47 protein-coding genes and 4 pseudogenes (1 of these 51 running past the window's edge) are annotated in these 56795 nt (G+C 72.8%); 27 read left to right on the top strand and 24 right to left on the bottom strand.

The features are described 5' to 3' along the window. The 3 genes from AC07A4_RS27675 to AC07A4_RS27665 form a co-directional block, all read left to right on the top strand. A protein-coding gene (locus tag AC07A4_RS27675) for an anti-sigma factor (protein ID WP_478603372.1) crosses the window boundary here: on the top strand, window positions 1–224 show its end. The gene continues 532 nt to the left of window position 1, outside the view; only the last 224 of its 756 coding nucleotides appear in the window; its start codon lies beyond the left edge, outside the window; the stop codon is at window positions 222–224. Window positions 225–285: 61 nt separating this feature from the next. After that, window positions 286–1872: a molybdopterin-dependent oxidoreductase gene (locus AC07A4_RS27670; RefSeq protein WP_478603369.1), complete on the top strand. Its 1587-nt coding sequence runs from the start codon at window positions 286–288 to the stop codon at window positions 1870–1872. Window positions 1873–1964: 92 nt separating this feature from the next. Continuing rightward, window positions 1965–2648, top strand: coding sequence for a fasciclin domain-containing protein (locus AC07A4_RS27665; protein WP_478603367.1), 684 nt, complete (start codon window positions 1965–1967; stop codon window positions 2646–2648). Window positions 2649–2725: 77 nt separating this feature from the next. On the opposite strand, the gene AC07A4_RS27660 is transcribed toward AC07A4_RS27665, so the two are convergent. From AC07A4_RS27660 to AC07A4_RS27650, 3 genes are all read right to left on the bottom strand, one after another. After that, the gene (locus AC07A4_RS27660) at window positions 2726–3262 is read right to left on the bottom strand and encodes a hypothetical protein (protein ID WP_478603365.1); all 537 of its coding nucleotides are present in this window, start codon (window positions 3260–3262) and stop codon (window positions 2726–2728) included. A gap of 140 nt (window positions 3263–3402) precedes the next feature. Continuing rightward, a complete protein-coding gene (locus AC07A4_RS27655; protein WP_478603363.1) occupies window positions 3403–4749 on the bottom strand; it encodes a TolB family protein in 1347 nt (448 codons plus the stop codon). A gap of 286 nt (window positions 4750–5035) precedes the next feature. Continuing rightward, a complete protein-coding gene (locus AC07A4_RS27650; protein WP_478603360.1) occupies window positions 5036–5677 on the bottom strand; it encodes a TetR/AcrR family transcriptional regulator in 642 nt (213 codons plus the stop codon). A 207-nt stretch (window positions 5678–5884) separates the two neighbouring features. Between AC07A4_RS27650 and AC07A4_RS27645 the strand changes: the two genes are divergently transcribed. Next, window positions 5885–7336: an amidase gene (locus AC07A4_RS27645; RefSeq protein WP_478603358.1), complete on the top strand. Its 1452-nt coding sequence runs from the start codon at window positions 5885–5887 to the stop codon at window positions 7334–7336. Window positions 7337–7417: 81 nt separating this feature from the next. On the opposite strand, the gene AC07A4_RS27640 is transcribed toward AC07A4_RS27645, so the two are convergent. After that, window positions 7418–7828: a hypothetical protein gene (locus AC07A4_RS27640; RefSeq protein ID WP_478603356.1), complete on the bottom strand. Its 411-nt coding sequence runs from the start codon at window positions 7826–7828 to the stop codon at window positions 7418–7420. 169 nt (window positions 7829–7997) lie between these two features. Here AC07A4_RS27640 and AC07A4_RS27635 point away from each other — a divergent pair, with 169 nt between their 5' ends. Further along, on the top strand, window positions 7998–8150 hold the full coding sequence (locus AC07A4_RS27635; RefSeq protein ID WP_478603353.1) for a hypothetical protein: 153 nt from the start codon (window positions 7998–8000) through the stop codon (window positions 8148–8150). Between the two features lie 111 nt (window positions 8151–8261). Here AC07A4_RS27635 and AC07A4_RS27630 read toward each other — a convergent pair whose 3' ends face one another. After that, complete coding sequence (locus AC07A4_RS27630) at window positions 8262–9260, bottom strand: serine/threonine dehydratase (RefSeq protein ID WP_478603678.1); 999 nt, start codon at window positions 9258–9260, stop codon at window positions 8262–8264. Window positions 9261–9694: 434 nt separating this feature from the next. Here AC07A4_RS27630 and AC07A4_RS27625 point away from each other — a divergent pair, with 434 nt between their 5' ends. Next, a complete protein-coding gene (locus AC07A4_RS27625) occupies window positions 9695–10456 on the top strand; it encodes a MerR family transcriptional regulator (protein WP_478603352.1) in 762 nt (253 codons plus the stop codon). Between the two features lie 98 nt (window positions 10457–10554). Here AC07A4_RS27625 and AC07A4_RS27620 read toward each other — a convergent pair whose 3' ends face one another. The 5 genes from AC07A4_RS27620 to AC07A4_RS27600 form a co-directional block, all read right to left on the bottom strand. Further along, on the bottom strand, window positions 10555–11205 hold the full coding sequence (locus AC07A4_RS27620; RefSeq protein ID WP_478603349.1) for an SRPBCC family protein: 651 nt from the start codon (window positions 11203–11205) through the stop codon (window positions 10555–10557). Then, entirely contained in the window at window positions 11198–11608 is a 411-nt protein-coding gene (locus AC07A4_RS27615) for an ArsR/SmtB family transcription factor (protein ID WP_478603346.1), read from the bottom strand. Before AC07A4_RS27615 ends, AC07A4_RS27620 begins: the two co-directional genes overlap by 8 nt. A 105-nt stretch (window positions 11609–11713) precedes the next feature. After that, window positions 11714–12580, bottom strand: a complete 867-nt coding sequence (locus tag AC07A4_RS27610; RefSeq protein WP_478603343.1) for a GNAT family N-acetyltransferase — start codon at window positions 12578–12580, stop codon at window positions 11714–11716. A gap of 85 nt (window positions 12581–12665) precedes the next feature. Next, window positions 12666–13220 carry an EF-hand domain-containing protein gene (locus AC07A4_RS27605; protein ID WP_478603341.1) on the bottom strand — a complete coding sequence of 185 codons (555 nt, stop codon included), beginning with the start codon at window positions 13218–13220 and terminating at the stop codon, window positions 12666–12668. Between the two features lie 200 nt (window positions 13221–13420). Continuing rightward, window positions 13421–13924, bottom strand: a complete 504-nt coding sequence (locus AC07A4_RS27600) for a MarR family winged helix-turn-helix transcriptional regulator (protein WP_478603339.1) — start codon at window positions 13922–13924, stop codon at window positions 13421–13423. Between AC07A4_RS27600 and AC07A4_RS27595 the strand changes: the two are divergent. From AC07A4_RS27595 to AC07A4_RS27585, 3 genes and pseudogenes are all read left to right on the top strand, one after another. After that, window positions 13860–14320: pseudogene (locus tag AC07A4_RS27595) on the top strand (Rid family hydrolase). The gene AC07A4_RS27600 and the pseudogene AC07A4_RS27595 sit on opposite strands and share 65 nt — an antisense overlap. A gap of 203 nt (window positions 14321–14523) precedes the next feature. Further along, complete coding sequence (locus AC07A4_RS27590; RefSeq protein ID WP_478603336.1) at window positions 14524–14985, top strand: DUF2690 domain-containing protein; 462 nt, start codon at window positions 14524–14526, stop codon at window positions 14983–14985. A gap of 33 nt (window positions 14986–15018) precedes the next feature. Beyond that, window positions 15019–15816, top strand: a complete 798-nt coding sequence (locus AC07A4_RS27585; RefSeq protein ID WP_478603334.1) for a hypothetical protein — start codon at window positions 15019–15021, stop codon at window positions 15814–15816. A gap of 14 nt (window positions 15817–15830) precedes the next feature. Here AC07A4_RS27585 and AC07A4_RS27580 read toward each other — a convergent pair whose 3' ends face one another. Then, window positions 15831–15983: a hypothetical protein gene (locus AC07A4_RS27580; protein ID WP_478603332.1), complete on the bottom strand. Its 153-nt coding sequence runs from the start codon at window positions 15981–15983 to the stop codon at window positions 15831–15833. Between the two features lie 360 nt (window positions 15984–16343). Between AC07A4_RS27580 and AC07A4_RS27575 the strand changes: the two genes are divergently transcribed. After that, the gene (locus AC07A4_RS27575; RefSeq protein WP_478603329.1) at window positions 16344–16907 is read left to right on the top strand and encodes a hypothetical protein; all 564 of its coding nucleotides are present in this window, start codon (window positions 16344–16346) and stop codon (window positions 16905–16907) included. A gap of 82 nt (window positions 16908–16989) precedes the next feature. On the opposite strand, the gene AC07A4_RS27570 is transcribed toward AC07A4_RS27575, so the two are convergent. Together AC07A4_RS27570 and AC07A4_RS27565 are read right to left on the bottom strand one after the other, a co-directional pair. After that, window positions 16990–22680 (bottom strand): outer membrane protein assembly factor BamB family protein, encoded by a 5691-nt coding sequence (locus AC07A4_RS27570; RefSeq protein ID WP_478603326.1) that lies wholly within the window; start codon window positions 22678–22680, stop codon window positions 16990–16992. A 156-nt stretch (window positions 22681–22836) separates the two neighbouring features. Beyond that, window positions 22837–23199 carry a helix-turn-helix transcriptional regulator gene (locus AC07A4_RS27565; RefSeq protein WP_478603324.1) on the bottom strand — a complete coding sequence of 121 codons (363 nt, stop codon included), beginning with the start codon at window positions 23197–23199 and terminating at the stop codon, window positions 22837–22839. Between the two features lie 134 nt (window positions 23200–23333). On the opposite strand from AC07A4_RS27565, the gene AC07A4_RS27560 reads away from it, so the two are divergent. Next, complete coding sequence (locus tag AC07A4_RS27560) at window positions 23334–24020, top strand: ANTAR domain-containing protein (protein WP_478603322.1); 687 nt, start codon at window positions 23334–23336, stop codon at window positions 24018–24020. On the opposite strand, the gene AC07A4_RS27555 is transcribed toward AC07A4_RS27560, so the two are convergent. Together AC07A4_RS27555 and thrS are read right to left on the bottom strand one after the other, a co-directional pair. Beyond that, the gene (locus tag AC07A4_RS27555; protein ID WP_478603320.1) at window positions 24017–25324 is read right to left on the bottom strand and encodes a cytochrome P450; all 1308 of its coding nucleotides are present in this window, start codon (window positions 25322–25324) and stop codon (window positions 24017–24019) included. The genes AC07A4_RS27560 and AC07A4_RS27555 overlap by 4 nt on opposite strands. Before the next feature lie 103 nt (window positions 25325–25427). Continuing rightward, window positions 25428–26660 (bottom strand): annotated as a pseudogene (gene thrS / locus AC07A4_RS27550) (threonine--tRNA ligase); the annotation flags it as partial. 324 nt (window positions 26661–26984) lie between these two features. Between thrS and AC07A4_RS27545 the strand changes: the two are divergent. The 6 genes and pseudogenes from AC07A4_RS27545 (at window position 26985) to AC07A4_RS27520 (ending at window position 30262) form a co-directional block, all read left to right on the top strand. Then, a complete protein-coding gene (locus AC07A4_RS27545; protein WP_478603318.1) occupies window positions 26985–27257 on the top strand; it encodes a hypothetical protein in 273 nt (90 codons plus the stop codon). Window positions 27258–27260: 3 nt separating this feature from the next. Continuing rightward, entirely contained in the window at window positions 27261–27869 is a 609-nt protein-coding gene (locus AC07A4_RS27540) for an RNA polymerase sigma factor (protein WP_478603317.1), read from the top strand. Next, window positions 27866–28204 (top strand): annotated as a pseudogene (locus tag AC07A4_RS27535) (heat shock protein transcriptional repressor HspR); the annotation flags it as partial. The gene AC07A4_RS27540 and the pseudogene AC07A4_RS27535, both read left to right, overlap by 4 nt. Continuing rightward, complete coding sequence (locus tag AC07A4_RS27530; RefSeq protein ID WP_478603676.1) at window positions 28196–28807, top strand: helix-turn-helix transcriptional regulator; 612 nt, start codon at window positions 28196–28198, stop codon at window positions 28805–28807. The pseudogene AC07A4_RS27535 and the gene AC07A4_RS27530, both read left to right, overlap by 9 nt. A 43-nt stretch (window positions 28808–28850) precedes the next feature. Next, window positions 28851–29393 carry a putative immunity protein gene (locus tag AC07A4_RS27525; RefSeq protein ID WP_478603315.1) on the top strand — a complete coding sequence of 181 codons (543 nt, stop codon included), beginning with the start codon at window positions 28851–28853 and terminating at the stop codon, window positions 29391–29393. Window positions 29394–29476: 83 nt separating this feature from the next. Then, window positions 29477–30262, top strand: coding sequence for an alpha/beta fold hydrolase (locus tag AC07A4_RS27520; RefSeq protein ID WP_478603313.1), 786 nt, complete (start codon window positions 29477–29479; stop codon window positions 30260–30262). 105 nt (window positions 30263–30367) lie between these two features. On the opposite strand, the gene AC07A4_RS27515 is transcribed toward AC07A4_RS27520, so the two are convergent. Beyond that, window positions 30368–31951, bottom strand: a complete 1584-nt coding sequence (locus AC07A4_RS27515; protein WP_478603310.1) for an alpha/beta hydrolase — start codon at window positions 31949–31951, stop codon at window positions 30368–30370. Between the two features lie 281 nt (window positions 31952–32232). On the opposite strand from AC07A4_RS27515, the gene AC07A4_RS27510 reads away from it, so the two are divergent. Beyond that, complete coding sequence (locus AC07A4_RS27510) at window positions 32233–32736, top strand: RICIN domain-containing protein (RefSeq protein WP_478603307.1); 504 nt, start codon at window positions 32233–32235, stop codon at window positions 32734–32736. An 88-nt stretch (window positions 32737–32824) separates the two neighbouring features. Here AC07A4_RS27510 and AC07A4_RS27505 read toward each other — a convergent pair whose 3' ends face one another. Together AC07A4_RS27505 and AC07A4_RS27500 are read right to left on the bottom strand one after the other, a co-directional pair. After that, the gene (locus tag AC07A4_RS27505) at window positions 32825–36136 is read right to left on the bottom strand and encodes a S8 family peptidase (protein WP_478603306.1); all 3312 of its coding nucleotides are present in this window, start codon (window positions 36134–36136) and stop codon (window positions 32825–32827) included. Window positions 36137–36357: 221 nt separating this feature from the next. After that, window positions 36358–37311: a S1 family peptidase gene (locus AC07A4_RS27500; protein WP_478603303.1), complete on the bottom strand. Its 954-nt coding sequence runs from the start codon at window positions 37309–37311 to the stop codon at window positions 36358–36360. A gap of 439 nt (window positions 37312–37750) precedes the next feature. Between AC07A4_RS27500 and AC07A4_RS27495 the strand changes: the two genes are divergently transcribed. Continuing rightward, entirely contained in the window at window positions 37751–38734 is a 984-nt protein-coding gene (locus tag AC07A4_RS27495; RefSeq protein ID WP_478603300.1) for an SMP-30/gluconolactonase/LRE family protein, read from the top strand. Here the strand turns inward: AC07A4_RS27495 and AC07A4_RS27490 are convergent. Further along, a complete protein-coding gene (locus tag AC07A4_RS27490) occupies window positions 38731–39444 on the bottom strand; it encodes an RNA polymerase sigma factor (RefSeq protein ID WP_478603297.1) in 714 nt (237 codons plus the stop codon). The two genes, AC07A4_RS27495 and AC07A4_RS27490, sit on opposite strands and share 4 nt — an antisense overlap. 466 nt (window positions 39445–39910) lie before the next feature. On the opposite strand from AC07A4_RS27490, the gene AC07A4_RS27485 reads away from it, so the two are divergent. Further along, window positions 39911–42799 carry an ATP-binding protein gene (locus tag AC07A4_RS27485; protein WP_478603295.1) on the top strand — a complete coding sequence of 963 codons (2889 nt, stop codon included), beginning with the start codon at window positions 39911–39913 and terminating at the stop codon, window positions 42797–42799. Between the two features lie 61 nt (window positions 42800–42860). Here AC07A4_RS27485 and AC07A4_RS27480 read toward each other — a convergent pair. After that, window positions 42861–43706, bottom strand: a pseudogene (locus tag AC07A4_RS27480) (chitinase); the annotation flags it as partial. Window positions 43707–44185: 479 nt separating this feature from the next. Between AC07A4_RS27480 and AC07A4_RS27475 the strand changes: the two are divergent. After that, complete coding sequence (locus AC07A4_RS27475; RefSeq protein WP_478603293.1) at window positions 44186–44812, top strand: hypothetical protein; 627 nt, start codon at window positions 44186–44188, stop codon at window positions 44810–44812. 171 nt (window positions 44813–44983) lie between these two features. On the opposite strand, the gene AC07A4_RS27470 is transcribed toward AC07A4_RS27475, so the two are convergent. Further along, window positions 44984–45355, bottom strand: coding sequence for a winged helix-turn-helix transcriptional regulator (locus AC07A4_RS27470; protein ID WP_478603290.1), 372 nt, complete (start codon window positions 45353–45355; stop codon window positions 44984–44986). A gap of 92 nt (window positions 45356–45447) precedes the next feature. Here AC07A4_RS27470 and AC07A4_RS27465 point away from each other — a divergent pair, with 92 nt between their 5' ends. Both AC07A4_RS27465 and AC07A4_RS27460 read left to right on the top strand, forming a co-directional pair. Continuing rightward, window positions 45448–46287 carry an SDR family oxidoreductase gene (locus AC07A4_RS27465; RefSeq protein ID WP_478603287.1) on the top strand — a complete coding sequence of 280 codons (840 nt, stop codon included), beginning with the start codon at window positions 45448–45450 and terminating at the stop codon, window positions 46285–46287. A 133-nt stretch (window positions 46288–46420) separates the two neighbouring features. Then, complete coding sequence (locus tag AC07A4_RS27460; RefSeq protein ID WP_478603285.1) at window positions 46421–46987, top strand: DUF4291 domain-containing protein; 567 nt, start codon at window positions 46421–46423, stop codon at window positions 46985–46987. Window positions 46988–47086: 99 nt separating this feature from the next. On the opposite strand, the gene AC07A4_RS27455 is transcribed toward AC07A4_RS27460, so the two are convergent. Beyond that, window positions 47087–50047: a M14 family metallopeptidase gene (locus AC07A4_RS27455; RefSeq protein WP_478603283.1), complete on the bottom strand. Its 2961-nt coding sequence runs from the start codon at window positions 50045–50047 to the stop codon at window positions 47087–47089. A 323-nt stretch (window positions 50048–50370) separates the two neighbouring features. On the opposite strand from AC07A4_RS27455, the gene rox reads away from it, so the two are divergent. Further along, complete coding sequence (rox, locus tag AC07A4_RS27450) at window positions 50371–51816, top strand: rifampin monooxygenase (protein WP_478603281.1); 1446 nt, start codon at window positions 50371–50373, stop codon at window positions 51814–51816. 108 nt (window positions 51817–51924) lie between these two features. Here the strand turns inward: rox and AC07A4_RS27445 are convergent, their stop codons facing one another. Then, a complete protein-coding gene (locus AC07A4_RS27445; protein ID WP_478603278.1) occupies window positions 51925–52437 on the bottom strand; it encodes a GtrA family protein in 513 nt (170 codons plus the stop codon). A 433-nt stretch (window positions 52438–52870) separates the two neighbouring features. On the opposite strand from AC07A4_RS27445, the gene AC07A4_RS27440 reads away from it, so the two are divergent. The 3 genes from AC07A4_RS27440 to AC07A4_RS27430 all read left to right on the top strand — a co-directional run bounded on the left by AC07A4_RS27440 (window position 52871) and on the right by AC07A4_RS27430 (window position 55823). Beyond that, entirely contained in the window at window positions 52871–54241 is a 1371-nt protein-coding gene (locus AC07A4_RS27440) for a diacylglycerol/lipid kinase family protein (RefSeq protein ID WP_478603277.1), read from the top strand. Further along, window positions 54234–54872: a phosphatase PAP2 family protein gene (locus AC07A4_RS27435; protein WP_478603274.1), complete on the top strand. Its 639-nt coding sequence runs from the start codon at window positions 54234–54236 to the stop codon at window positions 54870–54872. The genes AC07A4_RS27440 and AC07A4_RS27435 overlap by 8 nt, the downstream gene beginning before the upstream one ends. Window positions 54873–55082: 210 nt before the next feature. Further along, window positions 55083–55823 carry a class I SAM-dependent methyltransferase gene (locus AC07A4_RS27430; RefSeq protein ID WP_478603272.1) on the top strand — a complete coding sequence of 247 codons (741 nt, stop codon included), beginning with the start codon at window positions 55083–55085 and terminating at the stop codon, window positions 55821–55823. Between the two features lie 33 nt (window positions 55824–55856). Here the strand turns inward: AC07A4_RS27430 and AC07A4_RS27425 are convergent, their stop codons facing one another. Continuing rightward, window positions 55857–56666: an alpha/beta fold hydrolase gene (locus AC07A4_RS27425; RefSeq protein ID WP_478603270.1), complete on the bottom strand. Its 810-nt coding sequence runs from the start codon at window positions 56664–56666 to the stop codon at window positions 55857–55859. Window positions 56667–56795: the final 129 nt, after the last annotated feature.

Here is a 56795-nt window from a genome sequence, read left to right as displayed (position 1 = left end):
GCGGCATGGCCGAGCCGCCCCGCGGCAAGGTCTACCAGCTCTGGTACGACGACCGGGGGACGATGCGTTCGGCCGGTCTCATGGACCCCGAACGCACCACCACGGCGCTGCTGTTGACGGGCCCGGTCGACGGGGCCACCGGCGTGGGCATCACGGTGGAGCCCCCGGGAGGCTCACCCGAGCCGACCTCCGCCCCTGTGGCGCACCTGGACTTCCCCGCCTGACGCACGCGATCTCGATGGGGAACCGACCAATCCGCGAGGCGGTCGGTACCGGATACCCCATGTGAGGACAGAGCGGAGAACTCCACGGCGGCGGGCCAGGGCGGACCTGGCGGCCGGGGCGCTGAGCGGGGCGGCCGCGGGCCTGGCCGCACTGGCCGTCGCCGAGCTGGTGTCCGCGGCGGTGCGCCCCGAGGCCGGTCCTGTGGTGGCGGTGGGCGGCGCGGCGATCGACCGTACGCCCGCCCCGGTCAAGGACTGGGCGATCCGCGCGTTCGGCGCCCACGACAAACTCGTCCTGCAGTGGGGCATTCTCGCCGTCCTCGCCGTCCTGGCCCTCGCCTTGGGCGTCCTGGCCGTGCGCCGAAGGGCCGTGGGGCCGGTGGGGGTGCTGCTGTTCGGCGTGGTCGGCGCGTGGGCGGCCACCACGCGCCCCGACTCGACCGGCGTCGCCGACGCGCTGCCGTCCGTCGCCGGGGCGGTTGCCGGGGCGGTGCTGCTCCACTGGCTCATCGGCCTCGCCACCCCTGACCGGACGCCCGGCGCCGGGAGCCCGGGCCGGTGGGACCGCCGGAGGTTCCTCGCCGCCGCCACGGCGGCGGCGCTCGCGTCCGCGGGCGCCGGTGTCCTCGGCAGGTCGCTGAACTCCGCGCGCGGCAGGGACGCCATCGCCTCGCGCGAGCGGATCAGGCTCCCCGCACCGGCGTCGGCGGCCCCGTCCGTACCCCAGGGCGCCCGGCTGCGCGTCGCGGGCGTCAGCGCGTTCTTCACGCCCAACAAGGACTTCTACCGCGTCGACACCGCCCTCGTCGTGCCGAAGGTCGACGCCGGCACCTGGCGCCTCAGGATTCACGGCAAGGGAGTGCGACGGCCCGTCACCGTCACCTTCGACGATCTGCTGCGCCGTCCGCTGATCGCCCGCGACATCACCCTGACCTGCGTGTCCAACGAGGTGGGCGGCCCGTACGTGGGCAACGCCCGCTGGCTCGGCGTCCACCTCGGCGACCTGCTCGCCGAGTGCGGCGTCGAACCCCCCGCCCGTGGCGGGCCCGCCGACCAGCTGGTGGCGCGGTCCGTGGACGGCATGACCATCGGCACCCCCGTCGACGACGTCATGGACGGCCGGGACGCGCTGCTCGCCCTGGGCATGAACGGCGAACCCCTGCCCTTCGACCACGGCTTTCCCGTACGCATGCTCGTGCCGGGCCTCTACGGCTATGTGTCCGCCTGCAAGTGGCTGAAGGACCTCGAACTGACCACGTTCGACGCCTACGACCCGTACTGGGTCAAGCGGGACTGGGCGCGCGAGGCGCCCGTGAAGACCCAGGCCCGCATCGACACCCCCAGGCCCTTCGCCCGGCCGAAGGCCGGAACGGTGATGATCGCGGGGGTCGCCTGGGCGCAGCACCGCGGCATCGACAAGGTCGAGGTCCGCGTCGACGACGGACGCTGGCAACGGGCCGACCTCGCCGCCGAGGACACCCGGGACACCTGGCGCCAGTGGTCGCTGCCCTGGCGGGCCTCCCCCGGCGGGCACACCCTGACCGTCCGCGCCACGGACCGCACGGGCGAGGTCCAGACCGAGAAGCGGGCCCGCCCCATGCCCGACGGCGCCAGCGGCCACCACTCGGTGGTGATCACCGTGGACTGACGCCCGCGCCGCCCCCCTCCCCTCCGTTCCCCTCCCCCGATTTCGGCACCGCTCGCTCCGTACGTACCGCATCCGCCCACCAAGGAGAGACCATGACCCCCCAGTCCCGGCGCTTTCGCCGCGCCGCCCTCGCGGTCGTCGCCGCCGCCGTGCTCCCGCTGACGCTGGCCTCGTGTTCCGACGACGGCGACGGCAAGGACAAGGCGAAGGACAAGACGGCCGCCGACAAGTCGTCCCCGGCCAAGGACATGACCAAGGACACGCCCAAGGACAAGCGGTCCGAGGACACGGCGAGCACGACCGAGCCGTTCGGCCCGGCCTGTGCCTCGGTGCCCAAGGAAGGCAAGGGCAGCTTCGACGGCATGGCCAAGGACCCCGTCGCCACGGCGGCGTCGAACAACCCGGCGCTGTCCACCCTCGTCACCGCCGTCAAGAAGGCGGGCCTGGTGGACACCCTCAACACCGCGGAGGACATCACCGTGTTCGCGCCCACCAACGACGCCTTCACCAAGATCCCGAAGGCGGACCTGGACCGGCTCCTCGCGGACAAGGCCCAGCTCACCAAGGTCCTCACGTACCACGTGGTGGGCCAGAGGCTCGCCCCCAAGGACCTGGCGGACGGCAGCTACCCCACGCTGGAGAAGTCGAAGCTGACGACGGCGGGTTCGGGCGAGGCGTACCAGGTCAACGACAGCGCCGAGGTGGTCTGCGGCAACGTCAGGACCGCCAACGCGCACGTCTACCTCATCGACACGGTCCTGACGCCCAAGGGCTGACCGGCGACCGGTTGTCCGTGAGCGGAGCGTGGCCCTCGGCCAGGGATGCGGGCGAGGGCCACGCTCGTGCCCGCGCCTCAGCGCGCGGACCCCGCCCACTCCCGCAGCAGCTTCTCGCGCTGCGCCTTGCGGGGCGCGTCGCCGCCGTGCGCGCGGCCCCACTCGGCCATCGCCGCCAGCGTCGTCTCCATCGTCGCGGCGCCCTCCGTGAGGCGGGCCAGGACGGCGCGGGAGAGGTCGACCTCGCTCTGGGGATAGCCGATGGCCGCGGCGACGTACGCCGACAACTCGTGCTCGCCGTCGGCTGACTCCACGCGTACCGTCATGATCGCCGGGGCCTCGTCCGCCAGGCCCTGGCCCACCGGATCCGCCAGGTTGAGCACCGTCCCCACGGCCAGGTCCTTGACCGCGCCGACGCGGCGCTTCAGGGACTTCACGGGGACGTCCACCGCCGTGAGGGCGCGCACGTCCTCCCACAGGCAGAGGCGGGACTGTCTGTCGCCGAGGCCCAGCACGCCTTCGGGGGCCAGGCGCACCCCGGGCGCCAGACCGGACGGCTTCGCGCCCACGTACACATCACCCTCGGCGATCCAGAACAGGCCCACCATGGCCATGAGTTGCTCACTTCTCCCACGACGGCGCGCCGCCGCCGTGTTCACACATCAAGCGATCAGGTCGCCCCCGAAACGCGCGAAGGCCCGGGAAAGTTCCCACCGCCCCGCCCCGAGCGCGCCCACACACCGCGCTGCCGCGCTCAGCGCGTGCGGCGCAGGAACACGTCGGCCGCGATGTTGGTGTCGTCGGGGACGAGGTTCGCGGCCGGGGAGTCGAACACCACCGCTCCGCCGTCCGCGCTGACGCCGGTGCGCCGCCCCGGCTTGGAGTCCGCGGCCCCCGGGACGGCCTCGACGCTGACGAGGGTCACCTTCCCGGTGTGCATGTCCCGCAGGAAGACGTCCGCGCTGCTGTCGCCGTCCTCGCCCGGGGCGAGGTTGGTGGCGTCGGAGGTGAACGCCGCGTACCGCCCGTCCCGGCTGAGAGAGACGGCGTCGCTGTTCGCGTTGGCCGGTGTGCCGTCTGAGGCGGCGCTGACCAGCCGCATGCGCTTCGTCTCGCGGTCGTAGAGGAACACGTTGTGCGGGGCGCGCGCGGCCGGTCCCTCCGGGCGCAGCACGCCGGAGGCCGAGGTGAACGCCACATAGCGGGCGTCGCCGCTGAGGGCGGCGTCCCAGGACGGGGTCTTGCGGTTGTAGCCGTGCGGGATGGAGATGAGTTCCGTGGTGCGCTGCTCGCGGTCGCGCAGGAAGATGTCTGTCGCGGAGTAGTGGTCCTCCACGTCGGTGAGGCCGGAGGCGTTGGAGGTGAAGGCGAGGTACCGGCCGCCGGTGTCGCCCGCGAACGCGGGGGCGAACGCGTCGCCTTCGCCGTGCTGGCCGCCGCTGCTCAGCTGCGCCAGCTCCGTGGTCTTCTTCTCGCGGTCATAGAGGAAGACGTCGTCGCGCTTGTTGGCGTCGCCCGGGACGAGGTCCTGGGCGCCCGAGGCGTACGCCACGTAGCGGCCGTCGCCGCTGACCGCCGGGTCGTACGTCAGGTAGTGGCGCAGCCCGTCGTAGGACGCGCCCGTGCGGCTGATCCGCTCGGTCCTGCCGGTGCGCCGGTCGTGCAGGAAGACGTCGTCGAGGTCGTTGGGGTCACCGCGGACGAGGTCGTCGGCGGTGGAGGTGAAGGCCACGTACCGCCCGTCGGGGCTGAGCGAGACGCCCCGCACGATGCCGTGGCTCGCCTTTCCGTTGCTCTTGACGCTGACGCGCTCCGTCTTCCCGGTGCGCAGATCGCGTACGAAGGCGTCGGGCGTGCCGTTGGTGTCGTGGGGGACGAGGTTCCGGGACTCCGAGACGAACGCGACGTAGCGGCCGTCGGCGCTGAGGGCGGGGTTCGTGGACGCGGCGTTGCCCTGGGCGCCTCCGGGGCCGACGCTCACTCTCTCGGTACGCGGCGCGGAGGTGTGGGCGGCGGACGCGCCCGCGGGGGACAGGAAGGTCACCGCGCAGAGGGCGGCGAGTGCGGCACTGGCGGCGGTCACGCGCTGATGAACGGTCATCGTTGCTCCTGTGTCGACAGCGGTCCGTGGGTTCGCGCTGGACACCCCGGTCACAAGGCACCGCGGCGACGGTCATGACCAGGTGCGCCGTAGGCGAGCGAACACGGTGCGGCCCCGGCGGGTCAATGTGTCGCGTGCCCTCCACGGTGCGGATGCGTCGGTTGCATCAGCGGGGCGGGGCGCCGCGGCGGGCTTTTGCGCCGTACTCGCGCGGAGGGGGCAACCATCGGCGCCCTCGTACGCGCGCGGCGCGCGGCTCAACGCGCCACCGGGCGGCACGGGGCGGTCAGCCGGTGGTGTGCCGGGACCCGCCGGGAGCCGAGCGGGCCTGGTCGATGACGGCCTCGACGATGCTCAGCAAGCGCTCCCCCGCCCGGTCGATGCTGCCGTTCTGCGTGCTGACCTGCGCGCCTTCGAGTACGAAGGTGATCTGGGCCGCGGCCTGTTCGGGGTCCGCGAGTCCGGCCCCGGCGCACATGGCGACGAGCCTGCGGGTCTGGCTCGCCTTGTGCCGCTCGATCACCTGCCGTCCGGGGTGGGAGCGGTCGGGCAGTTCGGCGATGGAGTTGATGAACGGGCAGCCCCGGTGCGAGATCGCGGGCAGTCCCTCGGCGATGAAGCGGGCGAGGCCGAGGATCTGCTCCCTGGGCCGCCCGGGGTGTTCGGCCTCGACCCGGTCGAAGGCCGCGTGGTAATCGGCGGCGACGATCCGCAGCCACTCCGCGACCAGTGCGTCCTTGGTCTCGAAGTGCCGGTAGATCGCCATCTTGGTGGTCTCGGCCCGCTCGGCGATCGCCTGGACGCTCACCCGCCGGATGCCCTCGCTCTGGAAGAGCTCTTCCGCCGCGTCGAGGATGCGCTCACGGGGCGGCAGTTTCGCCACCCTGCTCGGCCTTCTGACGGTCGGTCCACTGCCGGTCGCTGCCATGACTACTCCGTACTACTCCGTGGCCTCCGGTCGATGGGGCCCTCACCCCCCATGAAAGTACCAGTGAAAGTACCGGCTAGTGCCGAACGATACCGTCGAGTATCGTGCAGCACCGAACGGTATCACCCTTCCCCCGAAGCACTCGAAGCACTCGAAGCACTCGGAACACTCGGAACACTCGGAACACTCGGAACATTGGGAGTGACAGTGAGAATCACGGAGTACGTGCGGTACGACGCGGTCGGGCTCGCCGAGTTGGTGGCCGAGGGCGAGGTGACCCCCGCCGAACTGCAAGCGGTCGCGCGGGCGGCCGCGCGGGCGGTCAATCCGCGGATCAACGCTGTCGTGGAGACCTGGCCGACCGACGACGAGCCCCGCCCCGGCAGCACCCCGCTGGCCGGGGTCCCCTTCCTGATCAAGGATCTCGGAGTCGCCATGGCCGGGAGGCGCGTGGAGCTGGGCACCCGCCTCGCCGCCGGCAACGTCGCCGACGCCGACTCCTTCCTCATGCGGCGCTTCCGCCGCGCGGGCCTGGTGACGTTCGGCCGCACCGCGACACCGGAGCTGGCCTACAGCATCACGACGGAACCCGTGCTGTACGGCCCGACCCGCAACCCGTGGAACCCGGAGCGCAGCGCGGGCGGATCCAGCGGGGGCGCGAGCGCGGCCGTCGCCGCCGGAGTGGTCCCGATCGCGCACGGCACCGACGCCGCGGGCTCGGTCCGCGTGCCCGCCGCCTACAACGGCCTCTTCGGCCTGAAGCCCACCCGCGGCCGGGTCTCCATGGGCCCCGACGCCGACGAGATCTTCAACGGCCTGGCCGTGCAAGGCGCCGTCAGCCGCACAGTCCGCGACAGCGCGGCACTGCTCGACCTCATCCGCGGCCCGGAGCCGGGCGACCCCTACTTCGCGCAGGAGCCGTCCCGCCCGTACACCCAGGAAGTCAACCGCCCCCCGGGCCCGCTGCGGATCGGAGTCCTCACCCACGCGTGGGGCGGACGCCGCACCACGGCGCCGGTGGCCGACGCGCTCTCCCGTACCGTGCGCCTGCTCGCGTCCCTCGGCCACCAGGTGGCGGAGGCGGAGGTCGAACTCGGCGCCGACTGGGAGGAATTCACGCTGGCCAACGCGCGCCTGTGGACGGCGAACCTCGCGGCGTGGGCGGACGGGCTCGCCGCCGCCCTCGGCCGGCCCGTCGACTCCTCCACCCTCGAACCACCCATCCTCGCCAGCTACCACTACGGGCGGCGGGTCAGCGGCACCGAGTTCGTCACCGCGCTCACGATCCGCAACCGGGTCGCCCGCGCCCTGGCCCGGTCCTTCGCCGCCCACGACGTCCTGCTCACCCCGACCCTGCCGGAACTCCCCGTGCCCCTGGGCACCTACGCCAAGGACGCCGAGGCCCTGGACGGGCTCGGCTGGCTGCACCGCGTCTTCGACCACTCCCCGTTCACCGCGGCGTTCAACGTGGCGGGCACCCCCGCCATGTCCGTCCCCCTCACGGCCGACGACGGCACGGGCCTCCCCATCGGCATGCAGTTCGCCGCCGCCTACGGACGCGAGGACCAGCTCTTCCGCCTGGCCGGACAACTCGAACAGGCAAGCCCGTGGGCGGACCGGGTGCCCATGGTGTGGGCGGGGGACGACGTGGACCGCTGAAGGGCGGCGCCAACGCCGCCATCGCCACGCTGTCGGTGCGGGCCAGCCGTCGCGCGTTCGGCCCGCCCCCGACGTCGTAGCCTACGGAGTCGCCACCCAGGTGTAGACGGCGCCACCGAGCGAAACGACCACGCCGAGGCACACCAGCACCCGCTCCGTCACCGGTTGCGTCGCGTGCAGCGCTTGTTCGCGTTCGATCAGGCGCAGCGCGTCGATGTCGAGCGTCGCGGCCAGGTGTTCCTGCATCTTCCGGATCGCTTCCTCCGCCAAGCGCGCCGAGTCCTGGAGTCTCATGCTCTCCGCGTGTGCCCCCACGATGAGGATGGCGGCCACCACGCACATCACACCCGCCGGGCCGTGCATGTCCGCGGTGACGGCTGCCGCGTACGCCGTGGCCGTCACCGCGAGGAAGACCAGCAGCGCGTTGAGTACCTGGTAGGCCCGCCCTCTGCGGTTCTCGTACCAACGCCAGGCGTGGTCCAGCGCGAGCATGAGAACTTCGTGGTCAGCCCCCCGTGGCGTCATGAGGGCACGATGGCAGGCGGCGTGAGCACCGTCCAGGCGGCGGCCGCGGTCCGCCGGCCGTCGGCGCCTTCCCACCGCACGCGCCCAGACCCGTGACCTTCGCGCCGCCGGGAGCCCAGCGCTACGATCACTGGCCATGGGTGCGAAGGGGAACATCAGCCAGATATGCAAATGGTGCGACCGCTCGTTGAAGCAGCGCCGGTGGCGTCAGTACTGCAACCGCCGCCACGCGGTGAAGCACCGGGTGACGAGCTGGGTCGACCAGGTGCTGACCAACGGACTGCCGTGACGCAGCCGGGCCACCTCCCGAGCTCAGCCACCGGGACGTGACGCCGCACCCGGCCGCCCGGTCACCCCGCGCACTCCGGGCGCAGCGTGGACCCGGAGGTGAACCCGGAGTTCAGCCCGTGTGCGGCCGCTCGATCAGGTCGCCGGGGTCGGTGTTGGCGCCGCACAGCACGACGACGGTCTTCTCGCCCTCGCCGGGCCGGTAGCCGGAACCCGAGGTCGCGGCGAGCGCGGCGAACGCCGTGGCGGCGCCGTGCTCGACCGCCAGCTTGTGGTGGTCCCACAGCGCTCGGCGCGCGCGGACGATCTCGTCGTCCGGCACCAGGACGCTGCGCACGCCGTCCTGTTGGGCCGCGTGCAAGGCCATGGCTGAGGCTTTGCGGGCGCCAAGTGAGTCGGCGGCGACGGAGTCCACGACGACATCCACGGGCCGGCCCGCCTCCACGGCGGCGTTGAGCGCCCGGCAGCCGCGCGGCTCGACAGCGACGGTACGGATGCCGTGGTGCCGGGCGGCGGTGGCGACGCCCGCGAACAGGCCCCCGCCACCGACGGCGACCACCACGGTGTCGAGGCCGGGGACACCGGCGCGGATCTCCTCCAGGAGGGTGCCCGCCCCGGCCGCGATCAGCGGGTGGTCGTAGGCGTGCGAGGCCAGCGCGCCGGAAGAGGCCGCGAAGTCCTCGCACGCGGCCAGCGCCTCGGCGTACTCCGTGCCGACGAGGCGCACTTCGGCACCGTACGAGCGGAGCTTGGCCGCCTTGACGGCGGGAGCGGTGGTCGGCAGGAACACCGTGGCCGGTACTCCCTGCCGCCGTGCGGCCCACGCGCACGCCAGGCCCGCGTTGCCACCGGAGGCGATGGTCACCCCGGAGTCCGGGAGCGTGCCCGCGTCGCGGTGGGCCTGGAGGAAGTTCCGCGCGCCACGGGCCTTGAAGCTGCCGGTGTGCTGCATGAACTCAAGCGCCAGCCACACCTCTTGGCCTCGCGGGGCGCGGCCGCCCGCGGCGGCGTCCAGCGCGCCGGGGTCGACCGGCGCGAGGGCCACCGGGCGGATGTGCCCCGTGATCCGGTCCATGGCGGCCTTGATGTCGCCGTAGCCGAGCTGGTGCACGTCATGGCTCCTGTTCGCGAGGGGCGGCACCCGGGCGTTCGGTGCGCGTACGGGCAGCGGGAAGATCGCCCCCATGATCCTGCCACCCGTGCGCGCGCACGGGAAAGGGGCCCGGGCCCCGGCACCGGCACCGGCACCGGCACCGGCACCGGCGAGACCCAGCCCCATGGCCAGGACGGATCCCAGCATGGCGAGGGAAACAAGACCACGTCGCATGAGGCAGGCTGGAGCACCGCCACCGCCACGGCTCCGCGCCGCACGCCTTCACCTTCACGGCTCGTTCGCCCCGTACGGAACTCCGACGGGCGGTCGCCGATCGGCGCGCGGCTTGGGAGCCTGGGAGCGGGGCTTGAAGTTGCCGCAGCGGCAGCCTCTACCGTCCGGAGCGGAGCCGGATTTCCCGGCCCGGTGAAGCACTCGCGAGGGAGGCGGCGATGGCCTGGCCGATCGCGGAGGTCGCACGGATGTCGGGCGTGACGGCCCGGACCCTGCGGCACTACGGCGAGATCGGCCTGCTGCCACCGGCCTGGATCGGGACCAACGGCCACCGCTACTACGAGGAGCGCCAACTCCTGCGGCTGCAACAGGTTCTCGTCCTGCGGACGCTGGGCCTTGGACTGCCCGAGATCGGCCGGATCCTGGCCGCGCAGGTCGACGAACTGGAGGCCCTGCGGGGCCATCACCGTCGGCTGCTGGCCGAGCGCGACCGGCTCGATGCCCTGGTCGGCACCGTCGCCCGCACGATCACCGAACTGGAACGGTCCAGGAAGGACGGCACAGACATGATCAGCATCAGCCGACCGGAGAACCTGTTCGAGGGCATCCGGTCTTCCCAGTGCATGAAGGCCCTGCACGGCTTCCCTGAGCTGGCCGGGGACTACGAGCGGCACACCTCGGCGCTGAGCGAGGCCGACCTCAAGGCCAACGAGCGCGAGCGCACGGCGCAGATGGTCCGCCTCGCCGAGCTGATGGCCGCGGGGCTCCCCGCGGACTCCGGCGCGGTACAGGCCGAGATCCACGCCCAGTACCGGACGTTGGCCCGGATTCGGGTGGCCACCGCTGCGGAGTACCGGGCGATCGGGCGCTCCTGCGTGGAGAACGAGCACTGGTACGCGGCGTACGAGTCGATCACGCCGGGCCTGGCCGAGTTCCAGCGGGACGCCATCGAGGCGTACGCCGCGACGCGGCTGCGCTGAGCCGGGCCGGACCACTGCCAGTTCCACCGACGAGCCGCACGCCGCGCGTGCCGCCCTCCCCCGCCTACGGCTGGACGCTAATCGGGGGACGGTGGACGCTACTCGGGGGACGGCGGCACATAGAAGGCCGTGGTGGCCGAGGTCATCGCAGCGACCGCCGCGGCGGGCGTGCCGTACGCGGCGTTCGCCCGCCCCCATGCCTCGCTGCTGACGGTCATGAACGCCCGCGCCTCCTCCGACTCGCTCCACGCCTGCGTCGCCTCGCGGTCGAACGCCTCGCCCTCGGCGAGGTACATCCCGAGGCTGACCAGGCCCAGGTCCCAGCCGACGCCGGTGGCGCCGGGGCCGTAGGTGTCCCAGAACGCCGGGTCGACCCTGGCCACGTGCTCCAGCTCGAACACGGTGCGCTCCTCGCCGTCGGGCGTCAGGCGCACCTCGACCTCGCTGAACTCACCGTCCTTCACCTCCCCGAAGATCCAGCTGACCCGCAGCAGCCGCGGCGGCTCGCAGCGCAGCACCTCGCCACCGGCGTTGCCCTCCAGCTGGTAGTGGCCGCCGGGCTTCATCTCGCCCGTGACGGGCAGGAACCAGCGCCCGAGGCGCTCGGGGTCGGTGCACGCCTCCCAGACGTCGTGGACGGAGGCGTCATAGGTGCGGCGCATGACGACGGCGCGGCCCGTGCCCTCGGGGGTTTCGGTGTCCCGCACCTGGCGGTGCATGGCGTTGATCAGGTCGACGATGTCAGTCACCGGAGGTCTCCTCGTTCTCTTGCGTGGCGGTGCGTCGCTGCGCACCGCGGTCACCGCCCCCTGGTGTGCCACTGTGCGGGCGCCGGGCCCGCTTGCCCCTGGCCAGTTCCGTGCCCAGCGCGTCGAGGCGCTGGGCCCAGAAGCCGCGGAAGCGCTCGAGCCAGGCGTCCACCTCGCGCAGGGGCGCCGCGTCGACGGAGTAGAGCCGACGTGCCCCCTCGGCGCGCACCGTCGCGAACCCGCTCTCGCGCAGGACCCGCAGATGCTGCGACACGGCTGGCTGTGAGATCGCGAACTCGTCCTGGATCGCGGCGGTCACCGCCCCGGAGCTCTGCTCGCCCTCGGCCAGCAGCTCCAGGATCCGGCGCCGGACCGGATCACCCAGCACATCGAATGCGTGCACGTTCACAGCATGCCACCCCCGCCTTATATAAGCCAAATCTTATACGAGGACCGGCCGCCCCCGGCGTCCTGCCAGGATGGGCCGGGCGGTTCCACCAGAAGGGCCCTAGGCGTGCCGGTACAGGTCCCGGACCTCGGGAAGACGCTGGAAACCGGCGGACTCGTAGGTGGCGACGGCGCCGACGTTGGAGCTCGGGGTGCAGACCATCGCGCTCGACGAGCCGAGTTCCCGGAGCGCGGCCGCCGCCGCGACGGTGATCGCCTTGCCGTACCCGTGACCGCGATGATCCCGGTGCACGCCCATCGGCTCGAGCAGCCCGGGCTTCCCCGGACCGGCCGACCACACCGTCACCACCGCCACCGCGTGACCTCGGCCGTCGTACGCGATCAGGCACCGGGCGTCGGCGTACGGCGGTCCGGCGGCCATCGCGTGCCAGCGCTCGTCCGTGAACGTCGACTTGTCGAACGACGCCCGCAGTACGGCGGCCCACTCGTGCGCCCTCTCCGGCCCCGCCACCTCGATCCGCACGCCTGGCTCCGGCACCGGTTCCCCGAGGTCGCGGCGCAGCGGCGTCCACGGCTCGTCGGCCTGCCACCCGGCCTCGGACAGCAGGTCCTGGACCAGCGCTTCCATCGGCGCCTCGATCGACGCCTGCCCCGACGGCAGTACGCCGCGCCCCGGCTCCGTCACGTCCTCGACCAGCTGTCGCGCGAGTTCCTCGTCCGCCTCGGCGCCCGGCGCGATCGTCAGCCGCAGCAGGCGGGGGCCGTCAACGAGCCCCACGGCGAGCGCCCGTCCGTCGCGACTCCAGGTCCGCACCGCCGCGGCCGTCGCCTCCGCGCCGTACCGCCAGAACCAGCCCACGTCTCCCGGATGCAGCCGCAGCGACGCCCTGTCGGTCTGCCACTCGCGCAGCACGTCGACAGCCTCGCCGAGCCCGTCGACTCCCGGCTTTCCCACCACGATCGTCATGTTCCCGATCACACATCACCGCGCCGGTCGGCCGCACGCGGTTTTCGACCGGCCGGGCGGCCCGGGTCCGGTCGCAGGCCTCGGCTCAGGCGGTCTTGTCGTACGGACCGAGCAGCCAGTTCCCGGGGGCCTTCGGGTCGGCGCTCAGATAGAACTCGGTGATGGCGGACCTGAATTCGGCGTGGCTGAGCGAGCCGTCCCCGTCCCGGTCGAGCAGCCGGAACGCCGCCTCGGAGTGCAGCGGGGGCACGCCCAGGGCGTCGTACATGCGGACGTATTCCGCCTGGCTCAGCGCTCCGTCCCGATCGGTGTCCAGCGTCCGCATCAGCGCGTCGACGATGGCCAGTACGGCTTCCTCGAAGTGCCGGGGCGCCGTCACGTTGGCCTCCATCACCGTGATGAACTCCTGCCTGGAGATGCGCCCGCTGCCGTCGGTGTCGCCGTGGGCGAGCAGGACCCGCCACCACGCCTCGAAGGCGTCGCGCATCGCCGCGGCGTTCTCCTTGTCGTCCTCGCGGGCCAGCCCGGTGAACAACTCGGCCATGCTCTGGAAGTCGTCGCGCGTGAGCTGACCGTCGCCGTTCTGGTCGAACCAGCGGAAGAGGGTGCTGAACTTCTGGGCCTTCACGTCTTCCGTCATGCCTGCTCCCTTTCCCTGCCATCGTCCCTGTCGACGTATCTGTCGACGTACCTGTCGTCGCCTTCTGCGGCGCTGCCCTGGGGACGCTAGGAGCAAGGGCGCGGCAGGACCAGTACGGTTGAGGCCGTTCCCGCACGATCCGTGCCGCGCGGCCGCGCCGTCGGTGCCGGACGGGGTGATTCCCCCGTACGACGAGACCCCTACGCCAAGTCGTCGGGCCGGGTCCGCAACTTGGCGGCGATCCGCGCCAGGGCCCGCTGGTCCGCGCCGCTCAGCGGATCGAGCACCATCTCGCGCACGGCACGTACGTGTGTCGGCGCCGCCGCGACCACGACCTCATGGCCGGAGTCGGTCAGGGCGGCGAGGGTGAAGCGGCCGTCGCGGGGGTCGGGGTAGCGCTCCACCCACCCGCGCGCCTCGAACCGCTTGACGACGTTCGACAGGCGGGACAGCGAGCCGTTGGCCAGATAGGCGAGTTCGCTCATCCGCAGGCGCCGCTCCGGGGTCTCAGAGATGTGACTGAGGACCAGATACTCGAAGAGCGTCAGACCGGCCTCGCGCTGGAGCGGTGACTCAAGACGCCCCGGCAGCAGCAGGACGAGCGAGACGAGACCGGTCCAGGCCTCCTTCTCCGACGCGGTGAGCCACAGGGGTTCGCCAGACGCGTCACCGCCGACGTCCGACGCCGCGGAGTTCTTCGTCACCCCCGGCTACGGCGAGACCCTGCTGGCCTCGCTGCGCTACAGCCAGGCGGTGCGGACCGGGAACCGCGTCGAGACGTCGGGCCAGGGCGGATGGGACGACGACTGGACTTCCCCGAGGCCTTGGGGGACGAGATCATCCAGGCGTTCGACAACGTGGAGAGGACGCTCGCTCAGGCCGGCGCCACCTGGCGCGATGTGATCGCCGTGAACTCGTACCACGTACCCAGCGCCCCGGACTCGATCGGTGAGGCCCACAACCGGGTCATGGTCGAGCAGTTCCGTCGGCGCATGGGCGACCGCGATCCCATCTGGACCCAGATCGGGGTACCGGCGCTGGGGGCGCCGGAGATGCGCGTCGAGATCCGTGTCACGGCCGTCGTCGGCCACGACGGCTGACCGGCCGCGCCGAAAGCCCCGTGCTCCGGTGGCGCCAGGGTGGCCCTAGGGAACCGGGAACGCTTCCCGGTCTCCCCGGGCACGGCCCCCTGTTTCTCGGGACGCCCCCGCCGCCACGCTCAAGGGGCCGCCGAACCAGCGGCTCCGCCACGGCGGCCACATCGGTCGCCTGGGCGCCACCACCACCAAAGGAACGAGCACCGATGAATCTCATCAGAGGCGCTACGGGAACGGCCCTCGCCGTCGTCCTCGCGTTCGCCACCGCTGGCTGGACCGCGCCCTCGGCCACCACCACCGGTCAGACCGCACCGTCCACACAGGCTTCCGCCGATGTCGGCTGTATGGGGCCCACCTGCTCCGGCCAGGACCCCCACTCCACCCAGTGCTCCACGACGGGTGACGTGCTGACCCTCGAACACCAGACGCTGCAGGGCCGCACGATCAACCTGCGCTGGAGCCATGACTGCCAGGCGGCCTGGGCGGAGCTCACCGGCGGGTCCCCCGGGGACGACGCACTCGTCCAGAACAGCACGGGCGAGACCCAGCACCGGGCCATCGCCTCCGGCACGACGACGTACTCGCCGATGGTGAACGACCAGAACCTCACCGTCCGCGCGTGCGTGACGCTCAGGTCAGGCAGCCAGAAGTGCACCTTCTACCACTGAGCCCCCGCCCGCTGGCCCTGGGATCATGACTTCATGCCCGAGGAGTCGAACCTGATCTCAAGCCTGTGGCCGCTCGTGCCGTCCCGGGCCACCGACTGGCTGCTGGAGCTGTGCGGCGACGGCCTGACCGGGTTCATGCCTCCGGCGATGCCGGAGGCGGCGTGGGTGCTCAACGCCATGTACGAGCACGAGCACGGGCCGGCCGATGTGTCGTACGACCAGTACCATCGGGCCCGTCTGGCGGACGGGAGCACTCCCCGCACCGTCGCGGGCATCGACCTCGACGCCATAGGCGTCACCACGGGCGGAACGCTGGGCCGCGCCCAGCACCCGGGCCCCGGCTGGCGGCGGCTGCGCTGGGCGGAACTCGCCCGGCGGGTCGGCGACCCGGTCGTGCCCGACGGGCTGATGCCCTCCTACCGCTGCTTCCCCTCGGCCAAGAAACAGGGCAGCTGGCTGCTAGGCACACGCCCGCCGACCGAGGGGAGTCTGGACCGTGAGACCTGGCTCCGGCTGATCGACATCCTCACCGAGCACAGCCCAGCGGGCCGGGACACCCGCTGCCTCGCCTACTACAACCCGCTGCTGCTCGGAGCCGTCGACTTCGACAACCGTCACGTGCGTGCGGGTCGGCTCGGCGACGCCGAGACTCTCTACGACGATTCCGACACCGACTTCAGCCCGTCCAACTTGTGGGCCGATGACCGCTCATGGGTCCTGTGCACCGACTATGACCTGTGGGCCACCAAGGTCGCCGGGCCTCCGGCCCTCATCAACGCGCTGCTCAACGACACCGAGGTCGAGGCGGTACGACTGCCTTGGGCACACTGACGGACACCGTCCGGTCATCCCACCGGCTGGTGTGCTTGATCCGCCGCCCGGCAGCACACGGGGACGTCCTCGGCGGAGGCCGGTGCGGCGATCGCCGACCCGCTGAAGCCCACGGCCGCCACGACGACGAGCAGTGCGGACGTGCAGAGCACGCGAACCCTGGACATGTGCCACCTCCGTGACGTTCGTGGAACCCGCAGAACCGTAGGCTGACACGATCCCGACCTGGTTCCAAGGGGGTGCGACGCGGAAGCGCTGGCGCGGTGGGGACGCGACGCCTGATGGTCTACGGCGGCAGCGGGCACGCTCTGGTGGCAGAGCTTGTTTTCGCGGCCTTGCGGGAGCAAGGGGTGCGGTATCTCCACGCGCGCGACGGATACGAGCCTCCCCCGCCACCGCGACCCCCGTCGAACCCGTCACCGCTGCCTCAATTCCGTACTCCACGGGGTTGGGCTCGCCGCAATTGCCCCATACTCGCTCGGAGTTCGGCATGGTGGACTTCGATCCTTACCGGGCAAGGAGGGGCCATGTGGACCACGGAGGAATACGGCCGGAGCCACGAGGGGTGGGCGGGGGCCGTGCTCGCTGACGGCAGCGAGCCGGAGAAGGCGTACATCGATCCCGGCAGCGGCTCCAGCTTCATCGAGACGCGGGAGTGGTGGGCCTACAGCGGCGCTCTGGGGCGCCCGAGGGCGACCCGGGCTCGTGGCGCCTGCTACTGCGGGTGGCGGGGCCAGAACGAGTACCCGATCGACTGGGAACAGGACGACGCGGAGGAGTTCCCCTCCCCCGAGCCCTTCGCCGACTGGGAGCGGCACATCCATGACGTGGCGGCCCGCACCGTACCGCTCCCCACCGGTCTCGCGGACCTGCTGGCGCAGGTCGACGTCCAGCTGACGCGCCTGGCTCTCGACGCACCGGTGGCGGCCCTGAAGGCCGTGATCGCGTTGGAGGGCATGACCAAGCGCGTCGCTCGCGACTCGGCCATGCTCGCCGAAGCCGATGACCTCTCGGGCGAGACGCTGGGGAAGGCGCTCGGCCTGTCTCCGGCTGTCGCTGAGTCGCGGCTCCTGTGGTACCGCCTCCAGTAGCGTCATAGACGTCCGCGTGCGCGCCGCCCCCCGGCGACGCGCACAAGGTCGCGGTACTAGGTCGCGGTACTAGGTTCCGGTACTAGGTCTGCTCCGGCAGGTCGCCCGCGGTGCGGCCCAAGGTGAGCTGGTCGAAGAGGGCTCCGCCGCCGATGGTGCGCAGGCTGACGCTGCGTACGCGGTACGTGGGCTGCGCACGGGTGAGTTCCCACAGGTCCAGGCGTACGGTCGCCCATGTGCGCGGTGGTGCGGGGATGTTGACCTGGGCCAGGACCGCGGTGCCCGGCCAGGTGGTGGCACCGGCGAGGACCACCACCGCGGCGGCGTTCCAGGCGAGGCCGATGCGCAGGCCCATGACGGTCGTCGCCTCGCCCGTGGCCTTCCAGGCGAACTGGAAGTACCGGTACTGGCCCGGCTCGGGATGCTCCGCGATCTCGAAGTCCCACTCGGGGATCACATGGCCGAACGGCGCGAAGTACTGGGGGTGCGCGACGGCTTCCGAGACGCCGTCGGTGACGTCGAGGCGTACGCAGGTGCCTCCCTCGGGGCGGGCGTCGCCCCGCTGGAACGAGAGCGCGCCGTGGAAGAGCGTGCGCAGATCGCTCTCCCGGTCCTCGAAGAGCGTCGCCCGGCCGCGCTGGCCGATGACGTCCCGGTGGGAGTTGCCGAGGACCGCGCCGTGGAAGACCAGTTCACCCAGGCGCAGATTGCCCACGGGCCAGGCGCCGCCGCCGGTCGTGACGAACCGGAACCAGGCCGCCACCAGCGGTGTGCTGAACAGGTGCGTGTGCACGGCCTGGTCGGACAGCAGCATCGGTCCGTCGACCCAGCGCCCGGCCCGGGTGTCCCACCACTGGAGGCGGACGTCGCGCAGCCATGACTCGGGATGCGCGGGGTCCTCGGCGATCGTGACGCCGTCCAGTCGCAGCAGGCTCCGGTAGGTGTCGACGGTCAGCTCGAACTTGCCGTGCCAGCCGCTGTCCACGGAGTTGATGACCCACCAGGGCAGCCAGGGCCTCGCGGGCGGTCTTGCGCTGCCGTCGAGCAGGAGGGCGGTGTCGTTCTGCTGTGACAGGTAGATCTCCTGGTCCCGGTCGAGGAGCCGGGCCCGGAACACCGCTCCCGTCTGCTTGAGCAGGTTGTTCGTCAGGGGGTTCGGGGTGGGGGCGGCGTTGCCCCAGGCGCGGCGCACCAGCGGCGTCCGGTCCGGGGCCCGCAGCTTGGAGCGGATGTCCCGCTCGGTCGGGGTGAGCCTGCTCTGCCAGCGGGGCCGCAGGTCGGGGCGGTAGCGCACCACGGTGCCCAGCCACGTCGCGGCCAGCAGATCGCCGTCCGGCAGCCAGGCGGGGACCGGCAGCGCCTTCAGGTCGACCGTGCCGACGACGGCGCCGTCGCCGGTCAGGACGGCCAGGGTGCCGAGTTCGCTGCCGACGGCCACGCGGGTGCCGTCGGGCGAGACGCGGGGGCGGCGCAGCAGATCGTCGCCGGTGTACGTCCACAGCAGTCCGCCGTCGGCGCCGAAGACCTTCAGCTGCCGGTGCTTGGTGGCGGCGATGAGGGAGCCGTCGCCCGAGACGGACACCTCGTCGGCGGCGGCCGGGATCGTGTTGCGCAGGGCGCCGCCGCGGATGACGTACAGCCGGCCGCCCTCGGTGTCCGACCAGATCACGACGGTGCTCCGGTCACGGCTGACCACGCCGCCGCCGAAGGCACCGCTGTCGGCGACGCGCAGCGACCACAGCGTCGCCCCGTCCGCCGCCGCGAGCGCGGTGATCCGGCCGCCCGCGAAGGTGATCAGGGTCGCGTCGTCGGCGGCGAGCAGCCGCAGTGGTGCCCTGCGGTGCTCCGCCCACCACTGGTGTGCCCAGCGCTCGCTGCCGGAGCTGTCCCAGAGGGCCAGGCCGAGATCGCCGCAGGTGGCGACCCAGGAGCCGTCGGGTGCCACCGCGAAGTTGTTCAGGCCGAGGTCGTGGCCCCAGTCGCCGCGCGCCCAGTCGGTGGCCCGCTTGGGCAGGCCGAACAGGGCGAAGCGGCGCCGGGCGGTGCCGGACGGGTCCAGGAGGTACAGGTGGTAGCCCTCGGCGCTGAGCACGTCGAAGCCCTGCGCCGCGTACCCCCCGGCGTGGGCGACGGGTCCGTAGGCGAAGTGGTGCCCGAGCCGCTGGCGCCAGGTGGTGCGGCCGGTGGCGAGGTCGAGACCGTGGACGTTGTGGTCCCAGTTGAACGTGGTGAGCGCGGCGCCGCGGCCGTCCGCCGAGACGGCGATGTCGCGGACGTGCGGGCCGAAGGCGTCCTCGGAGGCCGACGGCAGCGGGCCGTGCGCCACCGGTACGACCGCGTAGAGCCTGCCGGGCACGGAGCGCAGGTCGGCGGTGAACTCGTCGCCGAGCAGGGTGGTGACGGGGCTGCCGGTGAGCAGGTCGACCACCTGGTGCAGCGGCGGGAGGCGCACCTTGACGCGGGCCATGACCGGGATCCGGTGGGCGCACAGCAGGCCCACGCGCCAGGCGAGGCCCGGCTCCCAGTCCAGCAGGGTGTTGTTGACGGCCCACAGGTAGCGGACGCCGCCCGCGGTCCACTCGCTGAGCTGCACCTCCGGGTTGTCCACGCACTCGGCGAAGGGCGTCACGGCGCTCAGGGCGGTGCGCAGCTCGGCGGCGTGGTCCAGGAACAGGGTGCGCAGGGACGCGTAGGCGGCGTCGTTGTTCTGGATGGGCTGCTGATAGGCGTCCTTGTTCTGCTGCTGGGTCTTCTCGACGTGGTCGAAGCCGATGTCGAGCCGGGTGAAGCCCGTGACCCGGTCGGCGTGGCAGGTGGCGTCGGCGAACACCGGCACCCCGGCGGCCGCGATGGCCTGGGCCAGCGGCGGGTCGAGTGCCACGGTCTGGCCGACGACGAGCACCGCCTGGTAGCGGCGCAGCACGTCGGCGCTGACGTCCTCGGCGCAGACGAAGGACGCCGGGCGCTGCGCGTACAGGCAGGCGTTGTAGGCCTCGTACAGCCGCTGGAAGTAGACGCCCGCGTACTGCCCTTCGTTGAACTCGACGCGCTCCATGCGGGTGGAGACCACGAGGGCGACGGGGTCGGTGCTCCGCGCCCCGGCGGTGACGGGGCCGAGGCGGGCGCACAGGTCGAACAGGGCGCGCAGGACCGAGGTCTTGCCGGCGCTGCCGCTGCGCGGGTCGCCCGGTACGCCGCCGCTGCCTCCGGCGCGCTCGTCCTGGGCGTGGAGGCCCTCCCCGTGCTCGGCCCCGATGTCGGTGACCATGCCGGTGCCGTCGGCGCCGCGCATCACCTGCTGCAGGAGCGTCGGCATGATCATGCCGCCGGTGCCGTCGTCGTTGCCCAGCTCGGGGTGGCCCCACGCGGGCCGCCCCGGCCTGCGGTAGAAGTCGACCATGTGCCGGGTGACCTGCGGTGGCTGGATCTGCTCCGCCTGGAAGTGCAGGTCGACCTCGTCGGCGCCGGTGAACACGAGCTGCGGCGGGGCCTGCCGCTCGCGGTAGGGGCCGGTGATCGCGCCGATGCCGTGCGGCATGAGGGACTTCAGGACGGTGCGGAAGTGGGCGGCGGCTTCGCGTTTGTGGGCGAAGGTCCGGTCGCTGACGGTGTCCAGTACGGGCAGCCAGGCGCCGTTCGCCGCCTCCGCCTGGGCCAGGGCCTGCCGGTAGGCGGTCCGCTCGGCCGGGTCCTTCGCGGCGGCCTCGCCGATGACGCCCGCCCACAGCCACCAGTTGGCCGCCCAGGTCCAGCCCCGGAAGGCGGCGTACGGCAGGAACTTCTCGGTGGTCTCCGTGAGGTCGGAGTCGAGCTTCGCCAGGGTCCGGCGTTCGTAGTTGTTCGGTGTTCCCTGGGGCAGGAACGGCAGGAAGGCGTCGTTCGTCAGCAGGACGGCCTGGGTCTCGATGCCGTACGCGCCGTAGGCGGCGAAGGCGCGGCGGCGCGGGTCCTCGACCTTCGCCTTGCCGGGGGCGACGCCGTCCTTGGCCTGCGTCAGGCGCCCCACCAGGTCCGGTCCTGTGCCCTGGTGGATGCCCTGGTCGGCGAGGACCTCGCCGTAGGCGCCGGGTTCGGCGCGGTCCACGAAGAGGTTGATGCCGAGCGCCCGCGCCCGCGCCACGTACGCCTTCGTCGTCTCCGGCATGTCCCGGAACTCGGGCAGGTCTTCGGCCCGTCGGGTCTGTTGTGTCGCTCGGGGGTCGGCCGGGAAGCCCTGGGCGTAGATGTCGCCGTACTGCGTGAGGTGGTAGCCGGGCCGTTCGGCGAAGCCCGGTCCGATCTCCAGGTGCTGTGGGGCGACGGTGAAGCCGGGCACGTCGGCGTCGAGGACGTGGCGGCCGGGTTCGAGGGCGCGGGTGACGTCCGCGCCGAAGGTCAGCGATCCGGTGCCGTCCGGTCGCAGCGTGACGACGTGCGCGGCGATCTCCTCGCCGCCCCGCAGGAGCCGGACGCGTACGGAAGCGGGCAGCTGGGTGCCGGTCGCCGCGCGGGCCGCGACCGTGATCTGGTCGGCTGCCGCGCCGTCGGCGTTGCCGAGGGGTTCGCCCCGGCCGTAGTGGAAGCGGTTCGATGGCGTCCAGATCGACACCGTGCCGCGGGCGCCGGAGGGGCGTACCTCGACGATGCCGTCGACGGTGTACTCGCTGTACCGGCCGTCGGTGTCGGCCGTCACGCGCAGCTGGTAGAGGCCGCGGGCGTCGGCGGGCGGGGTGACCGCGCCCGCGGTCAGCGGGAGTTCGGTGAATTCCGGTACGCCGAGGGGCCGCAGCCACACCTTCAGGCGGGGCCTGCTCGCCCAGCGTCCCGGATCGTGGGTGAGGGTCAGGGGCATGCGCGCCCCTGCCGTCCAGACGTCCGCGTCGTACGTCACCGTCAGCCGCTCGACGTCGGCGAAGGCGCGGCCGATCAGTGCCCCGCTGTTCAGGTCGTAGCGCTCGAACAGCGTCTCGTGGTCGCGGCGCACGGACGGGGTCACCTGGTCCGACCGCCGGACGAGGAACTCCCCGCCGCGGACCCGGAGGTCCGTCACGTCGTGGTCGGTGTCGGGCAGGTCGAGGACGCGGGTGCCGGTCCTGTTCCCGTTCAGGTCGTAGACCTGGACCTCGCGGCCGCCGGTCAGGACGTAGAGGTGGCCGTCGTCGGAGACGTCGTAGCCGCTGAGGACGAAGCCGACGGGCTTGGCCCGCACGGGGTTTCCCACGGGTGTCCCGTCGAACGCGCACATCCGGATCACGCCGGACTGCCACGCGGTGACGAGCAGTTCCCGCTCCTCCGCGACGCGCAGCCCGACCGTCTGTCTGCGGTCCTTGGGGTCGCCGCTCAGGCGCTTCAGGTCGATGGTGTCGAGCACGCCGTCCGGGTTCAGGCGCAGCACGCGCAGGGCGTGCTGGTCCATCGCGTAGAAGTCGCCGGAGGGGCCCGCTTCCACGGCGGGCGGGGCGAAGTAGCCGTCCGTGTCGTTGACGGTGAACTCGTCGAAGGAGCCGAGGGGCCGGAAGTCCGCGTCCCAGAACGCCACCCGGTGGTTGAAGTGGTGTTCCGCGGTCGCGATCACGCCCGCCCTGTTGGCCGTCACGGCGAGGAGCGAGTTCCCCACCTTGCCCACGCGCCGCGTCGTGCCGTCCGGGGCGAGTCGCAGGACGACGCTGGCCGGGAAGGCCGAGCTCGCCACGTACACGTGGTCGTCCCGGCCGATGCCCAGGCGTGCCGCCCAGGGCGCGAACGACGGGTCGTGCCGGGGGATGATCTGCTGCAGCGTCCTCGTCGTTCCCACGCGGCCTGCCCCCTTAGTGGCCGCTCCGCGAGCGGCCCCCTGGGTGTGGATAGGGATGTCGATCAGGCTCGCAGAGGGTGATCGGGACTGCTGTCACCCGATGGGGTGATGTTGCACGTTGGCCGAAAGCGAGTGTGTCGCCCCCGTCGGCACCGCCTACGGTGCCGACCCGTCCCCGCTCGCGTGGGCGCCGTCGGTGGAGGGCCCGACGGGGTGGTGGGTGTCGACCTGCACGAGCAGGGCGAGCAGCGAGGCCACGCTGAGTCCGGCTTCGGCGGGGTGGCGCAGGATGGTGCCCGGCGCGATCTGGTAGGTGTTGCTCCGCCCCTCGCGGGTGTGGGACAGATACCCGCTCCGCTCCAGATCGGAAATGATCTTCAGGACGGCGCGTTCGGTGAGTCTGCAGTGCGCGGCGATGTCGCGGACCCGCGCGTTCTGGTTGTCCGCGATGGCGGCGAGCACCCGCGCGTGGTTGGTGATGAACGTCCATCCCGAGTGGGGATCCGGCACTCCTCCCATGACGCGATTCTATGCCCTCTCGTTCAGGCACCGAAATACATGAACCCATTTTCATGCATCTGTTGACAGGGGTCGGCGGGATGGGGAGTCTGGTGGCGGCGGTGACCACGCGGGCGATGTCCAGGGAGAGGGCCATGCCGGAAGCGGCACAGTCAGCAGTCTCGGCGGCCCACGGCCGCCCCCACCTCGCCGAACCCCCGGGCGAGGTACGGCTGTCCGAGCTGACGGTCGCCACGCGGCCCGAGGGCGCCCGGGTCACGGTCGCGGTGTGCGGCACCCTCGACCTCGTCACCGACCGACAACTGCGCCAGTCCCTGCGCGCGGCGCTCACGCGCTCCGCGCAGGGCGTCGACGTGGACCTCAGCGGCGTCGGATTCTGTGACTGCTGCGGGCTCAACACCCTATTGACGATCCGTCAGCAAGCCTTGGGCGAGGGCAAGACGGCCACGATATGCGGGATCAGCCCGGCCGCCGCGCGCGTCTTCACGCTCTCCGACACCCTGTCGCTCTTCACCCTGGACGACCCCCGCGACCAGGGCGAAGGCGACGAGGCGGCGGACCCGCGCGTCGAACTCGTGCAGTTGCGGCGGGCGATGCGGACCCGGGGGCCCATCGACATCGCCCGCGGCATCCTGATGGCCGTCTTCACGCTCAGCGAGGCGCAGGCGTGGGACGTGCTGGTGATGACCTCGCAGAACACCAACATCAAACTGCACACGACCGCCCAGCAGTTGATGGACTCCGTCCAGGGCGGCTCGCTGCCCGAGGCGACCCAGGAACAGCTCTCCGCCGCCGTCGCCCACGTCACCGCCGGGCCCTAGTCCAGCGACGCGGGAGTCGGGCCGTCCGGGCGGACGGTGATGCTGTAGGCGGCCTTGTCCGGAACGGAGTGGAAGCGCGGGGTGTGGGCGGGCAGCAGGCGCTCCAGCAGGACGGTCGACTCCCGCAGGGCGAACTGCAGGCCCAGGCAGGCGCGGGCGCCCAGGCCGAAGGGGAAGTAGCTCCCGGGGTGGGTGGGGCGCCGCCCGGGGGTGGTGAAGCGCTCCGGGTCGAACCGCTCGGGGGCCTCCCAGAGTCCGGGGTCGCGGTGGGTGAGGTAGGGGCAGACCAGGACGTCGGTATCGGCCTCGATCTCGTGTCCCGCGACGACGTCGGCCTCGGTCGCGCAGCGCGGCAGTATCCAGGCCGACGGGTAGAAGCGCAGCGTTTCATGGACGAGTGCCTGCACGGCCCGCCGCCGCTCCGGGGTGCCGTCGGCGCCCGCGGTCAGGGCCCGCTCGCCCGCTTCGGGGTTACGGTCAAGGAGGAGGTAGAGCCAGGTCAGGGTGGTGGCGGTGGTCTCGTGACCGGCGACGAGGAGGGTGACGAGCTCGTCGCGGATCAGCCGGTCGGTGTACTCGGGGCGCGTGCCCGCGGCCTCGATCAGGATGTGCAGCAGGCCCGGCCCTTCGGGGCCGGGCGCGCCGTCACGGGCGGCGGCGATGGCGCGGCTCGCCACCGCGTCGACGCGCGCCAGGTCGGCGGCGACGGCCCCCTCGGGGGCGGCGCCGTCGGCGGGCAGGCTGGGCAGCGCGGCCACCACGGCGGGCACGGCGGTCAGTTCGCGCTCCGCCTCGGGGTCGAGGGGGTGCCCGGTCAGGGAGCGCCAGATGGTGTCCAGGGCGAAGCGGCGCATCTCCTCGCCGACGTCGAACACCTCTCCGGTGCGGGCGTACGCGGCCCAGCGGTCCGCGGCGGTCCGTGCGGCCGCGCTGATCCGCTCCTCGTAGCGGCGCATGCCCCGGCCTGTGAACTGGGACTGCAGCAGCTTGCGTTGCCGCTGCCAGGCCTCGCCCGTCGCGGCAAGCAGGCCGTCGCCGATCAGCAGGCGGGCGCGGTGCGAGCGCTTCACGTACCGGTCGGGGTGGAGCGCGAGCACGTGCTGCACCGCCTCGGGCTCGGTGACCAGGACCGTCGGGCGCGGTCCGAGCCGCAACGCGGCGACGCCGCCGAGCTGTTCGCGCGCCTGCGCGAACAGCTCGACGAGCTGCCCTCCCCCGGCCTGCCAGCGCTGGACGACGGCGGGGTCGAGTTCGGGGACCCGGCGGCCCGTCGGGGACGGGCCTGGGCGGGCGTGGGTGGCCACGGGGCTGCTCCTGTTCGGCGGCTGCACGTCGGCGCGGGCGGACGCGTGCGGGCATCACGCACTGTAGGGGAGCGCGAGCGGTGGGCGACAGCCCGCCCCGGGGTCAGGAGGCCGCCTCGTCCCACAGGCCGGTTCCACGGGCCCGGACGAGGGCGCTGATACGGGTCAGCACCTCGCCCTGCGGCCGCGCGTCGAACCGGCGGCCGTCCCGCAGCCGCAGGGCGAGGAGGTCGTCGGCGGCCTCCTTGGGGCCGATGACGCCCTGGTACGGAACCAGGCGGGCCGCGCGCACGCGGGCGCCGAGGCTGCCGCGTTCCGGGCCCGCCACCTCGGCGCGCAGGCCCTGTTCGGCGCAGCGGTCGGCGAGCGCGCGGGCGCTTGGCAGTTCGGCGTCGGTGAGGAGCAGGAGCGCCAGCTGGGTGGGGGCGAGCCAGGGCGGGAAGGCGCCGCCGTGCTGCTCGATGAGGTGGGCGACGGCTCGCTCCACGCTGCCGATGACGCTGCGGTGGACCATGACGGGGCGGTGCTTGGCGCCGTCCGGGCCGATGTAGCGCAGGCCGAACCGCTCGGGCTGGTGGAAGTCGATCTGCACGGTGGACAGGGTGGACTCGCGGCCCGCGCTGTCGGCGACCTGGACGTCGATCTTGGGGCCGTAGAACGCGGCCTCCCCCTCGGCGGCCTCGTAGGGAAGGCCGGAGCGGTCGAGCACGTCAGTGAGCAGGGCGGCGGACCGCCGCCACTGGTCCGGTGCGGCCACGTACTTGCCGCCGGGGCCGGGAAGGGAGAGGCGGTAGCGGGCCGGGGTGACGCCGAGCGCTGCGTACGCCCGGCGGATCATGGCGAGGGCCGCGGACGCCTCGTCGGCGACCTGGTCCAGGGTGCAGAAGACGTGCGCGTCGTTGAGCTGGATGGCGCGCACCCGGGTCAGCCCGCCCAGGACGCCTGAGAGTTCCGAGCGGTGCATGCCGCCGAGTTCGGCCATGCGCAGCGGCAGGTCGCGGTAGCTGTGGGGGCGGGAGCGGTAGATCACCGCGTGGTGCGGGCACAGGCTCGGCCGCAGCACGACCTGTTCGCCGCCGAGGTCCATCGGGGGGAACATGTCGTCGCTGTAGTGCTCCCAGTGCCCGGAGATCTCGTACAGCTCGCGCTTGCCGAGCACCGGCGAGTACACGTGCTGGTAGCCCGCGCGGCGCTCGGCGTCGCGGATGTACTCCTCCAGGGTGTGCCGGACGATCGCGCCGTCGGGCAGCCAGTACGGCAGTCCCGAGCCGATGAGCGGGTCGGTGTCGAACAGGTCCAGTTCACGGCCGAGCGCGCGGTGGTCGGGCATGGTGGTCTCCTCGTGGACGAGGGACGGGTGACCACAGGACGAAGCCCCGGGGCACTCGCCCCGGGGCTTCGCGTCAAGACATCGGTCAGCGCGCCGGGACGGTCTCCGGCGTCGTCGTCATCGCGGCGCGCTTCATGCCGGGGACGCTAGCAAGCCGTGGCCGGGCCCGCACCGCGTTTTCCGCGCCGCGCGCCCCCGGCGCGCGCCGGGGGCGCCAGGGGCGGTGTCCGGCGGGGGCGGTGTCCGGCGGGGCCTCCTGGAGCTGACGCCTCGTAGACGGCACCGCCGAGGCGGTTTTAACGTCTTGGCAGTGCCGTTCGACATCTCGGTGTGAAGAAGCAACAGCTGCTGCCCGTCCTCGGCCTGGCGCCGCTCGTGCCGGTCGTCGCCATGGGGGGCCTGCCGTGGATCGCGCTCCCAGCCCTGGGAGCCCTGGTGTTGATCGGGGTGGTGGTGGGTGAGTGGCAACGACGCCGCACCTTGCTGGCGGTGCTCCAACTGGCCCCTCCGGGGAGCGTCGTCGAGCAGGAGCGGGGCTTAGGAGGGCCGGGCATGCGCATCCGGGTCGGCGGCTGTGTGCCGCGGCCGCGCCGAAGGCGGTGACCCGTGGCCGGACGGCGGCTGAGCGCCGCGGACCAGGCCCGGGTGACGGCCCTCTTCGACGCGTGCTACGAGCCCTTGCGCCGGCTCGCCTCCGGCCTCCCCGAGGGGTCGGGGGTCGGCGTGTCCTCCGGCCGGGATCTCGTGATGAGCGCCTTCAGGGCGGCGATCGAGAACTGGGAGAGGATCGCCTCGTGGGACGTGGAGCGCCAGCGGGGCTGGCTGTGGCACGTGTGCCGCAACCAGCGGATCGACGAACTGCGGCGCCAGGGCCGCTTCCACGCGGTGAGCCCGCAACTGTGCGCGCTGTACGAGTCACCGGCGGCGAACCCCGAGCGGACCGCGCTCGCGCGCCTCGCGCTGGAGAAGTGCGCGGACGTTGTCAAGCGCATGCCCCCCAAACGCCGCGAGGTGGCGACCATGGCCTGGCTGCTCCTTATGCCCCGGGACGAGATCGGCGAGGTGCTGGGGATGAGCCCGGGAACCGTACGGGTACACCTGTATTACGCACGGAAGACCTTGGAACAGGAAGTGGGGCCGCACCTGCCGTTTCCGCTGAGCGGCGGACGCCCCGCGCGGTTCGACGACGAAGAAGCGGAGAGGAGGGGAGCATGAGCGACCGGGACCCCCACGCCGACGAGCGGACCGCGGACGCCCCGGTCTACGTCATCTCGGTGGCCGCGCAGCTCGCCGGTCTGCACCCGCAGACGCTGCGCCAGTACGACCGTCTGGGCCTGGTCTCCCCGGCCCGCACGGCCGGGCGCGGCCGCCGCTATTCGGCCCGTGACATCGAACTGCTCCGCAAGGTCCAGGAGTTGTCGCAGGACGTGGGCATTCCGCTGGCTGGCATCAGACGCATCCTCGAACTGGAGAAGCAGGTCGCGGCGCTCGGGCGGCGCGTGGCCGAGCTGGAGGCGGAGGTCGAGAGCGCGACGGCGGCGATGCGGCGGCTCACGAAGTACGCAGCGGTGGCCGGAGGGCCGCCGCAGCGGAGCAGGCCCGGCACCGGACCAGGCGACGGCATCCACGCCCGGGACGACTCGACGGAGGACACCGCGCCCGCCGCCGAGGACGAGGCGTCCGGCAGCGCCCTCGCCTCCCTGTTGCGTCGGACAGCGGAGGAACACGGCACGCCGCCGCCCCCGGAGGAGATCGAGGAAGACCGGCGCGAACTGCTGGCCTGGATGCGGGAACCGGAAGCCACCGCTCCGACCCGCCGACCGGCCCCGGCGGCGACGCGCGACCAAGCAGGGAAGGACCAAGCAGGGGAGGACCAACCAGGGAAGGACCAACACGTCCTCGACGCGCTCACGCCTCGCGAAGAGGCCATCCTGCGCTACCTGGCCCAAGGGCTGGGAGACAAAGAGATCGCCCACCGGCTCTCCCTCTCGCGGCGCACGGTCCGGTCCTGCGTGGAGAAGATCCGCGCGAAACTGCACCCAGCCGGTGGCCTCGCCCCCACCGCGACCGCACGAGGCGCCGCCGCGGAACCCGCGGAACCCACGGCGGGCGAACGGGCGGCCGGGAGGGCCGGGCCCGCGGAGCGGGCTTAGGATCGCGGGCGCCGGGCGCGCCGCCCGTGGCAGGATCGGCGGCGTGACGATCGCGGCCGGTGACTTCGAGTTGACCATGGACGAGTTGCGCGCCGTGGCGCGCTTCGCGGTGGAGAGCGCCCAGGAAGTCCTGCCGGTGTACGAGGACGCCAACCCAGGCGACCCCCGGCCCCGCGCGGCCGTTGACGCCGCCCGGGCGTTCGCGGACGGCGCGAACAGGACCATGGCGCAGCGCGTCACGGCCCTGGACGCGCACCGCGCGGCGAAGGAGGCGGCCACCGAGGCCGGGCGTCTCGCCGCGCGCGCCGCCGGTGACGCCGCGGCCGCCGCGTATCTGCATCCGATCGCGCGGGCCACCCAGGTCGGCCACATCCTGCGCGCCGCCGCGTGCGCGGCGCGCGTCGCCGAACTGACCGCGGGTGACGACCCCGACGTCGGCCTCGAAGAGCTCGACCGCGTGCGCCGACGCGCGACACCGGTCCTCATCGACGTCCTGAGCCGGTACCCGCACGCGCCGGCCGGCAAGAGCCGCGTCGCGCTCCTCATGAGCACCTTGGACGCCTCCCTGCGCGCGGGCCGCCCGTAAAGGCCCCGGCCGCCACCCCCGGCACGTCACTCCCTGCACGTCACCTCATTCGACCCACCCCAACCAAGTGAGCGGTGAGCCTCATGCCCTACACCTCGATACACGACACCCGAGTCCACTACGAAGTCGACGGCCACGGGCCCGGCCTGGTGCTCGTCCACGGCACCGGCGGCGACGCGCAGTCGGTCTTCGGCAATGTGGTGGGCCGCTTCACCCGCGACCGCACCGTCGTGCGGCCCAACTTCAGCGGCAGCGGACAGACCACCGACGACGGCTCCGACCTGACCGTCGAGCTCATCTCCGACCAGGTCGTCGCGGCAACGCGGGCCGCGGTCAAGGGCCCGGTCGACATGCTCGGCTTCTCCCTGGGCGCGGTCGCCGCGGCGGCCGCGGCGGCGGCCCACCCCGACCTGGTGCGGCGCCTCGTCCTGGTCGGGGGCTGGTCGCACTCCGGCGGCGCGCGGGACCGCTTCTACTTCGAGACGTGGCGCAAGCTCCTCGACACCGACCGCGAGCTGTTCAAGCGGTTCTCCACGCTCACCGGCTTCAGCGCCGCCACCCTGGACCTGTTCGGGCACGACGGGCTCGAGCGGACGCTCTCCAACGACTGGCCGCCGCCCGGCATCGGCCGCCAGATCGACCTCAGCGCGCGCATGGACATCCGCGGCCTCCTCCCCAAGATCACGGCCCCCACCCTGGTCGTCGGCATGGGCGCGGACAACTTGGTCTCCATGGAGGCGTCGCGGCAGCTGGCCGCGGCGATCCCCGGCGCCCGCCTCGTCGAGATCGACGGCGAGGGCCACATGGACTGGTTCGGGGACCCCACCGGCGTGGTCAAGCTCGCGCGTGACTTCTTCGACGCCGACTGACCGCCCGCGGCGCCGGGACCGGCGGCCCGGCTCCCCTCAGGCGAAAGCCCGCCGGAGACCGCAGGTCCCGGCGGGCCCGCCGCTCACCGCTCGCGGACGGCTCCGTTACGAGCAGACTGTCCCGTCGGCCGGGACCTTGCCGTCGATCAGGAACGTGTCGATCTTCTTGGTGGCGCAGCGGTTCTCGCCGTACGTGCCGTGGCCCTCGCCGTCGACGGTCAGGGTGACGCCCACGTCCTTGCCGAGGCCCTCGGCCATGCGCCGCGCGCCCTCGACGGGCGTGGCCGGGTCCCCGGTGTTGCCGACGACCACGATCGGTCCTGCGCCCTCCGCCGCCACCTGGGGCTTGTCCGCCGAGCCGCGCACCGGCCACTGCGAACAGCCGAGCATGCCCTCCACCATCTCGGGTCCGAAGACCGGCGAGGCCTTCTCGAACGCGGGCCGCTGGGCGTCCACGTCGGCCTGGGTGTGGCGGCTGCGGGTGTCGGCGCAGCCGATGGCCGCGTTCGCGGCGTGCATGTTGCTGTAACGGCCCTTGTCGTCACGGCCGTTGTAGGAGTCGGCGAGCATCAGCAGGTTGTTGCCGGTGCCGTCCGCCATCGTCTCGCCGAGGCTCTGCGTCAGGGCTTCCCAGCCCTCTTCGCCGCCGTACAGCGTGGCGCCGATGCCGGTCAGGGCGAGGTCCTTGGTGAGCTCGCGGCCGCTCTCGGTGGGCGCGGGCTTCTTGTCGAGCTTCGCCAGCATGGCGTTGATCCGCCGGTTGCCCTCGGTGGCGTTCTTCCCCGTGGGGCACTCCTCGCCGTACTCCTCGACGCAGTAGTCCATCGCGGAGCCGAGCGCCTTCTGGAAGGCCTTGGCCTGGGCGAGGCTCTCCGCGACCTCGTCCTGGCTCGGGTCGACGACCGCGTCGAAGACGGTGCGGCCGACGTTCTTGGGGAACAGGTGCGCGTAGACGCCGCCGAGTTCGGTGCCGTACGAGATGCCGAAGTAGTTCAGCTTCTTGTCGCCGAGCACGTGGCGCAGCAGGTCCATGTCGCGCGCGGTGGTGGCGGTGGAGACGTGGGGCAGGACCTTGGCGGAGTTCTTCTCGCAGGCCCGCGTGAACCGCTTGATGTCCTTGAGGGTGTCGCCGCTGCCCGGGTCGTTGTCGAGGGTCTTGTCGTCCAGGCACTTCACGGGCGTGGTGTTGCCGACGCCGCGCGGGTCGAAGCTGACCAGGTCGTAGGCGGCGTTGAGCTTGGTGTAGTCCTCGGCGGCCTGCGGCAGGGTGGCGACGCCGGAGGCGCCCGGGCCGCCGAAGTTGTAGACGAGGGAGCCGACGCGCCCGTCCCCACCGGTGGCCTTCTTGCGGATGAGGGCCACCTCGACGGTCTCGCCCTTGGGCTTGGCGTAGTCGAGGGGCGCCTTCATGGTGGCGCACTGCCAGGCCTTGCCGGGCGCCTTCGCGGTGCCCTGGGCGGCGGACGGCGCGGGGCAGGAGCCCCAGGAGAGCCGCTGGCCGGTCAGGGCCGCGGGCAGCGCGGACGCGGCGCCGCCCTGGCTCGCGGCGGCGTCGGGGGTCGCCGACGTCTTGCGCTCGCCGCCGCCCTCACCATCGGACCCGCCGCTGCATCCGGCGAGGACCGGGACCGCGAGCAGCGAGGCCGCGGCCAGTACCGCGACACGACCCGAGCGTATGGGGTGAGGCATCCTCTGTCTCCTGCCGATATTGACCATGTGGGGGTAAATGGCTAGTAAAGTCGGCTTTACCTTACCCATAGGCCGCCCCCGTGTCCGCAAGAGGGGCGCCATACGACGGCAGTGGGCCCGCCCGGCGCCGCCGGGTGTCCGCTTCCGGCCGGGGGCACGGTGACAGTCGGCCAGAGAGGGGCCGCTGGTTCCGCTGATCGGGACGATGCCTTGCGGGGCCACACGGCCGGGAGCATCCTCAGGCGCGGCATATCCGTGCACATGTTCCCGAGGGGGAGACCATGCGCAAGACGTATCAGTCAGCGGGATTGCTCGCGGCGGCCGGCCTGGTGATCAGCTTCGTCTCCGTCTCGTCGGCGGCGTCCGCCGACACGGACGGCGAGCGGAAGACCAAGGCGGCCGCCGGTTCGCAGATCGTCTCCAACTTCAACAACAGATGCCTCAACGTCGCCCATCTCAACACCGGTGACGGCGCTTCGGTGCAGACGTACGACTGCGACGGCTCGCCCAGCCGGCGCTGGACGCAGAGCGGCACCCAGCTGCGCAGCGACCTCAGCGGCAAGTGCCTCGAACCGGCCATCGACAACGGCGACAACGGGGCGGCGATCCAGGTGTTCGGCTGCGCCGGGCTGCCCCGGCAGGGCTGGCACTGGAACGGCACCGAGCTGCACAGCGACCTCAACCACCGGTGTCTGACCATCGCCGAGGCGAACTGGTGGCAGGGAGCCGCCGTCGTGCTCAAGGACTGCTCGGGCGCCGGCCACCAGCAGTGGCACACCAGCTGACCGACAAAAGGAGAGGCCCGCCGGAGACCATCGGTTCCGGCGGGCCCTTCCGCTAGGTGATCACTTGCCGTAGTACGCGCCTAGGTGATCACTTGCCGTAGTACGCGTCGTACAGCGTCACCGTGGACTTGTTGTCCTGCTTGTCCGTGACGCTGGCCTTGAACGAGATGCCCTTGCCCCGGGCCGGGTTCTTGACGGTGACCTTGCCGTCCGTCACCACGAGCTTGGTCCACTCCCGGCCGTTGTCGTAACTCACCTGCACGGTCAGGGACTTGAGGTTGGCGCCCGCCGCCGCGCCCTTCACCGTCACGGGGAAGGTCTGCCGCGCGCCCGCCGGGGCCGTGCTGGCCAGGTCCAGCTTCGGGCCGAACCGGACGGTGGAGACGGGAAGCGCGGTCTTGTCCGCGGTCTTCTTCGAGCGGAAGGTCCAGCTCGCGTCCACCCGCGTGGTCGCGGTCCCCGCCTTCGGGGCGCGGAGCGCGGTCGCCTCGAGCTTGTACGCGGCGTCCTCCGCCGGGACCTTGAAGGTTTCCGCGCCGGTCACCGGGTCACCGTTCTCGGCGATCTTCGTACCGTTCCGGTAGAGGACCGACTTGCTGGCCGCGGTGTACTCGGAGAAGCCCTCGTGCCCGGCGCCGTCGGCGAGGATCGGCAGGCGTCCGCCCAGCTCGTCGCCCTCGCGGAAGATGCCGTTCTCCTTGTCGACGAGCGGGCCGAAGACGCCGGTGTTGAACGTCTTCGCGTAGGTCTTGCCCGCCTTGAAGGTCTTCGGCTCCGCCATGCGGTACCAGGCCTCGATGTCGCTGTCGTCGCTCTGCGCCTGCGCGAAGTCGAGGCCCCACTGCGTCTTGCCGAGCGCGGACACCTGGAGGGTCCGCGTGCGCGGCAGCGACTGCGGTTCGATGATCCGGGAGATACCGCCCGCCTCCGGCAGGTACCCGGCGACGGACAGGCTGCCCTTGCGGCCGGGCGCCGACGCGCCCATGCCGACCTTCACCGTGGCGAAGTCACCAGTCTTGAAGTGCTGGGTGTAGCCGGTGGCGAGCTTCTTCACGGGCCCGCCGGACATGATGTCCACCTGCGTGTCCACGCCCTTCACCCAGGTGCCGAGCCACTGCTGCGCGAGACCGCTGGGCACCTCGGGACCCAGGTGCGCCGTGCGCAGGCCCTTGAAGGTGTCGGGGCCCATGGCGCTGCTCTCGTTGCCCGCGTACAGGTACCGCGCATCCCCCGACAGCGCCTTGGCGCCCGCGTGCGGAACCGTGATGTCGACGGGCTTGGCCTTGCGGGCGTCCAGCGTCACCGTCGTCTTCTTGGCTACGGTGAGCTCCGGCTGGACCAGCCAGTCGGTGCCCTTGCCCGCGTTCTGCGGGTCGACGTAGACGGACGTGTCCACCAGGTACGTACCCTTGGGGACGCGGACCTTGACGGTGCCGGAGGCGTCGTGCGGATCCAGGTTCAGGCCCGCCGCGGCGCCCGTGAGGGCCTGCATCCACGTCGTGTACGAGCCGGTGGCCCGCCCGTCGCGCCCGAGCGTCTTCAGCGTCACGTCGTACGACTCGACCTCGCGCTCCACGGCCACGGCCGTGCGCACCGTGCGCTCGCCGCTCTTGGCCACCACGTACGCGGAGTACACGCCGTCGACGTCACCGCCGACGCGGGTGTCGGCCGTCAGGGCGACGGAGGCGGTGCCGCCCGCCGGGACCTTGACCTCCTTGGCGCCGAGGCCGAACAGGCCCTCGGGGGCCGGCTTGCCCTTCGGGTCCAGGGCCGTCACCGACAGGTCGAGGGTGACGTCGTCCTTGCCGAGGTTGCGGTACGTGAGCTTCTTCGTGACCGGCTTGTCGTCGGCGTGCGGCCACTGCTGCCTGCCGAAGTTCATGGACACGGGGTCCGCCACCACGCTCTGCCCGATCGCCCGGTCCACGGCGACGCGGCCCGAGCCCTGCTCGAACACCGTGGAGCCGCCGTCCTTCGTGGAGCCGGTGAGCGCCGCCTTCAGCTCCGCCGACTTCCACCCCGGGTGCTGCTGCTTGAGCAGCGCCGCCGCGCCCGCGACGTGCGGCGCCGCCATCGACGTACCGGAGATCGTCAGATAGCCCTCGGGCTTCTGCCCGACTTCCCTCTCGATGACGCTGCCGGGCGCTGCCGCCGCCGTGATGTCCACGCCGGGAGCCGTCACGTCCGGCTTGATCGCGCCGTCCCCGACGCGCGGGCCCCGGCTGGAGAAGTCGGCGAGCTTGTCGCTGTCGTCGACGGCGCCGACGGTGAGCGCGGCGTCCGCGCTGCCGGGCGAGCCCACCGAACGGGAGTCGGGGCCCGAGTTGCCCGCCGAGATCGCGAAGAGGACGCCCTTGTCCTTGGCGAGGCGGTTGACGGCCGCCTCCAGCGGGTCGACGCCGGGCTCGTCGCCGCCGCCGAGGCTGAGGTTGACGACGTCGGCGCCCTGCGCGGCCGCCCACTCCATGCCCGCGACGATGCCGGAGTCCTCACCGCCACCCCCGTCGTCCAGGACCTTCCCGCTGAGCAGGGTGGCCTTGGGGGCGACGCCCTTGAACGTGCCGCCGGACTTCGCTCCCGTGCCCGCCGCGATCGAGGCGACGTGCGTGCCGTGGCCGAAGCGGTCCTTGGCGTCCGGCGACGACGTGAAGTTCTTCTCGGCGGCGACCTTGCCCTTCAGGTCCTGGTGCGTGCCGTCGACGCCCGTGTCCAGGACGGCGATCTTCGTGCCCGCGCCGTCGAAGCCCGCCTCCCACGCCTTCGGGGCGCCGATCTGCGCGACGCTCTTGTCGAGGGTCACCTCCCGGGTGCCGTCGAGCCACAGGTGGCTGACGTCGGGCGCCGAGCTGAGCCTCCGCCACAGGTCCGCCGCGTCCTCGCGCGGGGTGGTGACGGCGTCGGCGTTCAGCGTCCGCAGGCTTCTGCGGACCGTCGTGTCTCCGGCCGCGCGCACGTCGGCCTTGGCGGAGCTCCCGGCTCCCTTGTAGCCGACGATCAGCTTCAGGCCCTTCTTCTGGGCCGTGCGGTTGCGCTTCTTGCTCAACTCGGTGACGTCGAACAGTCGTTGGTCGACCTTGCCCCGCCGGATCAGACGCTGGGCGTCGTACGGCAGGACCAGGGTGTGCCCGCCCTTGACCGTCCGGGTCCGTACGGGGATGTGCTCGCGGCCCTTGGCCGCCTTGAAGCCGGTGACGCGGCCTTTGGCGTCCACGGTGACGCGGTCGCCGGTGATCAGCGTGAGGGTGTGCCGGGTCCCGGTGAACGCGGAGGGGCCTTGCGGCGATTCGGTTCCCCGTGCCGTTTTCTGCCGGTCTCCTCGCGGAGCCGCGCGGTCCGCGTCGGCCGACGCCGGGCTGGTCATGCCCGCCGCCAGGACCGCCATGGCCGCCGTGGCCACCATGGCCGCGGAGGTTCTTCTGGCCTGTTGACGCAATGTTCCCCCTGAAGTCGATGAGCGAGGTGCTCGTGGTGCCGGGGTGCAGAACAGACGTGCGCCACAGAAGAGGGCTCCCGGAACGCTCAGGTTCCGGGAGCCCTTGCTCTTTTTCGTTCAACTAGTCCTGGAGTGAGTTGGGTTGGCCCGTGCGACCGGTACGGAACACGGGACTCCGGGCGGCCCGGCTAGCGGGCGTTCACCGCCGGGACGCGGGGGCCGGGAGCGGGCGCGCGGTGCTTCTCCGCCGCGGGCTTGGGCAGCGTGCAGCCCGGACGGCTCAGGTCGATCTTGTTGCCGGTGCCGACGCAGGGGACGACGATGTACGTCTGCTGCGCGTAGCCGATGTTGGGGCGGACGGTGACGTTGCCGTTCTGGTCGACCTCGCACGGGTTGTTGTCGGTGCAGCGCTGGCCGCTCTCGTTGATGGTGTTGTTGACGGCGACGACCTTGCCGGTGGCGTCGTCGATCACCGGTGATCCTGAGGTGCCGCCGATGACCTGGCAGGGCTGGGTGTAGCGGAGCGAGTCCTTCCAGGTCCAGCGGCCCTCCTTGAGGCGGTAGGCGAAGCCGTCGACGCTGCACTTGTACATCCGCTTCCAGTACCCGGACGCGACCGTGATGGCCCGGCCCGCCTGCGGGTGCGCGGCGTCGAGGTCGAGGGCCTTGATGCCGTAGCGGCTCTCGATGTCGCTGTAGGTGCTGGTCAGTTCGTACAGCGAGACGTCGGTGTCGGTCATCGTGCCGTACGCGATCTTGCTGGCGCGGACGGTGCCGAGGCTGCCGCCGCTGGCGTTCAGGAGGGTGAAGCTGCGGGTGGATGGCCGGTCGACGATGACCTGGCCGGGGCCGGGGAAGCCGGTCTCCAGGCAGTGGCCGTTGGACAGCACGAGCGCGCGGTCGCCGGGCTGCGAGCTGGGCACGCGCACGACGGAGCCGGAGCAGTTGCTCAGCGCCACGGTCCCGGCGAAGGTCACGGCCTTCGCCTTGACCTTCGCCTTGGCCTGGGTGGCCGCGGCGGGCCGCGCGGCCGCCGCCCGCTTGTCGGACGACGGCGCCTCGTCGCTGACGGCGGCCGCGGGTATCGCCGTCGCGCCCAGGAGCAGCGCGGTGAAGACGGCACCGACGAGAGGCTTGTTCATGTGGGGGTCCCCTCTGATGACTGTGTGACCGATCTGATGACTGTGTGACCGAAGGTGCTTCGGTTTTGTCATGCGCATCCTTGGGGGAACGAGGCGCCAGGACAAGACCGTGTACGGTCAAGTCCACCGTCGGCACGCCGCGTTGAACCCCCTCGGGACGCCGCGTCGAACGCCCCCCGGGACGCCGCGTTGAACGCCCCTTGGGACGCCGCGTCGAGCGCCCCCGGACCGGCCCCCGATCCTCGGCTGACCGCACGCGGGCGTTTTCAGCCAATTCGCACGACCGCCCTTCCGGAAGATCCGGCAGTTCCTCCCCGCTCCGGTGCTCCCCCGCGCCGCCGCGGTGTCGCCATCCGGCCACAAACGAGTCGAGCGGGGCTCACGGCGTCGGCTGTGATGGCGTGAGCCCGCCGGATCCGTCGACAGAAGGTCGTGCCCCATGGCAGCTCGCGTCTCCGCTCCCTCCGCCTCCCGCAGAAGCGTCCTCGGCGCGGGCGCCGCCCTCGGCGCGCTCGCGGCCCTCGGGCCGCTCGCGAGCACGGCCCGCGCCGAGTCCGGGCGCGGCTCCTGGCCCACGGAGTTCCCCCTTCCCGACGGCTTCCGGCCCGAGGGGATCACCATCGGGCCCGGGCCTTACGCCTGGTTCGGCTCGCTGGGCGGCGGGGACTTGTACCGCGCGAGCCTCGCCACCGGGCGCGGCGAGAGGATCGCCACCGGCACGGACGCGATGAGCATCGGCCTGAAGAGCGACCGGCGCGGCCGGCTTTTCATCGCCGGTGGCGGCTCCCGCCAGCTGCGCGTCGTGGAGGGCCGCAGCGGCCGCGTCCTCGCCAGCTACGAGGTCGGCACGGCCGCCTCCGTCGTCAACGACGTGGTGCTCACGCCCCGTGCCGCCTGGTTCACCGACTCCACCCAGCGACAGCTCTACGGCCTGCCGCTCGGCCCCCGCGGCGAGCTGCCCGCCCCCCGGGACGTGGTGACGCTTCCCCTGACGGGCGAGTGGGTGCAGGCCCCCGCCGACGGCTTCACCACCAACGGCCTTTCGGGCACCCCCGACGGCCGCGGACTGCTCGTCATCAACGTCCACGCCCACGGCGGCAGCCTCTACCGCGTCGACCCGCGCACCGGCGACGCCCGCCGGGTCGACCTCGGCGCCAGCAAGCTCCCCGACGGCGACGGCGCCCTCCTCCTCGGCCGGACGCTGTACGTCGTCCAGCAGGTGCAGAACGCCGTGGACGTGTTCCACCTGGACGCCACGGGCCTGCGCGGCACCGCCGTCGCACGGATCACCGACCCGCGCTTCCGCGTCCCCACCACCGTCGCCGCGTACGGCGACCGCCTGTACCTGCCCAACTCCCGCTTCACCGACGTCCCCACGCCCACGACCCCGTACAACGCGGTGGCGGTCCGGCAGGTTCGCTAGCGGCGCCGCCCGACGGCCGGGGCCCGCCGTGGGGGGCTCCCCTGGTGCGGCGGCCCTGGCGCGGCGCCCCGGCGGCGCTCCCGGCGCAGCCTGCGTCGGCGAGGAGCGGACCGGCGCGCGCCGACGACACGGACGACGACCGCGGCGAGCGCGGCCCGCAGGGCCACCACCGCGCGCGCCACGTGGGTGGCGACGGTGCCCGGCTTCTTCCGCATCGCCCGTGCCGTTTCCGCCTGGGAGTAGCCAAGGGCCTTGGTGGCCCACACCGCCGTGCGCTGCTGCGCGGGCAGCGCCCGCAGGGCCCGGCGCACCGCCTCCCGGTCGACGACCAGGCGCTCGACGTCCGTCGACGGCGGCGCGTCCCAGCGCAGCGGGTCGGCCGCGCGCCGCTGTTCGAGCCGGTGGTGCGCGGCCACGCGCCGGGCAAGGCGGGCGACCTCGGTGCGCAGCACCTTGAAGAGGTAGGCGCGGGGTTCGTGGACGCGCCCGGGGTTCCGCAGGGCCGTGGCGAAGGCGGTGTTGACGACGTCGTCGGCGTCGGCGGCGCTCCGCGGCACGCCCGCCCGCGCGAGCAGTCCGCGCGCCAGCCCGGTCATCTCCCCGCGGTGGCGCTGGTACAGCACGCCGAGGCTGTGAGCCGTGACCTTCCCGGGTGCGCGGGCCGTGACCGCCCCCGGCTCCTGGGCCACGGCCGCCTCCGGCTCATCCATGGGTCCTCCCCCGCGTCCGGCCGTCCCTCGCCCCGCGAGCCGCTGGCCCGCTGGCGCGCTCTGCCCGGATGATGGCAGCCCTGCCCCGCGCGCGGTTGCGATAGGCCACGCTGTCGAGCAGTTTCGTGACACTCGGGATCAGGACTCCGGCCACCAGCAGCGCGATGCCTACGAACTCCACGGTCAACACGGTCACCCTCCTTGTCCACTGCGGCCGTTGCCCGCGCTAGCCGTGGCGCGCGGCCGTTCACCTCAGCAGAGGCACGAGCGCGCCGCCCTCTTGACACGCGTTCCCAAGATTCTTTCCGCGCCGGGTCCGGGCCTCGGCCCTACAGGAACTCGTTGAAAGCGCTCCACGGTCTTGCTAGGCGCACTCCGGTCGGCATAACTTCACGCTGTCACCGTGGTGGAGCGCTCGCCGCCCTCGTGCGCGCCCCCACGGGCCCCCACAGGCCGGAGTCACCCCATGACTGCCTCCCTCCTGCACACCGCGGAGACACCCGTTCTGGTCGGCCGGACGGAGGAACTGCGCTCCCTGACGGAAGCGCTCGCGCGCACGCCGTCGGTGGCGCTGGTCGAGGGCGAGGCCGGGATCGGCAAGACCCGGCTGATCCGTGAGGCCCTGCGCCACCCCTCCCTGCGCGGCCGCCGCGTCCTGGTGGGCAGTTGCCGCCCGCTGCGCGAGCCCTTCCCGTACGGTCCTGTCTTCGACCTGCTGCGCCACCTGACCGACACGCTGCCCGCAGCGCTCAGCCCGGTGTGCGGCGCGCTGCGCCCCTACCTGCCGGAACTCGCCGACCGCCTGCCGTGCGCGCCCGATCCCCTGCACGATCCGCGGGCCCGCAGGCACCGCCTGTTCCGCGCCGTGCGCGCGCTGCTCGACGCGCTCGGCCCGGCCGTGATGGTCGTGGAGGATCTGCACTGGGCCGACGACGGCACCCGGGACCTGCTGCGGTTCCTGGTGGACGAGCCGCCGCGGACCCTCGCGGCCGTCCTGAGCTTCCGGCGCGAGGAACTGCCGGGCGCGGGGCTGCCGTTGGGCCGCGCCTATCACCACCCGCCCGGGACCACCTCGGTGCTCATTCCGCTCCGCCCCCTGGACGTGCCCGCCGTGCACGCGATGTGCGCCGCCCTCACCGGCGCCGCGGCGGCCTCCGCGGCCCTGGCCGCCGAACTGCACCGGCGGACCGCGGGCATCCCGTTCGTGGTCGAGGAGGTCGTCCGCGCGCTGCCCGAGCACATCCGGCGCACGCCGCGGGCGGGGCGTGCGGCGCTGGAGGCGATGGCGGTGCCCACGCTGCTGCAGGAGGCGATCGCCGACCGCATGAGCGTGCTCTCGCCCGGCGCGGCCGCCGCCGTGCACGCCGCCTGCGTGCTCCGCGTGCCCGTCGGCGAGGCCCTGATCGGCGACGTCATGCACGGCACCGCCGGGCACCCGGTGACGGCGAAGGCCTCGGCCGCCGTGCGCGAGGCGCTGCTCGCCGGTGTCCTGTACGAGTGGGGCGACGACCAGTACGGACTGCGCCACGTCCTCGCGCAGCAGGCGGTCTACGCGAGTCTGCCGGGGCCGGACCGGCACCGCCTTCACCGCCAGGCCATGCACGCCCTCGCGGCACAGGAGCCGCGGCCCCTGGTCCAGCTCGCCTACCACTCCCGCCAGGCGGGCGACCTCACGCGCTGGCAGCGCTACGGCGAGGCGGCGGCGGCCTCGGCGCGCGCGATGGGCGACCTGGCGCTCGCCGTGGACCTGCTGGAGGAGCTCCTTTCCGACGGGCGGCTGAGCCGGATGGCCTGTGCCCGTATCGCGGTCGACCTCAGCAGGGACGCGGTCGTCGGGCTCACCCACCGCCGGGCGACCGCGCTGCTGCGCAGCATCCTGCGCGACCAGCAGCTGCCCGAGGGCCTGCGCGGCGAGATCCGCCTCCACCTGGGCCTGCTGCTCTACAACCAGGCGGGCCGCCACGAGGAGGGCCGCGTCAGCACCGAGCGGGCGATCAGGGAACTGCGCCGCCGCCCGGCCCTCGCGGCCCGCGGCATGGCCGCCCTGGCCATGCCCGCGTGGGGAGACCACCCCTACCCCGTCTACGAGCGCTGGATCGAGCGGGCCGAGCGCCTCGCCGCCAAGGAACCGGGCCCTTCGGTGTGCACCGCGGTCCGGGCCAACCACCTGGCGCTGACGATGTACGTGGGCGACCCGGCGGTCTGGGACCAGGCCGAGCGCCTCCTGGACACCGCGGGACCCGGCGGCGACCGCCGCCAGGTCGCCCGCGCCTGCGGCAACTTCGCCGACGCCGCCGTGTGCCTGGGCCACTACCGCGCCGCCCACCGCTTCCGCAGGCTGGGGCGGCGCCTGGCCGCCGAGTGCGGCGCCGCGTTCCTGTCGGGCATCGTGGAGGGCACCGCGCTGCGCCTCGACTGGTACGAGGGCCGCTGGCAGGGCCTGGCCGAACGGGCCCGCCAGATGCTGGACCTGGCCCCGGGCGTCTCCGGCATCGCGGCCGACGCGCATCTGGTGCTCGGTCTGCTCGCCTCCGCGCGCGGGGAGTGGGACGAGGCCGCCACCGCGCTCAAGGCCGCCGGTCTCGGCGCTCCGCACAACGCCCCGGGGCCGGTCCTCGCCACCGCGTCCGGCGCCATGACCCGGCTGCTCCAGGCCCGCGGCGACGGCGACGAGGCGCGGGCCGAGGCCGAGCGCGCCCTCGCCCGGGTCCGCCGCAAGGGCATCTGGTGCTGGGCCGGTGACCTGGCGCCGATGGCGGTCGCCACGCTCGTGCGCGGTGGCCGTCTCGCGGACGCGGAGCGGGTCACCGCCGAGCTGGCCGACGGCATCGACGGCAGGGACGCGCCCCTGGCCGCGGCCGCCCTCCTGTCGTGTCACGGCATCCTGGCCGCCGGGCACGGCCGCACCGAGGAGGCCGCCGCGGCGTTCGACACGGCCCGCGCCGCCTACACGGCCCTGCCGCAGCCCTACTCCGCCGCCCGCGCCGGTGAGGCCGCGGCCCGCTGCCGTCTCGCCCTGGGCGACGGCGGCGCCGCGCCGCGACTCGCCGCGGTGGCCGAGCGGTTCGCCGAGCTCGGCGCCACCCGGGACGCCGCGCGCTGCCGCCGGGTGCTGCGCGGTCACCACGTGCCGCTGCCGTCCCGGCGCGGGCGCCGCGGCTACGGCGACGAGCTCTCCCCGCGCGAGCGCGAGGTGGCCCGGTTCGTCGCGCTCGGGCACACCAACCGGGAGATCGCCGACGTGCTCTTCCTGTCCCCGCGCACCGTCGAGCAGCACGTGGCCAAGGTGCTGCGCAAGCTCGGTGTCGGCTCCCGCGCCGAGGTCGAAGGCAGCGGCCTCGCGATCACTCCGTAACGAGGTGACGGCGCCCCCGGAGCGGACCGGGGGCGCCGTCGTTGGGGAGCGGTCTCGGTGGTCAGCCGGTGAAACCGGCGGTGATGGAGGTGAACTGCCAGGACGGACGGTCGCGGTTGACCGCCCAGAAGGACAGCCTGCCGATGTGATGGGCGTTGGCCCAGTCGCGGATCTGGGTCCAGATCTGCGGCGTGGTGACCTCGCCGACGTCGCTGTTGCCGTTCATGCCGGAGATGCCGATGTGCGCGTAGGCCTCGGCGTCGGTCCATCCGTACACGGACTTGAGCTTGTTCTTCAGGCCCTCGGTGGACTTCACGGTGTTGCCGTACATGTCGGCGTGGCCGCCGAAGTTGAACGGCATGATCGTGAAGTTGTCGATGTCGGCCTGAAGGGCCCTGGACCGCTCGATGAGGCGGTTGCCCCACGAGTTCGGTCCGGTGTTGAGCGTGGGGAAGGTGAGGATCGTCCTCAGGCCCGGGTTGTTCTGCTTGACGATCTTCAGGGCGCCGAGGATGCGGTCCTGGACCGCCGGGCTCTCGAATTCATCGGTGTTCTCGATGTCTACGTCGACCGCCTTGAGCCGGTAGGCGTCGATGACCTTCTGGTACGCGCCCGCGAGGGCCTGCGGCGTCGAGCAGTTGGGGCCGAGCTTGTTGCCGCTCCAGCCGCCGATGGAGGGGACGATGTCGCCTCCGGCCGCGCGGATCGACTTGATGGTGGTCTCGTCCACGCCGCCGGTGAGGGGGCGCTGGCTGTCCCAGGCGGGGTTGCAGCCGTCGCGGGCGAGGATGAACGCCATCGTGTACCACTTGATGCCGGTCGCCCGCATCACGTCGGTGGCGCTCGGCGGGTTGCCCCAGCCCAGGTAGAGGTAGGGCGCGGCCTGGACGAAGCCGGGCGCGCGGCCGTCGCCGGTGGTGGGCGCGGCGGTGTCCGCGGCCCGCGCGGGTCCGGCCAGGGCGGTGAGCGGCAGGACCAGGCAGGCGAGCGCCGTCGCGGCCCGTTGCGGAAGACGTCTGACAGTGGGGGATCTCAAGGGGACTCCCTCGAGTGTCGGTTCCGGATGGGTGGTCGGACGGCACGTCCGCGCGTACTGCCGTCCGTCGCGCGTCGAGTCTGCTGACCGTGACATCACAGCCTCGCTCGGAGGCTATTGGCATGGACCAATCAGGTCAATAGGTCTGGACCACGTGTGCTGCCATCGAATCCGCACGCCCGCCCCGGCGCCGCCCGCATTTTCTAGGTACGCCTACCTACCGATACCCGGATTGTTCTGTGGTCGCCCGTCTGCGAACTCTATTACCAGGCAGCGCCGTTGGCCCGTACCAAGCGGCGCTGCCGCGACCCCCCACAACGGTACGGACCCCCCACACCAGGAGGAGCACCATGCGACGACACCTGCTCCTGAGATTCGTCGTCACGGCCGCGGCGGCCCTGTCCATCGCCCTGGTGGGCCCCGGCGCCCAGGCCACCCCCTCCCCCCAGGAGCAACCGGCCGCGCCCGCCGTCACCGCGCCCCACGACACCGCGTCCCAGGACGCGGCCGAGGGCCACGGGATCACGGCGGAGCAACTCCAAGGGCTCGCCACCGCGGGCCAGCAGGCCATGGAGCCCCCACCGGGCGGCTGGCCCGTCCCCTCCGACCGCAGCTACTACCTCACGGCCTCCTGCGGCCAGCACGCCGCGGCCATCGCCCGGGGCGCGGCCGCCTGGGCCAACCTGGACCGGACCCAGGGCAGCGGCACCCCGGTGGAGTGCCGCAACAGCTACATCACCGACTGCGGCGGAGGCGGCAGGATCGTCGGCTGCAACTGGGGCCGGGGACAGCGCATCGCGCTCTTCATGGGCGGCGTCGGCGACCAGGCCCTGCTCGCGGCGCACGAGTTCGGCCACGACTGGTACAACCACTCCAGCTACCGGTGCGCGGGGTGGACCAACGCGCAGCACGTGATGGCGCCCTCCATCTGCAGTTTCACACCCGAGGGGGCCAAGAGGCCGATCCCCATCGACTGAGAGCCCGCGCCCACGAACCCGCCGCCCCCAGCGGCCCACGAGCTCCCGGCTCGGGACCGGGAGCTCACCCCGACACTTCCATGGCTTCCCCTGATCGGGCCGGTGGCGGCGCGTACGGCCACCGGCCCCTTCAACGCGCCCACCGGCTGATCGCGGCCGACCGCTGCCGCGCTATCCGGCGTCGCGCGCGGGCAGCCGCTCGGTGATCCGGTCGAACAAGTCCGTCAGCGGCTCACCGACGTGCTGGCCGAACTCGGTCAGTCCGTACGTCACTTGGGGCGGTGTGGTCGGTTCGACCTCGCGCCAGACCAAGCCGTCCTTGACCAGCGCGCGCAGGGTCTGGGCGAGCATCTTCTCGCTGATGCCCCGAATGCCGTCGCGCAGCTCGTAGAACCGAAGGTCGTTGTTCCGCAGGGAGATCAGCACCCAGACGCCCCACCTGCTGGTCACGTGGTCGACCACCTCGCGCGCGGGGCAGTCGGTGTGAAACACGTCATACCGCTGGCCCGCCTCGGCCGCTGTCAGCTGCGCGCCTTCCTTCATGTCGGGAGCTTACCTCTGGGTATGTCCTTACGGAAAGTAAGCCCGGCTCCTAGCGTCAACGTCCTTAACCCACAACGGATGAGGAGCCGAACATGATCGTGGTGACCGGGGCTACCGGCAATGTGGGCCGACCCCTGACGCAGGCCCTGGCGGCGGCGGGCGAGCAAGTGACGGCGGTGTCGCGGCACGCGGCGGCGGTGCCCGACGGGGTCCGGCACGCGGTGGGCGACTTGGCCGAGCCGCAGGGCCTCGCCCCCGTGTTCGAGGGCGCGAAGGCACTGTTCCTCCTGCTCTCCGGCGATCTGCACGCCCCCGGCGCCAGGCCCGCCGACCTCATCGACGCGGCCGCCGCCAGCGGGGTGCGCCGGGTCGTCCTGCTGTCCTCGCAGGGCGTGGCGACCCGGCCGCTCGGCCCCACCCGCATCGCGATGCGCGCGCTGGAGGACGCGTTGAGGGCGTCCGGCATGGACTGGGCCGTCCTGCGCCCGGGCGGCTTCGCCTCCAACGCCCTGGCCTGGGCGGAGCCCATCCGTACCCAAGGGACGGTCGCCGCGCCCTTCGGTGACGTCGGCGTCCCGGTCGTCGACCCGGTGGACATCGCCGAGGTCGCGGCGGCCTGCCTGCTGGACGACCGGCACACCGGCGGGGTGTACACGCTGACCGGCCCTGAGGTGATCACGCCGCGTCAGCAGGCGCAGGCCATCGCCGCCGTGCTCGGCTCGCCGCTGCGCTTCCACGAACTCACCCGCGACGAGGCCAGGGCCCACATGACCGCCTTCGTGCCCGCGGAACTCGCCGACGACACCCTGGACATCATCGCCGCCCCGAACCCCGCCGAACTGCGGATCAGCCCGGACGTGGCACGGGTCCTCGGCCGCGCGCCCGGCTCCTTCCACGACTGGGTCACCCGCAACATCGCCGCCTTCCGCTGAGTCACCACTCAACTGAGGCTCCCGGGCGGCCTCGTGCGATCGCGCCCGCACGGGGCGGCCCTCTCCTGGAGGCGGTGGGGCGGCGGGGAAAATAACTCGCTGTGACGGCGGGGCAGATGGCAGGGTGCGGCGCATGGCACTCCCGTATGAGATTCGCGCTGACTACGACGCCCGCTCGATCGTGGTCTACCAGGCGTACTCGCCTGTCATCGCTGACGCCGCGCTACGGGCGGGCCGCTTCGTCGCGCCGTTCTCGTTCCACCGGATGACGTGGATCAAGCCGTCGTTCCTGTGGCTGATGCACCGCAGCAACTGGGCCCGCAAGTCCGGCCAGGAACGCGTGCTCGCCGTGCGCGTCAGCCGCGAGGGCTGGGAGGAGGCCCTGTCCCAGGCCGTCCTCACGACCGCGGACCCGGCGGCCGTGGCGCAGGCGCCCGTACACGTCCAGTGGGACCCGGAGCGCTCCGCGCGCGGGGCGGCGCTGAACCACTACAGCATCCAGGTCGGCATCAGCCGTCACCTCATCCGCACGTTCACCGACGACTGGATCGTCGGCATCACCGACCTCACCCCCCAGGTCCGCAAGGCCGCCGCCCTCATGCAGAGCGGGCACGCCGCCAAGGCCCAGCGGCTGTTGCCCGCCGAGCGCGCCTACCCGCTGCCCCGCGCCCTGGAGAACCGCCTCTCCCCACGCGGGTGACCTGGCGCGACGGCGTCGGCCCCCAGGACCCGACCGGGGTCCTGGGGGCCGACGTCACAGGGAGCGCGGATCGGTGAACGGCGCTCCTGGCCGGGTGTGTCAGGCGCGCAGGTGGGACAGGGCGGCGCGCATCAGGGCGGCGCGTCCGGCGGCTCCGCTGGCGTGTTCGAAGCCGAAGCCGAGCAGCACGGTGTCGCGGGTGGTGACCGCCGCGTACGGCCTGTAGAGCTCGCCGGTGCGGGTCCAGTCGCCCGCGATGGTGACACTTCCGGCCGGGGGCGGGGCCACCGACCAGGAGCCGAGCGAGGCTTCGAAGCCCTCGGTCTCGGTCGCGCTGCCGCCGACGACGAGTTGGGCGTTGTCCGCGAAGAGTCCGCGCCCGCCGTCGGAGGGGTCGGTGACCGCGCTGAGCGACAGCTCGACCTTCTTGCCCGCGTAGGCGCTGAGGTCGAAGGCGACCTGCTTCCAGCCGCCGGAGGAACCGGTGAAGGTGTTCCAGGAGCCGCTGCTGCCGGTGGCCGTGCAGCCCGCCGGGCCGCGCGTCAGGTAGTGCCGCAGGAACGGGTGGTTGTTGAGCAGGGAGCCCGACGAGCACCGGGCGGGCACGGCGGTGGACGAGGCGCCGCCGCGGTCGGCGAGCGTGGTCCAGTCGTCGGCGCCCGCGGTGTGGGCCTCGATCAGGCCGTGGTCGAAGCCGGTCTCCAGGCTCCAGTTGAGGGCAAGGCGCAGCTCGGGCTTGTCGGCGGCCGTGACGCCGGTGAGGTCGAGGGTGCGGGTGAGCCGCTTGTAGTCGCGGTCGGAGTGGGTGGCCGCGGCCATGCCCTGCCCGGCGAAGGGCGCGAAGGGGTTGGCGAGGCCGGGGTAGGTACCCGCGGGTGCGCTCTTGAACTGCGGGAACTGCTTGGCCGGCAGGCTGTCGGAGGTGACGGTGAACCGGCCCGCCTTGTCGAGCGGGTTGCCGTCGGCCGCCGCGAGCGGGCCCTCGGCGCCGGCGAGCGCGCCGCCGCCCGTGAAGTTCTGGGCGCCTGCCGCGGGGAGCCGGTCGTAGGCGCCGAGGTAGTATTGCGCGAAGTCGTCGGTGAGGGCGTCGCCGAGGTCGACGTCGCCGCCCGCCCGCTCGCCGGACTCGATCAGCTTGCCGCCCTCGTTGAGGTAGGAGCGCAGGGCCAGCTGGGTGGGTGCGCCGGGCACGGGGTCGCCGGTGTAGTGCACGACCGCGCGGAAGTGCGAAAGCACGCCCAGGCGGTGCGGGGTGCCCTGCTTGGCGACGTCCCAGACGGCGGCCGTACGCCCGCTCGCCTTGATGGCGTCCACGTAACCCTGGGTCTGGGTGGCGTTGGCGCCCTCCTCCGCCACGACGAGCGTGCTCGCCTTGGGGCGTTCGGCGACGGTGTACGTGAAGTGCTCGCTCTCGGTGCGGCCCTTCTTGGCGCGGCCGGTGAACCACACCTCGACCTTGTCGCCCACGCGCGCTCCCTGGACCTCGGCGCGGTACTGGTCGAAGTGGAGGTTGTCGTCACCGCCGTAGGTCTCGCCGCCCTTCCAGCGGGCGAGGTCGCCGGTGTGCGCGCGGCCGCCGTTGACGCGGTAGCGGAGCTGCTTGTCGCGGACCGACTTGCGGGCGGTGACGGCGACTTCCTGGTCGGCGCCGCGCGCGTAGGACGTGGTGAAGGAGTCGGGGGTGAAGTCGGGGGCGTCGACGCCGGGCACGGAGACCGGGCGGTCCGGGCGCAGGGAGGTCTCGGCGACGGCGAGCGCGAAGGGCACGTTCTTCGCGAACTCCTGCTGGATCAGCTTCTCGTCGTCGGGGAAGGTGAAGACGGACGCGCAGTCCTGGGGCCGCCAGGCGTCGTTGGGGTCGATGTTCGACGCGGTCTCGCAGGTGGACATCTCCGGCGTGAACATCGCGATGCCGTTGACGTTTCCTCCGTGGCCGTTGGCCTCGCCGTTGGTGGTGTACAGCTCGGAGGAGACCTGCGGGTGGTAGCCGGGGATCGCGGGTTTCTCAGGGGTGCCCGCGAGGGACTTGTAGAGCACGTCGTCGGGCGTGGGCGTGGCGACCTGCCAGCCCACCCCGTACAGGATCAGTTCGGCGGCCGAGTGGTAGTTGATCGCGTACGCGAATCCGATGCGCTTCTGGAAGCGGTCGAGGGCCCGTGTCTCGGGCTCGGACATCGGGCTCGCGCCGCGGTAGGTCTCCGACGACGGGTTCGGGGACGAACCCTCGTTGTCGTAACCCCACTTGTAGGCGAAGTTGCGGTTGAGGTCGACGCCGTCGCCCGGGGTGGTGCGGCCGTCGCCGTCGATGTCGCGCAGGTTCTTGCGCCACTGGCGCTCGCCGTCGGCGGCATGTGTGAAGTCGTAGCCGTCGGGGTTGGCGGAGAGCACGAACCACAGCTCAGTGGAGTTCACGAGCTTGGTGATCCGCTTGTCCTTGCCGTAGTTGTCGAGGTAGTGGTGCAGCAGGCGGCGGGTCATCTCAGGGGTGATCCACTCGCGGGCGTGCTGGTTGGACAGGTAGAGCGTGGCGGGCTTGGAGCCGTCCTTGGACTTCGCCGCGCCCTTGGACAGCTTCAGCGCGAGGATGTCCTTGCCCCGCACGGTCTTGCCGATGGAGACGACCTTGGTGAGGCCGGGGTGGGCGCGCGCGGTCTTGACGATCTCCTCCTGGAGGCCGCCCTTGCCGCTGTAGGGGCGGTAGACGCCGTCCCCCGCGGCCTGGACGCGCTTCTTCGCGGCCGTGGAGACCCGGTGCTCGCGCAGCTCGATGCCCTGGCGCTCGACCGCATCGGCCTGGGCTTCGGTCAGATACAGCTCGACGCGGCCGGTGCCGCGGTCGGGCACCTTCCCGGCGAGTTCGTGCGCGTCCTGGCCCGCCTTAAGGACGATCGGCAGCTGTTTCTTGGTGACGTCGGCCCGGTAGACCTTCACGGCCGCCGTGTCGTCGTCCGCCGTGGCCTCGGCGGGGCCGCTCGCCTGGGCGAGTGGCGCGGCCGCGAGTCCGCCGACGAGGAGTGCGCCTGCCGCGAGGATCGATCTCGCCCGGGTTGTTCGTCTCATGAGCCCCCCTTGCAGTGGTCCGGCACGTCTGTGCGCGAACGCCAGGCTCATCATGGTTCATGATCATGTCAATATGGCGGGTGGTCAGTTCACCTGTGGAACCGCGGAGTTGACGCGCGAGGCGGCCGCCGGGCCGGCGGGCCGGCGGGCCGGAGAAGGGCCCGCACACGCGAAGGCCAGAAGGCCCCGCACATGCGAAAGGCAAGGAGGTCAGACGCTCCTTGCCACTCTCAACTTATAGCGCACCGGGGGGCTTGCGGCAAGGCCCGGGGCATGCCGCAGAATCTCCCACCGAAGCCACCACCTGCGGAAACGGAACTTTGATGATCGACGTAATCGTGGTCGGCGGCGGTCCGACCGGCCTGATGCTGGCTGGTGAGCTGCGGCTGCACGACGTGCGAGTGGTCGTACTGGAGAAGCTCACCGAACCGACCTCCCAGTCGCGCGGACGCGGTCTGCACGTACGCAGCGTCGAGATGATGGACCAGCGCGGACTCCTGGACCGGTTCCTCGCCGTCAGTGACACCTTTCAGGCCGGTGGCCTCTTCGGCGGGATCGCCAAGCCCTGGCCGGAGCACCTCGACACGTCCCACCCGTACGGTCTCGCCACCCCGCAGCCGGTCACCGAGCGGCTGCTGACCGAGCGCGCCGCCGAACTCGGCGTGGAGCTGCGGCGGGGCTGCGAGGTGGTCGCGGTCGACCAGGACCAGGACGGGGTCAGCGTCGGCCTCGCGGACGGCACGAGCCTGCGCGCTCGCTACGTCGTGGGGTGCGACGGCGGCCGCAGCACGGTGCGCAAGCTGCTCGGCATCGGCTTCCCCGGGGAGCCCGCCACCGTGGAGACCCTGCTCGGCGACATGGAGGTGACCACGGACGCGGCGACGATCGCCGCCGTCGTCGAGGAGGTCCGCAAGACCCAGCTGCGGTTCGGCGCGATCGCCGACGTCGACGGCAACGAGGGGCTCTACCGCATCATCGTGCCCGCGGCGGGCGTGTCCGAGGACCGCGCGGCCACCCCGTCCTTGGAGGAGTTCAAGGAGCGGCTGCGGGCGGTGGCGGGCACCGACTTCGGTGTGCGCTCCCCGCGCTGGCTGTCCCGGTTCGGGGACGCCACGCGGCAGGCCGAACGCTATCGGGACGGCCGGGTCCTGCTGGCCGGGGACGCGGCCCACATCCATCCGCCGACGGGCGGGCAGGGCATGAACCTCGGCGTGCAGGACGCCTTCAACCTCGGCTGGAAGCTCGCCGCGGAGGTGAACGGCTGGGCGCCGCATGGGCTGCTCGACACCTACCACTCCGAACGGCACCCCGTGGGCGCAAGCGTGCTGGACAACACCCGGGCGCAGATCACCCTCCTCGGCACCGAACCGGGCCCCACCGCGCTGCGGGAGCTCTTCTCGAAGCTCATGGACTTCGAGGAGGTGAACCGGTTCGTCACCGGGATCATCACCGCGGTCGACATCCGGTACGACGTCGGCGAGGGCCACGAGCTGCTCGGGCGCCGGATGCGGGACGTCAAGCTGAAGCACGGGCGGCTCTACGAGCTGACGCACGGCGGCCGCGGCCTGCTCCTGGACCAGACGGGACGGCTCTCCGTCGACGGCTGGGCGGACCGCGTCGACCACGTCACCGACCCCGTCGACCCGAGCGAGAACCTCGACGTGCCCGCGCTGCTGCTGCGGCCCGACGGTCACATCGTCTGGGCGGGCGAGGAGCAGCGGGACCTGCTGGAGCACCTGCCCAGGTGGTTCGGGAGCGCCACCGGCTGATCGCGCGGGGGCGGTGGCCGCCGGACGCCCGGACGCGGAGCGCCGCCCACCCCGACACGGTTCGGGAGGGGCGGCGGATGGCCTCGGCGCGCCCCGGGGGCGCGGCGGTCAGGCGGCGCGGCACAGGGCCTTGGGGTCGGCCGGGGCCGAGGTGCGGGCCAGGGTGGCGGGCACGGGGCGGGCGGCGGCGGCCCGCGAGCGGTTCCGCGCGAAGACCACGAGGCGAAGCACCACGAACCGCGCGACACCGGCGAGCGCGGAGGCGGACAGATAGACGGCCTGCTCGAGCACCGCGCCGGGCGACGCCACCAGCTGCTGGAGGACGGCCATCGCCACGCAGGTCACCGCGTACGCGGCGGCCGCGGACCCGGCGGACTGCGTGTGCTGGCGCCAGGTCGCGCGCCCGCCCGCGCCGAAGGTGAAGCGGGCGTGCAGCTCGGTGGCGAGGAGCGTGGAGACCACGGTGATCAGGGCGTTGGCCAGGGCCCAGGGAAGCCAGGAGGCGAGGGCCGCCACGGCGAAGCTGGAGGCAAGACCCACGCCGCCGCCGCAGAGCACGAAGCGGGCGAAGGCGGTGAAGGCGCCCGGTGCCGCCTGCTGCTCGCTCTGCGCTGTCTCCATGATCCGACCCCTTTTAATCGCTGACTCCGTGAAGCGCGCGCCCCCGGCCGGTGAGACCGAGGGGCGCGCCGCTCATGCGTCATCATGGCACACGCATGGCGCCATTGCGAGCCATTTGTGGCACCACTGGTGCCACCCTTGGCGCCACAGGATGGCAGGGGTCACGAACACGCAGGTCAGCGGCGTGCCACGGCTTCGCTTCCTGACGGAGAGAGTCGTTCCGGGCGGGGTCGCTGCCCCCTGGTAGCACCACTGGGCGCGCTGGATGGCACGCTCCTGGCACCCGCGGGAACCATGCGGCACCACAGGGCGGCGCCGGGTCCCGCGGCTCACCCGCACGACCCGGCCGGGGTGCTCCCCGGCGCGGGAGTACGCAGGATGGTGCCCGGACCAGGCGTGGAGCCCCGGGCCAGACGGAGAGGTGGGCCACGGCGTGGCAGGACGGTTCACGGACAGGGCGCGGACGACGGGCTCCGGCACGGGAGCGGGCGCGCGGCTGCTCGCGCGCCTGGCCCTCCTCGCGGTGGTCGGCGCCGTGGTGGTGCTGGCCCTGGCGCTGCGGGAGGGCGGGCTGCTGATCCTCGGGGCCGGGCTGCTCGGCCTCGTCGTGTGCGCCGCGGGCGTCTGGTGGTTCCTGGCGCACCGTGGCGCGGTGCGCCTCGCCGGGGCGCTCGTCGCGATCGCCGCGCCGGTCGCGCTCCTGGTGCTGTTCGCACACGACGGCCTGTGGCTTGCGGCCCTCGTCCTGATCCTGTGCTGGGTGGTGACGCTGGCCTGTGCCCGGGCCGCGCTGCGCGGGTCGGCTCCGAAGCGGCGGCGGGCGATCGCCGCGCCCCGGCCCCGGCGGCCGGTCCTCATCATGAACCCGAAGTCCGGCGACGGGAAGGTCGGCCGCTTCGGCCTCGTCGAGCGGGCGGAGGAGCTCGGCGCGCGCGTGATCCTGCTCGACCCGTCGCAACCGGCCGACGTGGCCGCGCTGGCCCGCCAGGCGGTGGCCGACGGCGCCGACCTGCTCGGCGTGGCGGGCGGCGACGGCACCCAGGCCCTGGTCGCGGCGGTCGCCGCCGAGCACGACCTGCCGTTCCTCGTGGTTAGTGCGGGCACCCGCAACCACTTCGCCATGGACCTCGGCCTCGACCGCACCGACCCGGCGCGCTGCCTCGCCGCCCTGGCCGACGGCGAGGAACTCCGGGTCGACCTCGGCGACGTCGCGGGCCGCGCCTTCGTCAACACGGTCTCCTTCGGGGTGTACGCCGACGTCGTACAGCGCCCGGAGTACCGCGACGACAAGGCGGGCACGGCGCTGAACCTCATGCCGGACCTGCTGGTCGGCGAAGGGGTCCGGCGCCTCGACGCGCGGGCCGACGCCACCGCGCTCGCCTCGCAGCAGGCCCTGCTGGTCAGCAACAACCCGTACGGCACGGCCGAGGAACTCACGGTCAGCGCCCGCAGGCCCCGGCTCGACGGCGGCGAACTGGGAGTGCTCGGCCTGCGCGTCGAGGGCGCCGCGCAGGCCGCGGACCTGGCCGTGCGGGGCTCGCAGTCCACGGGCCTGACCGTCATGACCGCGCGGCGGGTCGAGGTGACCTCCGACGCGGACGAGATCCCCGTGGCCGTGGACGGCGAGGCGCTGCGGATGCCCACGCCGGTCGTGTGCACGCTCCGCCCGGGCGCACTGCGGGTCCTGGTGCCGCGCGACCGTCCGGGCGTCGTGGCCCCCGCACCGCCCGTGAACTGGCGGCGGCTCGTCGACCTCGCCGTCGGCCGCCCCGAGCGAACCCCGGAGGGACAGGCCCATGGCTGACCACGGCTCCGACGTCCACGCGGACCACGGCTGCGGCCAGGCCCCTGCCCAGGACGCTGGCGAGCCCGTCGGCGGGAACACCGTGCTCCGGGACCTCCGCGCGATCGACGGCGCCCTGTACGCGGCCGTCGCCGCCACCCCCACGCCCACGCTGGACCGGGCCCTGCGGCGCCTCTCGCACGCGGCCGACCACTCGAAGATCTCCCTCGCCGTCGCGGCGGGCCTCGCCCTCGCGCCGGGCCGCCCGCGACGCGCCGCGCTCGCCGGGGTCGGCGCCGTCGCCCTCGCCTCGGTGGCGGCGAACCTGTTCGGCAAGCGCATGGTGCGCCGCGGGCGGCCCGACCGGGAGCGGGCCCGGGTCGTCGTGGACCGGCACGTGCCGATGCCGCGGTCGGCGTCCTTCCCCTCCGGCCACACGGCGTCGGCGACCGCCTTCGCCACGGCCGTGGGCATCGTGCTCCCGGTGGCGGCGGTGCCGCTCGGGGCCCTCGCGGCCGCCGTCGGCTACTCCCGCGTCCACACGGGCGTGCACTACCCCGGCGACGTCGCGGCAGGGGCGGTCCTCGGCTTCGCGGCCGCGGCGGCGTCCCTGGCGGTCACGCACGTGCCGCTGGACCGCTTCGGCCCCTGATCCGCACCCCGCCGACACCGGCGAGCGCTGCCTGGCACGGGCCTTCGCCCCGGGCCCGGGGCGCGCGCTCCCGTCGTACAGGAGGCCGGGAGGCGGTGCGGATCTTTGTGGCTTCCGCCAGTACGACGGCCCGCCGCGGTACGGGAAGACTGCCCGCCACAGGCCGCGGCGTGCCCGGGGCCGACGTCGACGCAACGGGAGGGCGGCACGGTGAGCGTGCAGCAGTACGACGAGATCGGTGAGGCGTTCGAGGGCTTCAAGTCCCTGCCGCTGGCGCACTACGTGGAGGTGCCCGGCTTCCTGGCCCTGGTCGGGGACGTGCGCGGCAAGTCGGTCCTCGACCTGGCCTCGGGCACCGGCTTCTACAGCAGGGAGTTCAAACGACGCGGGGCCACGGACGTGCTCGGCGTCGACATCTCCAGTGAAATGGTCGCCGCGGCGCGGGCGTTCGAGGACCGCGATCCGCTGGGGGTGCGCTACGAGGTGGGTGACGTGGCCGAACTGCGGCCCCTGGAGCGGCGCTTCGACGTCGCGCTCGGGGTCCAGCTGCTGAACTACGCGCCGGACATCGCCGCCATGGAGCGCATGTGCCGCCATGTGCACCGGAGCCTGGAGCCCGGTGCCGAGTTCTTCGTGCTCGCGCAGCGGCCCGACTACCGCTTCGACGGGCCGTCCTTGGCCAAGTACGGCTTCCTCTGCGAGGCGACCGGTGACGAGATCGAGACCGGGCCGCGGGTGCGGGTCACCGCGCTGCTCGACCCGCCGATCTCCTTCGTCGGCGCCTGCCCGCGCCGCGACGTCTACGAACAGTGCCTGGAGACGGCCGGGTTCAGCGACGTGACCTGGGTTCCGCTGGAGGTGTCGGACGCGGGCGTGCGCGCGTACGGCGCGGACTTCTGGGCGGACCTCATGGCCAACCCCCCGCTGGTGACGCTGCGCTGCCGCGCCTGAGCCCGCGCGCGGGCACGGTCACCAGCTCAAGGGTCAGGCGTCGCCCCGGCCGTGCTCCGCGCACAGGAAGTCGAGGAGCAGGGCGGTGGTCTCCGCCGGGCGTTCCAGGGAGGGCAGATGGCCCGCCCAGGGCAGTTCCACGTGGCGGGCCCGGGGCAGGAGTCCGGGCAGTGCCGCCGCTGTCTCCCGGAAGTCGGCCAGGTCGTGGGCGCCGCCGACGGCGAGGGCCGGTGCGGTGACCGCGCCCAGGTCGATGTCGGGCTCGGGCAGTTCGTGCTCGCCCGGGTCCCGCACCGTGCCGTCGCGGCCCGCCTCGAGCGCGGTGTACCAGTGTGCGAAGTTCTCCCGCTGCATGCGCGTCACCAGCGCCCGGACCGCGTCGTCGGCCTCGGGGCCGAGCCAGGTGCGTGCGTTCAGGGCGGCCGCGCCGTCCAGGTCCCCCGCCTCAAGGAGGGCCTCCTCGGCCTCGTCGAAGGCCTCGCCCTGCGGCCCGGACTCCTGCCCGGGGCGGCCCGCGCACAGCAGCGCGAGGGCGGTGACCCGCGGCGGGTGCAGCGCGGCGACGCGCAGGGCCACGCGGCCGCCGTAGGAGGAACCCACGAGGGCGGCCCGGTCGAGGCCCAGGGCGTCCATCAGGTCCACGACGTCGCCGTCGTCGGAGTACGGCCGGGTGCCCGCGGGCGACTGGCCGCAGGTGCGGAAGTCGGCGCGGACCACGCGGAACCCGGCGTCGGCCAGGGGGCGCCACTGCGGCTCCCACATGCGGCGGTCGCAGACCGAGGAGTGCAGCAGGACCACGGCGGGGCCCTCAGCGGGACCGGTCACGTCATGAGAGAGGATCACGCGCGCATCGTGGCAGACGGCGGCGGGGGGGGGGGGGAGGGGGTGGGGGGGGGGGGGAGGGAGGAAGGGGGGGGAAACGGGAGTCTAGGAAGGGGGGGGGGGGTGCCACGCGCTGGGAGGGAGGGGTTC

The organism is Streptomyces sp. NPDC043996 (assembly GCF_056435225.1).
The sequence above is the reverse complement of the archived record's forward strand: the minus strand, read 5'-3'. Positions and strand labels throughout refer to the sequence as shown.

Bases quoted from the DNA above. Each gene is read 5' to 3' on its own strand.
- AC07A4_RS27580 (WP_478603332.1), bottom strand. From the start codon at position 15,983: ATGTCCAGGGTTCGCGTGCTCTGCACGTCCGCACTGCTCGTCGTCGTG.
- AC07A4_RS27510 (WP_478603307.1), top strand. From the start codon at position 32,233: ATGCGCAAGACGTATCAGTCAGCGGGATTGCTCGCGGCGGCCGGCCTG.
- AC07A4_RS27495 (WP_478603300.1), top strand. From the start codon at position 37,751: ATGGCAGCTCGCGTCTCCGCTCCCTCCGCCTCCCGCAGAAGCGTCCTC.
- AC07A4_RS27560 (WP_478603322.1), top strand. From the start codon at position 23,334: ATGCCGGAAGCGGCACAGTCAGCAGTCTCGGCGGCCCACGGCCGCCCC.
- AC07A4_RS27665 (WP_478603367.1), top strand. From the start codon at position 1,965: ATGACCCCCCAGTCCCGGCGCTTTCGCCGCGCCGCCCTCGCGGTCGTC.
- AC07A4_RS27660 (WP_478603365.1), bottom strand. From the start codon at position 3,262: ATGGCCATGGTGGGCCTGTTCTGGATCGCCGAGGGTGATGTGTACGTG.
- AC07A4_RS27625 (WP_478603352.1), top strand. From the start codon at position 9,695: ATGGCCTGGCCGATCGCGGAGGTCGCACGGATGTCGGGCGTGACGGCC.
- AC07A4_RS27650 (WP_478603360.1), bottom strand. From the start codon at position 5,677: ATGGCAGCGACCGGCAGTGGACCGACCGTCAGAAGGCCGAGCAGGGTG.
- AC07A4_RS27635 (WP_478603353.1), top strand. From the start codon at position 7,998: ATGGGTGCGAAGGGGAACATCAGCCAGATATGCAAATGGTGCGACCGC.
- rox (WP_478603281.1), top strand. From the start codon at position 50,371: ATGATCGACGTAATCGTGGTCGGCGGCGGTCCGACCGGCCTGATGCTG.
- AC07A4_RS27465 (WP_478603287.1), top strand. From the start codon at position 45,448: ATGATCGTGGTGACCGGGGCTACCGGCAATGTGGGCCGACCCCTGACG.
- AC07A4_RS27585 (WP_478603334.1), top strand. From the start codon at position 15,019: ATGCCCGAGGAGTCGAACCTGATCTCAAGCCTGTGGCCGCTCGTGCCG.
- AC07A4_RS27515 (WP_478603310.1), bottom strand. From the start codon at position 31,951: ATGCCTCACCCCATACGCTCGGGTCGTGTCGCGGTACTGGCCGCGGCC.
- AC07A4_RS27605 (WP_478603341.1), bottom strand. From the start codon at position 13,220: ATGACGGAAGACGTGAAGGCCCAGAAGTTCAGCACCCTCTTCCGCTGG.
- AC07A4_RS27485 (WP_478603295.1), top strand. From the start codon at position 39,911: ATGACTGCCTCCCTCCTGCACACCGCGGAGACACCCGTTCTGGTCGGC.
- AC07A4_RS27455 (WP_478603283.1), bottom strand. From the start codon at position 50,047: ATGAGACGAACAACCCGGGCGAGATCGATCCTCGCGGCAGGCGCACTC.
- AC07A4_RS27530 (WP_478603676.1), top strand. From the start codon at position 28,196: ATGCGGCGGCTCACGAAGTACGCAGCGGTGGCCGGAGGGCCGCCGCAG.
- AC07A4_RS27575 (WP_478603329.1), top strand. From the start codon at position 16,344: ATGTGGACCACGGAGGAATACGGCCGGAGCCACGAGGGGTGGGCGGGG.
- AC07A4_RS27655 (WP_478603363.1), bottom strand. From the start codon at position 4,749: ATGACCGTTCATCAGCGCGTGACCGCCGCCAGTGCCGCACTCGCCGCC.
- AC07A4_RS27435 (WP_478603274.1), top strand. From the start codon at position 54,234: ATGGCTGACCACGGCTCCGACGTCCACGCGGACCACGGCTGCGGCCAG.
- AC07A4_RS27445 (WP_478603278.1), bottom strand. From the start codon at position 52,437: ATGGAGACAGCGCAGAGCGAGCAGCAGGCGGCACCGGGCGCCTTCACC.
- AC07A4_RS27475 (WP_478603293.1), top strand. From the start codon at position 44,186: ATGCGACGACACCTGCTCCTGAGATTCGTCGTCACGGCCGCGGCGGCC.
- AC07A4_RS27460 (WP_478603285.1), top strand. From the start codon at position 46,421: ATGGCACTCCCGTATGAGATTCGCGCTGACTACGACGCCCGCTCGATC.
- AC07A4_RS27590 (WP_478603336.1), top strand. From the start codon at position 14,524: ATGAATCTCATCAGAGGCGCTACGGGAACGGCCCTCGCCGTCGTCCTC.
- AC07A4_RS27490 (WP_478603297.1), bottom strand. From the start codon at position 39,444: ATGGATGAGCCGGAGGCGGCCGTGGCCCAGGAGCCGGGGGCGGTCACG.
- AC07A4_RS27640 (WP_478603356.1), bottom strand. From the start codon at position 7,828: ATGCTCGCGCTGGACCACGCCTGGCGTTGGTACGAGAACCGCAGAGGG.
- AC07A4_RS27505 (WP_478603306.1), bottom strand. From the start codon at position 36,136: ATGGTGGCCACGGCGGCCATGGCGGTCCTGGCGGCGGGCATGACCAGC.
- AC07A4_RS27520 (WP_478603313.1), top strand. From the start codon at position 29,477: ATGCCCTACACCTCGATACACGACACCCGAGTCCACTACGAAGTCGAC.
- AC07A4_RS27500 (WP_478603303.1), bottom strand. From the start codon at position 37,311: ATGAACAAGCCTCTCGTCGGTGCCGTCTTCACCGCGCTGCTCCTGGGC.
- AC07A4_RS27565 (WP_478603324.1), bottom strand. From the start codon at position 23,199: ATGGGAGGAGTGCCGGATCCCCACTCGGGATGGACGTTCATCACCAAC.
- AC07A4_RS27470 (WP_478603290.1), bottom strand. From the start codon at position 45,355: ATGAAGGAAGGCGCGCAGCTGACAGCGGCCGAGGCGGGCCAGCGGTAT.
- AC07A4_RS27610 (WP_478603343.1), bottom strand. From the start codon at position 12,580: ATGACGATCGTGGTGGGAAAGCCGGGAGTCGACGGGCTCGGCGAGGCT.